The 42849-nt window shown below is 60.4% G+C and carries 39 protein-coding genes and 3 pseudogenes; 32 read left to right on the top strand and 10 right to left on the bottom strand.

Annotated elements, in window-relative coordinates; genetic code table 11:
• Positions 1-90: 90 nt before the first annotated feature.
• The 7 genes from BKY27_RS20270 to BKY27_RS20410 all read left to right on the top strand — a co-directional run bounded on the left by BKY27_RS20270 (position 91) and on the right by BKY27_RS20410 (position 8204).
• Positions 91-255 (top strand): hypothetical protein, encoded by a 165-nt coding sequence (locus BKY27_RS20270; RefSeq protein ID WP_165375273.1) that lies wholly within the window; start codon positions 91-93, stop codon positions 253-255.
• A 525-nt stretch (positions 256-780) separates the two neighbouring features.
• Positions 781-1584, top strand: a complete 804-nt coding sequence (locus BKY27_RS17025; protein ID WP_071675690.1) for an RNA polymerase sigma factor — start codon at positions 781-783, stop codon at positions 1582-1584.
• Entirely contained in the window at positions 1574-2122 is a 549-nt protein-coding gene (locus tag BKY27_RS17020) for a hypothetical protein (RefSeq protein ID WP_071675689.1), read from the top strand. Before BKY27_RS17025 ends, BKY27_RS17020 begins: the two co-directional genes overlap by 11 nt.
• On the top strand, positions 2109-5522 hold the full coding sequence (locus BKY27_RS17015; protein ID WP_071675688.1) for an ATP-dependent helicase: 3414 nt from the start codon (positions 2109-2111) through the stop codon (positions 5520-5522). The genes BKY27_RS17020 and BKY27_RS17015 overlap by 14 nt, the downstream gene beginning before the upstream one ends.
• A 69-nt stretch (positions 5523-5591) precedes the next feature.
• The gene (locus BKY27_RS17010) at positions 5592-6446 is read left to right on the top strand and encodes a multiubiquitin domain-containing protein (protein WP_071675687.1); all 855 of its coding nucleotides are present in this window, start codon (positions 5592-5594) and stop codon (positions 6444-6446) included.
• Positions 6446-7837: a ThiF family adenylyltransferase gene (locus BKY27_RS17005; protein ID WP_071675686.1), complete on the top strand. Its 1392-nt coding sequence runs from the start codon at positions 6446-6448 to the stop codon at positions 7835-7837. Before BKY27_RS17010 ends, BKY27_RS17005 begins: the two co-directional genes overlap by 1 nt.
• Before the next feature lies 1 nt (position 7838).
• On the top strand, positions 7839-8204 hold the full coding sequence (locus tag BKY27_RS20410) for a DUF6527 family protein (protein ID WP_071675685.1): 366 nt from the start codon (positions 7839-7841) through the stop codon (positions 8202-8204).
• A gap of 224 nt (positions 8205-8428) precedes the next feature.
• Here BKY27_RS20410 and BKY27_RS16995 read toward each other — a convergent pair.
• A pseudogene (locus BKY27_RS16995) lies at positions 8429-9753 on the bottom strand (transposase).
• A 239-nt stretch (positions 9754-9992) separates the two neighbouring features.
• Positions 9993-10301 (bottom strand): annotated as a pseudogene (locus BKY27_RS20405) (H-NS histone family protein); the annotation flags it as partial.
• Between the two features lie 425 nt (positions 10302-10726).
• On the opposite strand from BKY27_RS20405, the gene BKY27_RS16985 reads away from it, so the two are divergent.
• Positions 10727-11131 carry a single-stranded DNA-binding protein gene (locus BKY27_RS16985; protein WP_009820080.1) on the top strand — a complete coding sequence of 135 codons (405 nt, stop codon included), beginning with the start codon at positions 10727-10729 and terminating at the stop codon, positions 11129-11131.
• 114 nt (positions 11132-11245) lie between these two features.
• Here BKY27_RS16985 and BKY27_RS16980 read toward each other — a convergent pair whose 3' ends face one another.
• Complete coding sequence (locus BKY27_RS16980; protein ID WP_158514997.1) at positions 11246-12322, bottom strand: hypothetical protein; 1077 nt, start codon at positions 12320-12322, stop codon at positions 11246-11248.
• A 234-nt stretch (positions 12323-12556) separates the two neighbouring features.
• On the opposite strand from BKY27_RS16980, the gene BKY27_RS16975 reads away from it, so the two are divergent.
• The 10 genes from BKY27_RS16975 to BKY27_RS16930 all read left to right on the top strand — a co-directional run bounded on the left by BKY27_RS16975 (position 12557) and on the right by BKY27_RS16930 (position 18931).
• Positions 12557-13756, top strand: coding sequence for a DUF932 domain-containing protein (locus BKY27_RS16975; RefSeq protein ID WP_071675683.1), 1200 nt, complete (start codon positions 12557-12559; stop codon positions 13754-13756).
• A 126-nt stretch (positions 13757-13882) separates the two neighbouring features.
• Positions 13883-14323: a JAB domain-containing protein gene (locus BKY27_RS16970; RefSeq protein ID WP_071675682.1), complete on the top strand. Its 441-nt coding sequence runs from the start codon at positions 13883-13885 to the stop codon at positions 14321-14323.
• Positions 14324-14432: 109 nt separating this feature from the next.
• On the top strand, positions 14433-14951 hold the full coding sequence (locus BKY27_RS16965; RefSeq protein WP_071675681.1) for a DNA repair protein RadC: 519 nt from the start codon (positions 14433-14435) through the stop codon (positions 14949-14951).
• 103 nt (positions 14952-15054) lie between these two features.
• The gene (locus BKY27_RS16960) at positions 15055-15546 is read left to right on the top strand and encodes a DUF6878 family protein (RefSeq protein WP_071675680.1); all 492 of its coding nucleotides are present in this window, start codon (positions 15055-15057) and stop codon (positions 15544-15546) included.
• 10 nt (positions 15547-15556) lie between these two features.
• Entirely contained in the window at positions 15557-15934 is a 378-nt protein-coding gene (locus BKY27_RS16955; RefSeq protein ID WP_071675679.1) for a DUF6915 family protein, read from the top strand.
• A 1-nt stretch (position 15935) separates the two neighbouring features.
• Positions 15936-16133, top strand: a complete 198-nt coding sequence (locus tag BKY27_RS16950) for a hypothetical protein (protein WP_071675678.1) — start codon at positions 15936-15938, stop codon at positions 16131-16133.
• A gap of 75 nt (positions 16134-16208) precedes the next feature.
• Positions 16209-16628: a hypothetical protein gene (locus tag BKY27_RS16945; RefSeq protein ID WP_071675677.1), complete on the top strand. Its 420-nt coding sequence runs from the start codon at positions 16209-16211 to the stop codon at positions 16626-16628.
• Positions 16621-17265 (top strand): antitoxin of toxin-antitoxin stability system, encoded by a 645-nt coding sequence (locus tag BKY27_RS16940; protein ID WP_071675676.1) that lies wholly within the window; start codon positions 16621-16623, stop codon positions 17263-17265. Before BKY27_RS16945 ends, BKY27_RS16940 begins: the two co-directional genes overlap by 8 nt.
• Before the next feature lie 57 nt (positions 17266-17322).
• Positions 17323-17916 (top strand): AbiEi antitoxin N-terminal domain-containing protein, encoded by a 594-nt coding sequence (locus tag BKY27_RS16935; RefSeq protein ID WP_071675675.1) that lies wholly within the window; start codon positions 17323-17325, stop codon positions 17914-17916.
• Positions 17909-18931: a nucleotidyl transferase AbiEii/AbiGii toxin family protein gene (locus BKY27_RS16930; protein WP_071675674.1), complete on the top strand. Its 1023-nt coding sequence runs from the start codon at positions 17909-17911 to the stop codon at positions 18929-18931. The genes BKY27_RS16935 and BKY27_RS16930 overlap by 8 nt, the downstream gene beginning before the upstream one ends.
• Before the next feature lie 24 nt (positions 18932-18955).
• Here BKY27_RS16930 and BKY27_RS16925 read toward each other — a convergent pair whose 3' ends face one another.
• On the bottom strand, positions 18956-19252 hold the full coding sequence (locus tag BKY27_RS16925) for a hypothetical protein (RefSeq protein ID WP_071675673.1): 297 nt from the start codon (positions 19250-19252) through the stop codon (positions 18956-18958).
• A gap of 177 nt (positions 19253-19429) precedes the next feature.
• Here BKY27_RS16925 and BKY27_RS16920 point away from each other — a divergent pair, with 177 nt between their 5' ends.
• From BKY27_RS16920 to BKY27_RS16900, 5 genes are all read left to right on the top strand, one after another.
• Positions 19430-23791 (top strand): strawberry notch family protein, encoded by a 4362-nt coding sequence (locus tag BKY27_RS16920; RefSeq protein WP_071675672.1) that lies wholly within the window; start codon positions 19430-19432, stop codon positions 23789-23791.
• Between the two features lie 3 nt (positions 23792-23794).
• A complete protein-coding gene (locus BKY27_RS16915; protein WP_071675671.1) occupies positions 23795-24826 on the top strand; it encodes a DUF7146 domain-containing protein in 1032 nt (343 codons plus the stop codon).
• 361 nt (positions 24827-25187) lie between these two features.
• Entirely contained in the window at positions 25188-26120 is a 933-nt protein-coding gene (locus BKY27_RS16910) for a DUF2493 domain-containing protein (protein WP_071675670.1), read from the top strand.
• A gap of 270 nt (positions 26121-26390) precedes the next feature.
• Complete coding sequence (locus tag BKY27_RS16905; RefSeq protein ID WP_071675669.1) at positions 26391-27608, top strand: DNA cytosine methyltransferase; 1218 nt, start codon at positions 26391-26393, stop codon at positions 27606-27608.
• A 2-nt stretch (positions 27609-27610) separates the two neighbouring features.
• Positions 27611-28486, top strand: a complete 876-nt coding sequence (locus BKY27_RS16900; RefSeq protein ID WP_071675668.1) for an Eco29kI family restriction endonuclease — start codon at positions 27611-27613, stop codon at positions 28484-28486.
• 188 nt (positions 28487-28674) lie between these two features.
• Here the strand turns inward: BKY27_RS16900 and BKY27_RS20400 are convergent.
• Positions 28675-28908 (bottom strand): annotated as a pseudogene (locus BKY27_RS20400) (helix-turn-helix domain-containing protein); the annotation flags it as partial.
• Positions 28909-29052: 144 nt separating this feature from the next.
• Here BKY27_RS20400 and BKY27_RS16890 point away from each other — a divergent pair.
• From BKY27_RS16890 to BKY27_RS16865, 6 genes are all read left to right on the top strand, one after another.
• Positions 29053-31386 carry an ATP-binding protein gene (locus BKY27_RS16890; RefSeq protein ID WP_071675667.1) on the top strand — a complete coding sequence of 778 codons (2334 nt, stop codon included), beginning with the start codon at positions 29053-29055 and terminating at the stop codon, positions 31384-31386.
• Complete coding sequence (locus BKY27_RS16885; RefSeq protein ID WP_071675666.1) at positions 31383-33056, top strand: DEAD/DEAH box helicase family protein; 1674 nt, start codon at positions 31383-31385, stop codon at positions 33054-33056. The genes BKY27_RS16890 and BKY27_RS16885 overlap by 4 nt, the downstream gene beginning before the upstream one ends.
• Positions 33053-33580: a hypothetical protein gene (locus tag BKY27_RS16880; RefSeq protein WP_071675665.1), complete on the top strand. Its 528-nt coding sequence runs from the start codon at positions 33053-33055 to the stop codon at positions 33578-33580. The genes BKY27_RS16885 and BKY27_RS16880 overlap by 4 nt, the downstream gene beginning before the upstream one ends.
• A gap of 3 nt (positions 33581-33583) precedes the next feature.
• Positions 33584-34663: a PIN-like domain-containing protein gene (locus tag BKY27_RS16875; protein ID WP_071675664.1), complete on the top strand. Its 1080-nt coding sequence runs from the start codon at positions 33584-33586 to the stop codon at positions 34661-34663.
• 52 nt (positions 34664-34715) lie between these two features.
• On the top strand, positions 34716-35360 hold the full coding sequence (locus BKY27_RS16870; RefSeq protein ID WP_146636282.1) for a hypothetical protein: 645 nt from the start codon (positions 34716-34718) through the stop codon (positions 35358-35360).
• Positions 35361-35489: 129 nt separating this feature from the next.
• Positions 35490-36659 (top strand): Fic family protein, encoded by a 1170-nt coding sequence (locus BKY27_RS16865; RefSeq protein ID WP_071675662.1) that lies wholly within the window; start codon positions 35490-35492, stop codon positions 36657-36659.
• Positions 36660-36819: 160 nt separating this feature from the next.
• Here BKY27_RS16865 and BKY27_RS20550 read toward each other — a convergent pair whose 3' ends face one another.
• Positions 36820-36954 carry a hypothetical protein gene (locus BKY27_RS20550; protein ID WP_267888900.1) on the bottom strand — a complete coding sequence of 45 codons (135 nt, stop codon included), beginning with the start codon at positions 36952-36954 and terminating at the stop codon, positions 36820-36822.
• Between the two features lie 379 nt (positions 36955-37333).
• On the opposite strand from BKY27_RS20550, the gene BKY27_RS16860 reads away from it, so the two are divergent.
• On the top strand, positions 37334-37738 hold the full coding sequence (locus BKY27_RS16860) for a single-stranded DNA-binding protein (protein WP_071675661.1): 405 nt from the start codon (positions 37334-37336) through the stop codon (positions 37736-37738).
• A 59-nt stretch (positions 37739-37797) separates the two neighbouring features.
• Here the strand turns inward: BKY27_RS16860 and BKY27_RS16855 are convergent, their stop codons facing one another.
• The 4 genes from BKY27_RS16855 to BKY27_RS16845 all read right to left on the bottom strand — a co-directional run bounded on the left by BKY27_RS16855 (position 37798) and on the right by BKY27_RS16845 (position 39958).
• Positions 37798-38031, bottom strand: coding sequence for a WGR domain-containing protein (locus BKY27_RS16855; RefSeq protein WP_071675660.1), 234 nt, complete (start codon positions 38029-38031; stop codon positions 37798-37800).
• A gap of 226 nt (positions 38032-38257) precedes the next feature.
• Complete coding sequence (locus BKY27_RS20185) at positions 38258-38428, bottom strand: hypothetical protein (RefSeq protein ID WP_158514996.1); 171 nt, start codon at positions 38426-38428, stop codon at positions 38258-38260.
• Between the two features lie 158 nt (positions 38429-38586).
• Entirely contained in the window at positions 38587-39228 is a 642-nt protein-coding gene (locus tag BKY27_RS16850) for a hypothetical protein (protein WP_071675659.1), read from the bottom strand.
• 10 nt (positions 39229-39238) lie between these two features.
• Complete coding sequence (locus BKY27_RS16845; protein ID WP_071675658.1) at positions 39239-39958, bottom strand: ParA family protein; 720 nt, start codon at positions 39956-39958, stop codon at positions 39239-39241.
• A 551-nt stretch (positions 39959-40509) separates the two neighbouring features.
• Here BKY27_RS16845 and mobC point away from each other — a divergent pair.
• Complete coding sequence (gene mobC, locus BKY27_RS16840; RefSeq protein WP_071675657.1) at positions 40510-41097, top strand: plasmid mobilization relaxosome protein MobC; 588 nt, start codon at positions 40510-40512, stop codon at positions 41095-41097.
• Positions 41015-42790: a relaxase/mobilization nuclease domain-containing protein gene (locus tag BKY27_RS16835; RefSeq protein WP_233491876.1), complete on the top strand. Its 1776-nt coding sequence runs from the start codon at positions 41015-41017 to the stop codon at positions 42788-42790. Before mobC ends, BKY27_RS16835 begins: the two co-directional genes overlap by 83 nt.
• Positions 42791-42849 lie beyond the last annotated feature (59 nt).

Raw genomic sequence — 42849 nt, 5'->3', positions numbered from 1 at the left:
ACGCACCCGGTGATGTCAGCCAGTCTTCGGGCCTGCGGGGTCCTGTCGCGCGGGGGATGGTCCCCCGCCTCCCAGACTGGAGCCAAACAGATGTCCCGCAAAGATGCACACGCCTTCGCCGCCTCCCTCGCCGCCACGCTCATGGTCTCGATCGTCGTCTTCCAGGCAGGGGATGGAACCTTCGGCGCCGTCCCCGCCGATGAAATCGACGGCGACGAGGTTCAGGTGCTGGTTGAGATTGACCCGTGGGCTTAGGCTCACGGTTACCTCGACACGCTCCCGCGGGGGCGCAAGTGCGCCTCCTGCTGCGTCGCTGCGCTCTCGCACGGTACCGGTGAGATATCCGGAACAGCGGACCGTCGAAGGCGCAGGGCCAAACGCCTTGAAACCGCAAAAGTGTCAGTCGCATGCGACTGCCACAACGTCAGGATGATCGAGTGTCCGACCCTAAGGAAACATCCGGCAGCCGATTGCCATGCTGCGTTTGAAGCCCCTATTGCCGCTATTCGTTGCGCTCGCAAAACTTAGTATTGGCCAAATTTACACAACGCAGGGACTTTGAACTAATGGGATAAACTGCCTTCCCATCACTGCCATTTAATGACTGCTTGCAATGCTGCGGTATGACCAGTCAAACCGGCCTTTCGACTTGCGAACATGGTACGTCTATCATTCTCGCGTAGACGCATATCAAATGTGTGCTCGACTCAGTTGAGCATTTGCCGCTTAGGTTCGCCTCGTGGTAGTGGTGCGCTAAGCAACGATCAAAAGTGTATCTGAATGAGTATTGATCCACTAAGAAAACGTAAAATCAGCGGCGAATTTTATACCAGACGCCCGCTGATCACCGAATATATTGAAATGAGCCTCACATGGTCGTTCGAGAAATTAATGGACAGCGCAGCCATAAGAGACCGGCGACATAGTCAATATGTGCCTTCAGAAGTTCTCATGTTCTATTTGCGCCAGACAAAGTCAGACAACGCGGACGGTCGGTTCATTCGGCTCTACGATATATTGCGCGATCGGGTCGAAGCGGCGTGCCCACGAGCAAGCCGCCAAGTTGGCGACAAAATCCATGAAGATGCGCGCCTCGCTGAAATCCGTGACGCGACGGTAGATCATGTCACCGAGCTGATGTTCACCGATAGGCAGAACTATGACGAGCAACTCGATATCTACGAGGTCGTCTTCGACAAAGCGGTGCGGTCGGCGCACATCACGAAGCTCCGCAAGGTGAACCGTCGGGAAAACGCAAGTGAGGACGTCGAGGACGCGGTCACTGGCGAAGTGCGTGCCGTCGTCGAAGCGGCACTAGAACGCTATAAAAGGGGTAACCTCACAGCTGAGGACGATCTTGATTACCGGATTCATGTGCGCCGTGCGATTAACGCTTTACCGACAGATGAACGAGAGGTGATTGATTTGATGCTCGCAGACATTCCAATTGAAACGAACAAAGATGGCGAACGCTCGATGACGGAGCTTCTGGGCTGCGTGGAGAAGACTGCACGCAACCGGCGCGACCGAGCCTTTGCGAAGATCCGGCAAGCACTGGCGCTGGAGATAGATAATGGCAAATAGAGATGATGTTCTTAACGACTTCACAATCGAAGAGGAGTTGTCGCCTGAAACGCTGAAAGTGTATCTCCAACGCTATCCGGAATACACCCAAGACCTCCTCGCGCTGTTCAACGAACTTTCCATGAACGATTTGGAGGTTGCAGAGGCGAGCCTTTCGCTTGAGACCAAGGCCATGAGCGCGGAGGTCCTGCGCGTCCAACATGTCCGGCAAACACTGTTTGGCAGCGGTTTACGAGAATTTGCGCGTGACCTTGGCCTTCCCCGAGGCTTTTTTACCGGTCTGAATGCCGACATCGTATATCTTGCTTCGATGCCATTGGGGCTGTTGAAGGCGCTGGCAAAAAAGCTGGATGTGCACATTCAAGACGTGATCAGCGGCATGCAGCAAGGAGATGGGCAGGCCGTTGCGATGAAGTCCGATGGGAAACCAGGTAATGAGGCGCCTATCGGATTCGAGACCTATGTCGAACATGCTGATTTGACCGAGGAGGAGCGGCGCGCGTTAAATACGTTGCTCGCGGACGATGGATCGGATTGAAACCATAAGAGCGTGCGCGGCTGACCTTCACGCGCAGTGTCGAGAGAAAGGTGGCGACCCAAACCGCCCCTATGAGTTTGCGCTTTGCGAGGCCAAACGACGCGATCTGGAAGTCCGGAAACGCCCTGCAGGTAATCCGCAACTTAAAGGCGGGCGGGCTGTTCTTCAGAAAACGTCCGCAACTATTCTGCATGAAGACACCGGGAACGCGTTTCTCGATGCATTTTTGGTCGCACATGAGATTGGACACCACGAGTTTGGCGGTGAAGTGGATATTCCGCCAACCATGGAGATCGACCCCGCGCGTTCCGCAGATCCATCATCGGTGGGTGGGGAACGTGTGGTCGACTACAGCAATCGTGCGCGCGAGGAGGTCCAAATGGATCTGTTTGCACGTGAGTTTCTGTTTCCGCGTGCTCTCGCCTGGTCTTGGCATGTCGAAGAGTGCTTGAGCGCAGAAGAGATTACCAAACGGCTTGGGGCTCCCTACCCGATGGTGGCGGTCCAACTGTTCGACGCACTTCTTCTTCCGCCGATTGAACCTGACAAAGATACGGTATCACCGCCAAAGCCTTTGAACGAAGAACAAAAGCGGGCAGCAGAACACGAAGGAAAGGCCCTACTTTTGAAGGCCGGGCCGGGAACTGGAAAGACACAAACGCTCGTCGGCAGATTGTCCGTTCTAAAGAACCGCAGCGTCGAGCCCGAGAGCATTCTGCTTCTGACCTTCTCGAACAAGGCCGCCGGTGAAATGACGGATCGCGCCATGTTGGCTTGGCCAGAAGCGGCCGGGTCCGCATGGATCGGGACGTTTCATTCCTTCGGGCTCGATCTTCTGCGGCGGTTCCACGACCGCGCAAACTTGCCTCCAGACCCACGTCTGATCGATGCGACCGAAGCGATTGCGCTTCTCGAAGACGAGTTTCCGCGCCTGAGGCTGACGCATTTCAATGATCTCTGGGACCCGACCGACAACCTGCGGTCCATCCTGTCAGCGATCTCGCGCGCCAAGGACGAGGTCGTCGACCAACATCGCTACCGTGTACTGGCGCAGCAGATGGCTGATGCCGCGGACACGGAGGAAGACCAGATTGCCGCTGAGAAATGTCTAGAGATTGCGTCGGTCTACGACCTTTATGAGCAACTGAAGTTGGAGCGCGGCGCGGTCGATTTCGGTGATCTCGTCGCGCGCCCGACGGCATTGGTCGAATCCGACGAAGCCGTGCGCAAGGACCTTCAGGATCGGTATGAGCACGTTCTTGTGGACGAATATCAGGATGTGAACCGCGCCAGCGTGCGGTTCTTGCGCGCTCTGAAACCAGATGGTGGCAACCTCTGGGTTGTGGGAGACGCCAAGCAATCCATCTACCGCTTCCGGGGCGCGTCGTCTTACAATATCGACCGGTTCGAGACGGACGACTTTCCCGGCGGAACTTCAATGCAACTCAGCACCAATTACCGTTCGTCCCAGGAAATCTGCGATGCATTCAGCACTTTTGCAAAAATTCGAATGGAGGCCACCAGTTTCCAAGCGCATGCGTTCAAGGGCAACAACGGTGCAGCGCCGTCTTTCCTTTCGGTGGAGTCGAAGGACCATGAGGTCGACGAAATAGCTGCCCGCATAACCGCTGCCCGAGCTGATATGGGCTCGTTTCGTGATCAAGCGGTCATCTGCAAGGGAAATGCGCGGTTGGCGGAGATCGCCGCTGGTTTGGAGGCGCGTGGAATCCCTGTTCTGTTCCTCGGGCCATTATTCGACCGACCGGAAATCAAGGAAGCGCTATCGCTCCTGTCGCTCGTGGTCGACCCCAGAGCAATGGGACTGACATGCGTCGCCTCAATGCGGTCATTTCAGATGCCCATCGAAGATATCGCCCTGGCAATCGAGGCTATCCGGGACACGAAGAAGCCCCTTCCTCTCAACTGGCGGACCATTTTGGATGCGGCAGATGGGTTGAGCGAAAGTAGCCAAGCCTCGGCGAAAGCCCTTATCGACGCTTTCGACGGGATCGAGCCCACGGCGACCGCCTGGCAAGTGATCACGAAGATCTATCTGGATCGCACACGGCTTGCGGCCGATATTGCAAAGCAGGCTCGTGATGGCAACGCCAACCCCGCGCTTGCCTTCTGGCAGTTCCAGAACTTTCTGCGCTCCGCTCTCCCGGAAAAATCAGGATATCCAGTCCGCGACCTTCTGGAACACATCCGACGGTTGGTGATCCTCTCAGATGAGCGCGATTTGCGCGATCTTCCTAGCGCTGCTCAGAGCATAGACGCTGTTCGTCTGATGACGATCCACGGGAGCAAGGGTCTTGAGTTCAAGGTGCTACACCTTCCGTCTTTAACAAGCGGCTCGATCCCGCGCTCGGCCAAACAAAGCCGCGGCCTTCCCCCGCCGGATGGCATGATCGAGGGCCCGGTGTTTCGCGGCGGCGAGGCAATAGATGCCGGCCATGATGAGGAACAGCGATGTTTGTTCTTCGTTGCGCTATCCCGGGCAGAAGACGGTCTGTTCCTATACGCGCCCAGCAAAAAATCTAATGGTTATCGGCAGAGTCGGTCCAGTTTTGTCGACGACATCTCCGGCCAACTGTCAATTCAAGAGCCGATTTCCGCAGTTAGAGATGTTGTCGGAGAGGCTGAGCGCTTCACGTTGCAAGTCGATGGCGTAGCCCGTATGTCGCCGTCGCAACTGGCGACCTTCGACAAATGCCCACGGCGGTTTTTCTTTGCTCATGTTCTTCAAGTTGGGGGGCGTCGCATGGAGTCGGCGCCCATGCGGATGCATAATGCTGTGCAGGCTGTCGTTGATGAACTGACGGCGCGACCCGCCGAGATGCCGGACGAGACAGAGTTAAGGACGATCATCGAAGCTGCCTGGGTCGCACATGGACCTACGGAGCATGGCTACGCCGCCGAGTATCGACAGATTTCCGATGATTTGTTGCAGTTCTTCTTCCAGCTTCGGCGGAGTGAGACCCGGAAGGTACCCCAATCCCTATCGCTTAGGTTTGAAGATGCGGAGATTGTCGTGTCGGCCCATGAGGAGATCGAGACCGGTCACGCGACGGTTTTCCGACGTATCCGCACGGGACGCAAGACGAGCACAGCATTGGATGCGCTCGATGCTGCGGCGTTTCAGATTGCGGCAGAAGGGCGTGGGGAAGCGGAATTCGTGTATTTGACGGGCGGTGATCGGGATCGTTTGAACATGTCAGAGGGTAAAATCAGCACCAGAAAGAAGAAGATCGCGGACGCCGCGATCTCCATCATCGAGGGAAGGTTCCCACCAAACCGTAGTGATCGATGTGCGCGGTGCCCTTACTTTTTCATCTGCAATCCGCCGCCATCCGGCACGCTGAGAAAAAAGATTGGATCTAGCTTACCGGATACTTCCTGACGCCGCGATTGTCCTTGTGAAGGCGCAGACATGGGGTCTGCGTTCTGTAACACTACAAGGACTAACAATATGAAACCGCAAGGAAATGATCCTCGCTTCCGTGTTCTCATCGCCGATGAGGACCTCAACTTCAAGAAACACGTCTTCGACGATCCCAAGGTTCTGGGACGCCAGTTGATCGAAGCCGCTGATGGGCACCCTGTTGATGAACATGTGGCCATCGCAATCCTGCCCAACGGCGACTTCGAAGACATCCGGCTCGACGAAAGCTATGATCTGCGCGGTCGTGGTATCGAGAGAGTGCTGGTCGCCCGCTCTGATCGCAACTTCAAGTTCAAAATCGACGACGCTGATCTCGAATGGCCCCGAGCCTGCGTCAGTGGCTTCGTGTTGCGCAAACTGGCCAAACTGCCGCCCAACTACAATCTCTGGCAAGAGATCCCAGGGCAGCATGACAAGAAGATCATCGATACGGATGTAATTAACCTGGCCGATGCCGGCGTTGAGCGGTTCGTGTCACTGATTGATCAAACGACGGAGGGCGATGCCCTTCCGTCGAAGGACCAAATCTACCTTTCCGGTCATGGGTATGAGTTCGAAGTAGTGACAGAGGGCGGCAACACAGGCACCATCCTGAAAGCTGTGCCGCTTCCGGCGGGCAAGTTCGACCATTTGTCGGCTGACGTTCTGATCCTACTTCCCAGGGGCTATCCCGACTGCTCGCCGGACATGTTCTATGTCTCGCCGAAGCTCACCCTGGTGGACACGGGCCAAGTTCCAAAAGCTTGTACTGTTGAGCACCGTTTTGGTGGTCGCGTTTGGCAGCGTTGGTCGCGCCACAACACTGCCTGGCGTCCGGGGGTCGATGGTCTGCAAACCATGGTCGCCCGCGTTCAAACTGCTCTAGCGGAGGCACGGGCCTGATGGATGCCATGGACCTCATCCTTTTGGAGCCGCATGAGGCGCAAATCCAGTCCCTGCTCACGGCAGGGGCAGGATCGGAGCGCTCGGCCTACATGCTTTTTGGCATTGCTGATATCGAGTGTGATCCATGGTCAAATCAACCTCGGCGGCGTTTGGTTTCGCATCGGTTCGATCCGGTTGGCGATAACGAACTCGTGTCGGCGTCGGGGCGCCATGTCACCTGGCAAACCGATGGATTCATGCGACTACTAAACGAAGCCAAGACGACTGGCCTCACCCCAGCTCTCGTTCATACCCACCCGAAGGGCAAAGCGCGTTTTTCCGAACAGGATGACCGTAACGAAGCCGAACTCGCCCGCACAGCCCTATTGAAGGGAATGCAGGGTCTGGTGAGCATTATTATCGCAGAGAATGGCGACCTCGCCGCTCGGATCTGGACAACAACTGAAAATGCTGTCGAAATTGGACGTATTCTGCATTCTGGACCGCGCTTACGGATTTCTGGTCTCACCGGAACTCCGGCGAAATTCTTGGATCGTCAGGTCCGGCTTTTCGGCGACGATGCATCACTGCAAGTGTCAGGCTTTCGCTGCGGAATCGCTGGCGGCGGCGCAACTGGAAGTGCGGTGTTACCGCTGCTTTTGCGGCTTGGAGTGAAAGAGGCAGTCCAATTCGACAAAGACATAGTGGACCTGACCAATCTCAACCGCCTCCACGGGGCGCGGCGATCAGATGCTGATGCGAAGTTGCCAAAGACCAATATTCACGCACGAACTGTCGAGGAATCGGCTCTCGGTATGAAGTTGGTAAGCGTCGACGCTTGGGCCGGAGACCCGGTGACATGGGAAGCACTCAAAGCCTGCGACGTGATTTTCTGTTGCACAGACGATCATGCAGGTCGGCTGTTTCTGAATCGATTTGCAAGGTTTTACGGCATCCCTGTCATCGACGTCGGGCTGGCCATGCAGCGACGGACGGAAACTGCATACGACCTCTTTGCCCGGGTCTCGACACTTGTGCCGGGTCACCCTTGCTTGCTGTGCGGCGGATATGTCGATCCGCGCCGAGCCCGGGAAGAAACGTTACGACGCGATGATCCCGATAGCTATCAGCGGTTGAAAGAGGAAGCCTACGTCTTGGGCGAGGGCGATCCATCTCCAGCCGTGGTAACTTTTACGACCGAGGCCGGAGCGATGGCGGTCAATGAGTGGCTGGCGGGTATAACCGGACTTGCCGGAGAGGCCGGTATGTTGCCAACCCGCATGCGGCGATTTCACGCCCGAGACGAACGTAAGCCCTTGGTTGAACCGCAACCGGATTGCCCTTGTTGCAGCCAGGAAGCGACGCTCGGCCGCGCTGACATGCAACCATTTTTGGATGTGGTGAGTTGACATGAAACACATGATCACACGACTTTTCCGTCGGTTGCATCTTCTGCGTTTCGATTTTTTGACGACCCGCGCACCAAAGATACCAGACCGGTCGATGATCGCCCCGGAGGAGCTCACCGTCGTAGAAAACGGCGATATCAAGAAGTGGGCCTGCCTTAACTGTCCGGGCGGATGCGGGGAACTCATCACTCTTTCTCTTAACCCAAACCAACGACCGCGGTGGCGGATCACCGAAGATTTCTGGTCCCGCCCCACCGTACATCCTTCCATCCACCAGAAGAACGCATGTGGATGCCATTTCTGGATCAAGAAAGGGGAGATAAACTGGTGTCGGGGTGGACGGCCTTCCAATCTGGGGCAAAGATGAAATCGATAGATGCTGTCCTGAAAAACAGAGGCCAGACTAAGGTCCGCTTTAGGGTAACCATCCGGCGTGGGCCGTCTGACGAGATTTCGGCGGCGGTGCTAAGTCCATGGCGAGATAGATAATCCTGCCGCAGCGAATGCCCGCATTCCGCCGATTCTGTGGAAAAACACCCGTTCGCGAGCGCAGAATCCTGGCATCCGAAAGCGGCGCAAGCGCCTTTTCTGTCAGGCTTTTCGCACTTGCTGCGGTGCGGGAAAGATCTTGGCCAACTTCCGAAGGTTCTGGGCGGTGGCGGCGAGCAGGAATTCGTCTTTTGCACCGCATGGGCCGCGTAGTCGAAGCCTTCCGAGCCCGAGGATGCGCTTGAGGTGCGCGAAAAGCATCTCGACCTTTTTTTTCCGGAGCTTCATCGATATCTCGTATTGCCTGGTCTTCGCGATATCCCGGGCGGCCTGACGGGCGTCTTCGTGTTCCTCGCGGGTGATGGAGCGGAAGTCCACGTGGGGCAGCAGCGTGACTTCGATGGGCAGGCCTGGCAGGTGTGTTTCAAGCAGCGGTATTTGGCGACACCCTTGCCGGTCGGTCCCCGGTTCGGATCGGAGTAGTTCCGGCGGAACTGCTTCAGCTCGAGGCCTTCGGGGCAGATGTATTGATCGTTCTCGGCGTCCCACTCGAAGTCGGCTCGGGTCCAGGTGCCGTCGCTGCGCCCGGAATGGTCGAGCACCGGAATGTGCGGGGCGATCTTGCGGTCGACCAGCCAGCCCAGCATCGGTCCGGTGCCGTAGGCGGTGTCGGCTATCAGGCGCTCGGGATGCAGGTTGAACTTGGCCTTCACCCGATCAAGCATGGTCTTGGTCGATCCGACTTCGGCCTGCCGGATCGACCGCGTCGCCTCGACATCAACGATGACGCCATGATCCGTGTCGATCAGGTAGTTGTCGGAATAGCTGAAGAATGCCGGCCCCTTGCGCGCCGCAGTCCACTGGCTGGCCGGGTCGGAATGCGACGTGAACTTGGGCTGGACCTCGCTGGCGGCGCCAAACGCTGCCTCGTCCAGCGTTTCGAGATACTCGCGCACCGCACGGGGCGCATCGGCCTCGATCAGGCTGGCGTCGATGGCCATGCGCTGGCCGCTGACCAGACCTTCCTCGATGCACCGAGCGACGGTCGTCTCGAACAGGTGGCGCAGCAATTCGCTGTCGTGGAAACGCCCGTGCCGGTTCTTGGAGAACGTCGAGTGATCAGGGACCCGGTCGCTCAAATCCAGGCGGCAAAACCAGCGATATGCCAGGTTCAGATGCACCTCTTCACACAGCCGCCGTTCCGACCGGATGCCGAAGCAATAGCCGACCAGCAGCATCCGGATCAGCAGTTCGGGATCGACCGACGGACGGCCTGTATGGCTGTAGAAATCCGCAAGGTAGGCGCGGATACTGCTCAGATCGACAAAACGGTCGATGGATCGAAGCAGGTGATCCATGGGGACGTGATCCTCAAGCGAGAACTCGTAGAAAAGTGCAGCCTGCGCTTCCTGTCTCGGTCCCAACATTGCTCAATTCTCCCGCCGGTCCGAAGAATTGAATCAGTAACTTACGCTTCGATCAAGCACGAGTTTTTCAACAAAATACGCCGTCTGTTACGGTCGCTCGAAGGGTGCAGGTCAGCCACACTGGCTGCCCATATGAGGCCACTCTTTTCCTGCGCGGCGCCAGGCCAAAATGACCGGATCAGGCAACGCGCAGCCTCGGGCACTTTAGCCGCAGGGTTGGTAAACTCTGAGCGGGTTTCCAGATCACCGGCAGTTGTGCCAGCAGCTAGCGCGTCCACGAACCACGGCGGTTTACGCCCACGACCGGACCAGGTGATGGTCGGGTTGTCAGGGTGCTGGTACTTTGGTGCGACTGGGGCGCGTTTGGGTTTGCTATCTGTCCCGACCAGTTCCGCCAGGGAGTAGCCCATTTCTCTGGCCACAGCTTCCACCTTGGTGCGGGCTTCCGCTTTCTGTCGATCCTCTTAGGTGGAGATCGCGTTGGCGACGTCCTTCTGCATTTTCTTCAACTTGGTGAGCGACAGCGCCTCGATGTCGTAGTCAGCCATGCAATGCCTTGTGGCCTAAGTGTTCCGGTATCGATTCCCGTCGTGGCATGACCCCGCAACTCCCGTAGGCAGGGCGCAGGGGGCGAGGGTTGGTTGATCCAAAGTATCTGCTGCCTTGCGTGCTGGGCTTGGGTTCAGGCGGTTCCGACTGGCAGGATGACAAGGTCTGGCATGGGCTCCCCGCGCCTCTCTGGCTTTTGGTCCATCCCTTCGACTGACAATCCCCTAATCCCGTTCGGTCTCCTGCGCGCAACCCCGCGTCAGCCCGGGCCGTGTTGGCCGCCTGTGGCGTCCTGCCCGCTCCACCCCGGGCCTTTGGGGGTTTCCGATGTCCATGCTGTCCACCGTGCACGCGTCACCCGCCGGGCTTTTTCAGGGTCTTGTCGAAGGGACGTTCCCGAAGACAGGAAACACAGGAGCTTATCATGCAGAACATCGTCATCCTCGCCGGCAACATCGGTCAGACCCCCGAAGTCCGCACCACCCAGGGCGGCACCAAGATCACCAACTTCAGCCTCGCCACCTCCCGCCCCCGCCTCTCGGAAGGTCGCGTCCTGCGCGACGAGAACGGCTACCGGGTCATGGACACCGAATGGCACCGCATCACCTGCTTCAACGGTCTCGGCAAGACGGTCGCGGAGCATTGCGAAAAGGGCATGAAGGTCCTCGTCCACGGCCGCATCCACTATACCAAGTGGATCGACAGCATGGGGAACGACCGCTACGGCTGCGAGATCATCGCCGAGAAGGTCGACTTCCTGAGCCGCCCGAAGTCGGCCGAGACCGAAAACCCCGAGCTGGTCGACCGCGACGACGAGATCCCGTTCTGAAAGGAACGGGGTCTCCCCCTCGGGCCCGGCGGGGCAACCCGCCGGGTTCGCTGCGCTGCTACAATGTAGCTTCGAGTCGACTTTGGCCGATGATGCAATTTATTTGAACGGCAGCTATTTGCCGAGCAGTGCACGCATTAACGGGTTCGTCATGGCAATGTCGGGCATGCTTTCTGGTCGGTATGGAATACTGAAATTAATTAAGTCGTCGGACTCGCGCGAAGCTTCGACACCAATACTCTCAGCCATGTCCTCTAAGACATCGCCAATTGCCTCGAAGGCATCCAGATTCTTCCATTTCCCAAATTCGCTCCAAAGCGCTTCGTGCACTTCAATTAAGCGTTCGTAGAACGGAGCAAACCACCCAAACTCAGACTCGTCGGTGAGAGCAGGCGGATGCGTTTCTGGGGTTTCCTGCGCGGCTGCGGCACCCACAAAGTAAGATGAATACTTTAGCAGATCGCCGAGCTTGCCATACACTTCCCCTACAATCTGCCCAACATCCCCGTGGGTCCGATATGCCTTGATCAGCTCATAGCATTGGCCCCTGGTATCGCCCAACACCTTGACCAAGGTTTCGAGGTAACCCTCTGCGGGGTCATATCCGATAGAGCCGGCGATGCGGCATACTGCATACTCATCCCACGTTGCCAGAATTACCTGCCAGCGCATGTTGTCTAGGATATTTCTATGTGTTTTCTGAAGAAGAAACCCGGGGAAAGACCTGTCAAATGCTGCTGTCACCTCCACATGCGCGCATTCGTGCGCAACTAGATGAAGCGATTGCCAGAAGTATTCGGTTTCCTCCCCGGGTTCTTCTAGGATGCTGAGCGCGTAGTTCGCGTTAAGTACTAGATGCGTTTTGATCACACCGTCGCGAATTACCGTGGGTGCCATTGCAACACCGATGGCGACACCTTTGGTGGCGGTGAGTGTGTAGGTTGTCTTATATCCACGATCAAGATCAGCTAGTGCCTCGTCGTAGTCGAAGGCGACGGTGACGCCATCCAGGTTGGCTAGGTCAATGGATTGACTGATGACGCTGAGAACGGAATGCAACTTGTACATCGCCTCCTTGGCGTAGTCCTCATCTGCAAACATTCTGGCGGAAAACTGAAGATCGCTCGGAATCGTAACGCCTTGTGGCAGTTCGTCGGTCTTGCCCTCTTCATCCTGCATCTTGCTCACCATTCACCCGCTAAGTCTGAGATTCCCCGCGCACATCTAGATATGGACACATACTGTGCTGGCACAACCGAATCTGGGTAAGAAATTCGGAGATGGCGCAGGCGCAGCGAGCGCCCGCATCGTCCCGCATTGCTGCCGCTCGTGCCTCTCCTGAAGAGTGAAAGAAAGGCTGACTGCTTTCGCGACAGGTTGAGGGCTGGGAGAGTGGCTCCCGGCGCCTGTCACGGGAGATAGCCGATGGGCGTTGTAGAAGTTCTGGATCCGGTGCAGCCGACGCGGGCGGGTGGCTGGAAAGTGGATGTGAGCCGGGGAGAGCGGAACGGGCGAGTGTCGTCCGAATGGTTCAACCGCCCGGATGACGAGCGGTATCTGTCGCTCGATGATCTCTGGGCTAATGTGAAAGGCCGGTCGGAGCGCAGCCGCAGCCGTGTGGTGCAGACGGCTGACATCCGCGTCGAGGCTGCGCGCGACAACCCCGAGCGGTTGCATCTGATGCTGCCGAAGGCACAAGAACCGGTCGCGCCGACGCATTGGGCGTTCGGCCAGCTTGCCAGCATCGTCGGCGCGCCGGCGTCCTACCTGCGGCAGTTGCCCGCGCCGCTGGCGGGGATCAATCTGCAATATGGTCTGACCAACCACCGCGCCGAGCAGGTGAAGACTTTTGAGACCGAGGATGGCCGCACGGAACTGCGCGCCGTGACCGGCCCCGATTACGGCCGCATCCACGATTTCGAGCTGGTCGAGGCGGTGCAGCGCATCGCGGGCAATGGCACCGGCGACACGCGCTGGAAGGTGCCGGGCGTGCTCGACTGGTCGACCGGGGTCTACAACCCTGATGTCGAGATCAGCCGCGACACGACCACGCTTTATGCCTCGGACCGCGATGTCTTCCTGTTCCTGGTCGATGATCGCAACCCGATCGAGGCGGGCAAGTTGCCCGACGGCTCCCCCGATCTCTACTTCCGGGGCTTTTACTGCTGGAATTCGGAGGTGGGCGCCAAGACCCTCGGCATGGCGAGCTTCTACCTGCGGGCAGTGTGCCAGAACCGCAACCTCTGGGGCGTCGAGGATTTTCAGGAGATCCGGATCCGCCATTCGAAATACGCGGCCTCGCGCTTTGCCCATGAGGCGGCCCCGGCGCTCACGCGGTTTGCCAATTCCTCGCCGCAGGGCTTCGTGAACGGCATCAAGGCTGCGCGACAGCAGATCGTGGCGCGCAGCGATGAGGATCGCGCGGATTTCCTGCGCAAGCGGGGCTTCTCGAAGGCGGAGTCCGGCAAGATCATCGAGAAAGTGCTGATGGAGGAAGGCCGCCCGCCCGAGAGTATCTTCGACTTCGTGCAGGGCATCACGCGGCTTGCGCGCGACAAGACCCAGCAGGATGCCCGCCTCGACATGGAAGGGCGCGCCAAGAAGCTCCTCGACCGGGTCGGCTGACAGAGCCCCCACGCAGCGATCGCCCGACACCGGGGCGGTCGCTGCAGCTATTTCTCAACATGCACGCCGTTGGCTTTGCCCAGAAAGGGCAGGGGGCTTCGGCGTGCGCATTTCAGCGAGACACCCATGACTCCCCAGGAAGAAACCGTCATTCTCGAGGCCCGCGATATCCTCGGCCGCTATCTCAGCCAGAACCCGGTTATCGGCAGCTGGCAGGCGCTGATGGACTACTGCGCGCTGACCGTCCGCGGCCCAGTCGAGCGCTTCCACGTCCTCTACCTCGACCGCAAGAACCGCATCATTTCCGATGAGCTTCTGTCGACCGGCACGGTCGATCATGTCCCGGTCTATCCGCGCGAGGTGATCAAGCGGGCGCTGATGCTGAACGCCAGCGCCCTGATCCTGATCCATAACCACCCGTCGGGTGATCCGACGCCGTCCGAGGCGGATCTCAGCATGACCAAGGAGATCCAGAAGGGCTGCAAGTATCTCGGCCTCACGCTGCATGACCACATCATCGTCGGTGCCGGAACGGAGCTGAGCCTGCGGGCCCTCGGCAAGCTCTGATCGTGGCACCAGACTTGCTACCGCCGCCCCTTCGAGGAAGAGGGCGGCGGTTTGGTCTTTGACGGATGAGGCGGGGAGAGTGGCTTCCCGCGCCGTTGGAGACATTGCTATGTTTGATCTTCCCCTGCCGCTCCAACCGAGCCCGCGCCCGATGGGTCCTGTCGCAAATGGTGGGACTGTCGCTTCTAATCCCAGCCTGCCTTTCGCGCTGACGCGGATGCACCGGACGCCTGCAGCGTTGATGTCGGGCACCGCTGCCCCCGTGGTCGTTGAGCGTTTTGCGACCTTGGCTGATGCCATGCAGGGGGCGTTTGAGCTTGCCGAGGACAACGGCTCCGATGCAGCGCCGCAGCTTCTGGCTATCCTTGATTGCGACCAGCGCCTGGTTCTTGCCGGGGCCGCCAGTCATGGCGCTGTGGCTTGGTGCCACCCTGTCGCCAATGCCCTTGAGGCGCGGGCCGTCGTGACCGAGGCGGTTCAACTTCGCGCCCAGGCTGGCCGTGCCATTGATTGGCACGAGCCTGAATTGGCGCAGCGGCTGCGTCACCGTGCTGATCTGCTGGATGCGCGTCTGGTCGATCCGCTGTGGCGCGCTTTTGCCGCCCGGGCGCTGCAGATCGCGGCGTGACGCCCGAGAGACAGAGGAGGGCTGGGAAGGGTTTGAGCCTTCGGGGGCCAGAAGAGTGCGCCACCCGGGGGGTCTGACCTGTCCTCACCGAACGGAGTTATCCATGACCCAGACTGAACCCACTCTGGCCGCCCCGCTGCGGCCTTCCACCGTCGATTTCGGGGTGATCCTTGCCGCGCATGCCGAACGCACCGCCCGGACCCTCGCTCTGCGCCCGGGCAACAAAGACCGGCTCTTCGATGGTCTCATTGCCGCCGGCATCACCCATGTCACTGTGACCTTCGACGTTGCCGGGGACAGCGGCCAGATCGAAAGCATCGGCGCCTGGTCCGGCGAGACCGCCGTCGAGTTCCCGGCGACCGAGATCGCCTATGCGGCACTGACCTGGGACGACCCCGAGGTCGAGATGCGGCAGCTCTCGCTGGAAGATGTCGTCGAGCAGCTGGCCTACGACTTCCTCTCCGACGCCTATGGCGGTTGGGAAAACAACGACGGCGCTTACGGCGAGTTCTGCTTCGACGCATCCGCACGCTGTATCCATCTGGAGTTCAACGAGCGCTTCACCTCGTCCGAACTCTACACGCACGATTTCTGAGGGGGCGGCGATGGCACATCCCTATCACCACGCCCTGTCCTCGGTGAAGAAATGGGGCGGCACGGTCGATGATTTCATCGCGGTGCATTCCTGGTTCGACCAGAGCAAGGAGATCACAGCCGACTTTCGGCACCGGGCACTGCGCCACCATGCCGAGGGCATCTTCATGGCCGAGACGATCTTCGGGCCGACCCTCACCCTCTCGAACGGGCGCATCATTCCGACCCGCTGGGTCGGCGAGCAGCATGTCAAGGAAGACCTCGGCTTCATCCCAAGCTTCGCCGACTGGGTGAAGGCCATCCGGCCCGAACCCTGGATGGGCCGGTCCGAGCGGATCGAGGCGCAGGTCGATCCGCATCTCGCCTCGCCCGTGGTCGCGGTCAGCTGACATGACCGATCCAGCATATCAGCGCCTCGGCTTGCCGGCGACGGCGTCGCCCTACGCCGTCCTGCGCGCGGCGGTCCGGGCGCTTCACCCGGACACGCGCGCCGTGCGCAGCTTCCGGACGGCGCGCAAGCGCTTCTACCTGCAGATGCTTTGTGCGCATGCCGCGCGACAGGCGGCGGGCGACGATCCTGCCAGCTGATCGCTCCCGACCACCCCCTCATCCCCACATAGCGCCCGGCCATTTGGCCGGGTCTTCCCCATTCAGGAGGTCCCAATGGCGGATTACTTCACCCATTTCTCGTGCCTGCTCGACGTTGGCACCCCCGACAAAGCTGCCCGCGCGCTCGCCCTGTTCCAGAGCTTGCGCGAAGCCGATCAGGATGCCGAGGACCCGGAGGTCGCAGGCTTCGACCTCGTGCGCCAGGACGCGCCCGAAGGCAGCACCCTCTGGATCCATGACGACGAGCACGGTGATGTCGAGGCGGTCATCCGCTTCGTGCTGCGCATTGCGGAAGAGTTTGATCTCACCGGCCTCTGGGGCTTCCAGTATGCCCTGACCTGCTCCCGACCCCGCCTCGACGCCTTCGGCGGCGGCGCGCATGTCATCGACCTCGGCGCGCGCAAATCCGTCGGCTGGACCAGCACGCAAGAATGGCTGGCCGCCGCGCTGAATGGGGAGGACGTCGATGCCTGAGGTTATCTGCACAACAGTCTACCAGTTCCCGGAACTCTCGGATGCAGCCAAGGATAAGGCGCTCAGCTGGTATCGCGAGCTCGGCCTCCATGACGATTGGTGGGAAGCGGTCTATGAGGATTTCGAGCGGGTCTGTGAGCTCCTCGGCATCCGTCTAAAGACCACCCCCGTCCGCCTGATGGGAGGCGGGGCGCGGGCCAAGCCCTGCATCTGGTTCTCCGGGTTCTGGAGCCAGGGCGACGGTGCCTGTTTCGTAGGCTACTGGTCCCACGCCAAGGGCGCGGCCGCGCACATCCGGGACTATGCGCCCCAGGACGCAACCTTGCACAGTATCGCCGACCGCTTGCAGGCCATCCAGCGGCGGAATTTCCACCAGCTTGCCGCCGAGGTCAGCCATCGCGGGCGCTACTACCACGAATACATCATGTCGATCGACGTCACGCGCGACAGCCCGACCTGGCAGCCGCCGACCAAGGACGCCGAGGAGATCGTGACCGAGGCGCTGCGCGACCTTGCCCGCTGGCTCTACCGCCAGCTTCAGAGCGAATACGACCACCTTACCTCGGACGAGTCCGTTGAGGACGGCATCATCGCCAATGAATACACCTTCACGGAAGGGGGGCGGCGGTTTGGGTGAGAACGCAGAGTTGAAAACTGTCAGAAAACCGCTTATGTTTCTAACAAAGGAGCGATCATGGAGCGCATGACCGAAAGCATTATGCAAGTCGCAACAACGTTGCCGGAGGGGGTGCCCTTGGCAGCGAAGGGGCTTTTGCACCTCGGTTCGCGCGCGGCAGTCGATCAGACCCTCTCGCGCTTGGCCGCGCGTGGAGAGTTGATCCGGGCCGGACGCGGGATCTACATGCGCCCGGTCCAGACGCGCTTTGGCCCGCGTAGCCCCTCGGCCGAACAGGCGATCGAGGCGCTTGCTGCACAGAGAGGCGAGACGATCGTCCCAAGCGGCGCTTCTGCTGCGAATGCCCTGGGCGTGACGACGCAGGTGCCGGTTCAGTCGGTCTATCTCACTTCTGGTCGAAGTCGTGTACTCAGCCTTGGCCGTCAAGTGGTCGAGCTGCGCCACGCGCCGCGCTGGCAATTGACCCTTGGGAACAAGACCTCCGGGCAGGTCGTGCGTGCTCTTGCCTGGCTTGGGCCGGAGCAAGCGACCGGCGCTCTGCCTATCCTGCGTTCCAAGCTCACGGACACAGCGAAGATGGAGTTGATCACTGTCGCGCCGCAGTTTCCGACCTGGCTGGCACAAATGATCGGGAAACTGGTCCATGGCTGAGGCGTTCCTCCGCCTCAGCGCTGGCGACCGTCTGGACGCGCTTGGTGTCGCAGCCGATCAGCTTGGGCGGCCAAGCCATCTGCTCGAAAAGGACGTCTGGGTTGTCTGGGCGATCCAGCAGCTATTCGGATCGCCCATCGGTGCCAGTCTTGTCTTCAAGGGTGGCACCTCGCTCTCGAAGGCCTATCAGGTCATTGACCGGTTTTCCGAAGATGTAGATCTGACCTTTGATATCCGCGCGCTGATCCCGGATTTGCTGGATGGTCGTGAGGATGCCATGCCGGTCTCATCCAGCGAAGAGCGGCGTTGGTCAAAGCGGGTCCGACAGGCGTTGCCCGAATGGGTGGCAGGGACCGTCCAGCCGATCTTGCAGCAAGCCCTCGAGCAGGATGGGATCGAAGCCGAGCTTCGCCTCGACGGCGACAAGTTGTTCATCAACTATCCCAACCTCGCTCAAGGTACGGGATATGTTTCGCCGAGCGTGATGCTGGAATTCGGGGCGCGCTCCACCGGAGAGCCCGCATCTGCGCGCAACATTGTCTGCGATGCTGCTGCTGCGATTGAAGGCGTGGAGTTTCCGGTGGCGCGTCCCCGTGTCATGCATGCCGAGCGAACGTTCTGGGAGAAGGCGACGGCGATCCACGTGTTTTGTCTGCAGGCTCGCATGCGCGGAGATCGCTTCTCCCGACACTGGCATGATGTTTTCCGCCTGGATGAGGCGGGTATCGCTGCCGTAGCGATCGAAGATCGGGCGCTCGCGGCCGCAGTGGCTCGTCACAAGACGATGTTCTTCTCTGAAAAGACCGCCGATGGCGAAAAAGTCAACTACGACGCAGCGATTGCTGGACATCTTCAACTGGTCCCAAGTGGTGACGCCTTTGACCTCCTCGCGGACGATTATCGCCGGATGACTGAAGATGGTTTGCTTGCCACGGCACCAGAGCCATTTGACGTCTTGATGGAGCGGTGTGCTGACATTGCATTCAGGGTGAACACAGCTTTCAAAGCGGAATAGGCGACAGGGACATCGGACCCAGAGTCACTTGTTCCCGTCGATCCACTTCGACATCAGCCCCTTGTCGCGGAAACATTCGTCCGGCACGGCGCGGCGCTTGATCCGGGCGAGGCGTTCGGCGAAGGCCACCTGCTTGGACGTGGGCAGCCGGTCCATGTCGGATACTGTTTTCAGCCGGGCCTGTGCTTCGATCCAGGCGCTAAGCGACCGGCGGTCCTGCTGAACTTCCCAGGGCAAGAGGGTCCGGTTGCGTAGGGCGAGCGAGCGCGCATAAGCGATCTGCTTGGGCGTCGCAGGCAGGGCGTGTATGGTGCTGTCCATCGGGAAACTCCCTTGTTGGCTTGTTTCTCCAAATAGAACATAACGGGAACAAAATCAAGCCAAACGTCCGGGACGCCTCGGTTCGAGAGGAAGAGGAGGGCTGGGGAAGATGAGGCCTGAGGGTGCCCGAGAGAGGGCATCCGGGCCTGTTCCTATCCTTCATCCCGGAGTTTCCCGATGACCTATCTCGTGCCCGTTGCGCCTCCCGTTGCAGTTCCGTCCGCTGAACTCGCGCCTGCGATCCTCGCCGTCGCCGAAGCTCTTCAGCCCGATCTGGCCCAAGGGTTTCAGATCGATGCGCTGCGCCTGCGGCTTGAGATGGAGCGCGCCTTTGGCGGCTCCGATGCCGATGGCGCTTGGGACTGGAAGCTCGCCTATGAGGCGGGCGAGGTTGCGCTCGTCCTCTTCCTGCGGAAGTTCGGCCGCGCCCTTCTGGCCCGGGCGGGCTCACCCGCTGCGCTGCTGCCGATCCTCGCCAAGGTGGCGGGCCTCTTGCCCACGCATACCCGGCGTTCGGAGGAGATGGAGCGGTTCCAGCAGTTCTCGACGCCGCTGCCGATGGGGCTCGCGGCGCTCGCAGCGGCGCAGATCCAGCCCCGCGACCTGGTCCTCGAGCCTTCGGCCGGGACCGGACTCCTGGCGGTCCTAGCCGAGATCGCGGGGGGCAGCCTTGCGCTGAACGAGCTAGCTGACACCCGCGCTGATCTTCTGCGCTTCCTCTTTCCAGGGGATCCCGTCACAACCTTCGATGCCGCGCAGATCGACGATCATCTCGACGAGGGCGTTCGCCCGAGCGTTATCTTGATGAACCCGCCGTTTTCCGCCGTGGCCAATGTTGATGGCCGCAGCACCGAAGCGACAGCGCGGCACTTGCGATCGGCGCTTGCCCGGCTGGCCACTGGAGGACGGTTGGTCGCCATCACGGGTGCGAATTTTGCGCCCGACGCTCCAGCCTGGGCCGAAACCTTCACCCGCCTGACCGAGTCCGCGCATCTGGTTTTCACCGGCGCTGTGTCGGGGGCGGCTTTCGCCATGCATGGCACCACTTTCGAGACCCGGATTTCGGTCTTCGACAAATGCCATGGTGGCGAGATGGGTGGCGTCACCGCTGACCTGCGTCAGCCAATGTCTCCAGATGTAGCGCATCTCCTCGCCCGGATAACCGCCGAAGTTCCGCCGCGTCTCGAACTGGATCAGGCCGCAACGGCATGTGAGAGCCGTTCTTCCCTCTTCCCGGGAAACCCCGCCCTCACCACACGCAAACCCGTCAGCCGATCGCGCGCGACCTCCGCAGCTCAACCAGCGAAACCCGAAACGCCGATTGAGGCCGAGGAACTGGACTACGCAACTCGCGACGCCGCCGAGGACGAAGACGCCGCACGGCTGTCCGACGCGATCTACGAGACCTTCCGTTTGCAGGCTATCGACATCCCAGACGCCGCATCGCACCCGACCAAGCTTGTGCAATCGGCGGCCATGGCCTCTGTCGCACCGCCGAAACCCACGTACCGCCCCAAGCTTCCAGCCGCCATCCTGCGCGATGGCCTTCTGTCCGACGCGCAGCTTGAGACCGTGATCTACGCGGGCGAGGCGCATGGCGCGTATATCGCGGGGTCTTGGACTGTCGATGAAACCGGCGACATGGTCTCGGCCGCGCCCGACGATGCCGCGGACGCCGTCCGCTTCCGCCGGGGTTTCTTCCTTGGCGATGGCACCGGAGCGGGCAAGGGCCGCCAGTCGGCTGGGATCCTGCTCGACAACTGGTGCCAAGGCCGCCGCAAGGCGCTCTGGATCTCGAAGAGCGACAAGCTTCTGGAGGACGCGCAGCGCGACTGGTCGGCGCTTGGCCAGGAGCTGCTTCTGGTGACGCCGCTGTCGCGTTTCGCACAAGGCCGCGACATTCCTCTGACCGAGGGCATCCTCTTCACCACCTATGCGACGCTGCGCTCGGAAGAACGGGGTGCCAAGAAATCCCGCGTCGACCAAGTCGTCGACTGGCTCGGGGCGGATTTCGACGGGGTGATCCTCTTCGACGAAAGCCATGCCATGGCGAATGCCGCCGGGGGCAAAGGCGAGCGGGGCGATACCATGGCCTCGCAGCAGGGCAGGGCGGGTCTGCGCCTGCAGCACAAACTTCCGAATGCCCGCGTGGTCTATGTCTCTGCCACGGGCGCAACGACCGTCCACAACCTCGCTTATGCGCAGCGTCTCGGGCTTTGGGGTGGGGAGGATTTCCCGTTCGCTACCCGGTCGGAATTCGTGGAAGCCATCGAGGCTGGCGGTGTCGCGGCGATGGAGGTTCTGGCCCGCGACCTCCGGGCGCTCGGCCTCTACACGGCACGATCGCTATCCTATGATGGTGTCGAATACGAGATGCTCGAACACGCGCTGACCCCGGAGCAGCGCCGCATCTACGATGCCTATGCCGGGGCCTTCGCCATCATTCACAACAACCTGACCGCGGCGTTGGAGGCTGCAAACATTTCTGGCGAGAGCGGCACGCTGAACCGTCAGGCGAAATCCGCCGCGCGGTCAGCTTTCGAGAGCGCCAAACAGCGCTTCTTCGGCCATTTGCTCACCTCGATGAAGACCCCCACGCTGATCGCATCCATCGATGCCGATCTGGCTGCGGGTCACGCGGCGGTCATCCAGATCGTCTCGACGGGTGAGGCGCTGATGGAACGCCGCCTGTCGGAGATTCCGGCCGAGGAGTGGAACGACATCCGCTGTGACATCACTCCGCGGGAATACGTCCTGGACTACCTCGCCCATTCCTTCCCGGTACAGCTTTATGAGCCCTTCACAGACAGCGAGGGGAATCTGTCCTCGCGTCCCGTCACGCGGGACGGTCAACCGGTCGAGTGCCGGGATGCTGTAAGCCGGCGCGATGCTCTGATCGAAAGGCTCGCCTCGTTGCAGCCCGTCCCCGGGGCGCTCGACCAGATCGTCCAGCGCTTCGGCACCGATCTCGTGGCCGAGGTCACCGGGCGCTCGCGGCGCATCGTGCGCAAGGGCGAAGGGCATTCAGCACGGCTCGTGGTGGAGAACCGGGCTGGCTCGGCAAATCTCACCGAGACCCAAGCCTTCATGGATGACGAAAAGCGTATCCTGATCTTCTCGGATGCCGGCGGCACCGGGCGGAGCTACCACGCCGACCTCGGTGCCAAGAACCAGCGCCTGCGGGTCCACTACCTCCTGGAGCCCGGCTGGAGGGCCGATGCCGCGATCCAGGGCCTCGGGCGCACCAACCGCACCAATCAGGCGCAGCCGCCGCTCTTCCGACCTGTCGCCACGGATGTGAAGGCGGAGAAACGGTTCCTCTCCACCATCGCCCGTCGCCTCGACACGCTCGGGGCGATCACACGCGGCCAGCGCCAGACCGGCGGGCAGGGGCTGTTCCGACCCGAGGACAACCTCGAGAGCCCCTATGCCCGCGACGCCCTGCGCCAGCTTTACCGCCGCATTCATCGCGGCGATGTGGCGGGCTGCTCGCTCGGGGCTTTTGAGGACGCGACAGGTCTCAGCCTGACCGATGACAACGGTCTGAAGGACGACCTGCCACCCATCACCACCTTCCTCAATCGCCTGCTGGCGCTGACGATCGACATGCAGGCCGCGCTCTTCTCGGCCTTCGAGGAACTCCTCGACCAACGGATCGAGGGTGCTATCGCCGCCGGGGTCTACGACCTCGGGCTCGAGACGCTGCGCGCCGAAAGCTTTCGCGTCACGGATGCGCGGGTGATCTACACCCATCCCGGCTCCGGCGCGGAAACCCAGCTGCTGAGCATCGCGGAGAAACGGCGGAACACGCCGACCGCGCTCGCGGATGCGCTTGACTGGCTCGACGATCCAAAGACACGCCTGCTGGTCAACAGCCGCTCGGGTCGGGCCGCCGTGCAGGTGCCCGCCACCAGCCTGATGCTGGACGATGGCACCATCGAGCCGCGCCTGCGCCTGATCCGCCCGACCGAGGCCAGCACAGTCCCGGCGAGGATCATGGAGGACACCCACTGGCTCGAGGCTGACCGTGCAGCCTTCGCCGTCGCCTGGACCGCGGAACTGGCCGAGGTGCCCGAGTTCTCGGAAGCCACGCTGCACATCGTGGCGGGTCTGCTGCTGCCGATCTGGAAGCAGCTCCCCCAGGACGAAACCCGCGTCTACCGGCTGCAGACTGACGACGGTCAACGCATTATCGGCCGCCGGGTTTCGCCCGGCTGGGTCGCGACCACGCTTGCTGACGACGCACCGAAGCTCACGGCGGCGCAGGTCCATGCCCTCGTTCTGGAGGGCAAGACGGTCGTGCGGCTCGCCGAGGGGATGGAACTCCACCGATCCCGCGTCATGGGCGTGAACCGGATCGAGCTGTCCGGTTTCTCCGAGGCCGCCAAAGACCGGCTTAAGGCCGATGGCTTCTTCTCAGAGATCATTAGCTGGAAGCTTCGCCTCTTCTGTCCGACCGACCCTACCGGAATTGCCGTTCTGGAGCGCCTGCTCGCGCGTTGTCCTGTGACGGGACTACAGGAACGTGGAGGGTCTTGAGCCATGTATTCCGAGACCGAAGATGTGATCCGCGCTCTGGCGGAGAATGCAGAGAGCGTGTGTCGCGCCTACCTTCCCGCCGGACGGCGGGAAGGGTCCTACTGGATCGTGGGCGATTTGCAGAACAACCCCGGCCGGTCGCTCTTCGTGCGGCTGACCGGGTCCGCGTCCGGGCCGGGCGCGGCCGGCAAGTTCACCGACGCCGCCACGGGCGAGCATGGCGATCTTCTCGACATCATCCGCGAGAGGACCGGGATCTCCCGCTTTCCCGACCTTCTGGCCGAGGCCCGGGCGCATCTTGGCCGTCCGCAGCCGGTCCTTCCGAATACGCCAGTGCCGAAGAAGGCCAAGGCCCCCGGTGGCACGCCAGCGGCAGCGGCGCGAATGTTTGCAGCCTCTATGCCAGTCGCAGGCACGCTTGCTGACACCTACCTCCGCTCCCGGGGCCTTTCCCAAGGGGGCACGATGAGTGCCCTTCGCTTCCACCCGAAGTGCTGGCATCGGGATGAAGGCCAGACCAAGAGCATTCCCCGACCAGCATTGATCGCTGCGGTCACCGATGGGGCAGGGGCCCTGCAGGGTGTGCATCGGACTTGGCTGGCGCATGACGGCAAGGGCAAGGCGGCGGTCAAAACGCAGCGGCGTGCCATGGGTCACCTCCTCGGCAATGCCGTCAGGCTGACCCCGCATGAGGACATCCTTGTGGTCGGCGAGGGCATCGAGACCATGCTGTCACTTGTCGAGGCCGTGCCCGGCCTTCCCGTCTGGGCGGCGCTCTCGTCGGGTCACCTCGGGGCGGTCCTACTGCCGGAGGGGCTCCAGCGCCTCTATATCGCCATCGACCGCGATTCTGCCGGGCAAGGCGCGGCAGAGAGGTTGAGCGCCAGAGCCCTTGATGCCGGGATTGCCGTACGGGTGCTGGAACCCCGGCTCGGGGATTTCAACGATGATCTCCGGGCGTACGGGGCGGAGGCGCTGCGCCAGCATCTGGCAGGGCAGATCGGGCCCGAGGATTGGTATCGCCAGTCAGGCTGAGCAGCATCGCGCGGTGAGCAATCTGGGACAGCGGGACGCGGATCACGGGTCCCTGTCATGGTTCTGGACCGTCGCTTTGCCTCTTCCCGGGCAATCTCATCCATCCGTCACCCACACGGCCTTCAAGAGATGGGCAGGCGGCCGTCAAAGGGGCCGCCCCTTCAAGGACGGGGGGTAACTGATTTCCGCCGGCGGCAGAGCCGCCTTTGCATCGCGAGACAAATCAGCCGCCCCCCGTCCTCCTCCACATGCGTTCCGGCCCCGAAAGGGGGTGAAGGGGCGTCCCCCGTGACGGCTTTCGCAGCCCATGAAGGCCGCGCGGGATGACGCGCGGACGAGACAGGCCCGGAGGCAAGAACCGATGACGATCCACACCCACGACGACGCGTATGAACCCGCCCACACCGCATCCCAGACCGCCCATGCGCTCGACGAGCTGCAGCTCTATGGCTACCGCCCCTTTGACGAGCCCGATCCCCGCCCGATGCCAGATGGGCAGCGCCTCGCCGTCGCCGTCGCCGACATCTTCGACGCCCTCGTTGCGACCCTGGAAGACACCCGCATGGAGCCCGACCTCGAAGAGGTGCTCTGGGGCCAGGTCAACCTCTTCCACCGCGCCACCGCCCGGATCGAGCGGTCGCTCGATGAGAACGAACAGGCGCAGCGCCGCCTGCAGCGCGAGCAGGACGGCTCCGAGGTGAAATCGACCGAGCTTGAACGCCTGACGGCCGAAGGCTTGACCCTGATCGAACGGCGCAACTGCATGGACATGATGCGCGATCACGCCGCCACCGAGTTCGTCCATCACACGGGCTCCACCTGGCGTCCCCGCACGGGCTCGATGGTGAACCGCCAACACATGACCGCAGCGCTGATCGACAGCCGCGACTTCCTCGCCGCCAAACGCCGCGCGGAAACCGAAGTGATGCTGCCCGCAGGCCCCAAGGTCGCCCTCACCGGTGGGACCGACTTCAACGATCACCGCCTGATCTGGGGCAAGCTCGATCAGGTCCGGACCAAGTATCCCGACATGGTCCTTCTGCACGGTGGAAGCCCGAAGGGTGCCGAACTCATCGCCGCCAAATGGGCCGAGGTGAGGGGCGTGACGCAGGTGGCCTTCAAGCCCGATTGGACCAAGCATGCCAAAGCCGCCCCCTTCAAGCGCAACGACGCGATGCTGGATGTGCTACCCGTGGGTGTTCTGGTGTTCCCTGGCACGGGTATCCAGGAGAACCTCGCCGACAAAGCCAAGAAGCTCGGCATTCCGGTCATGAAGTTCGAGAAGGGGGCGTGAGCCCCCTTTTTCCTTTATCGTTATACATGAATTCGAGGCAGGTTTGGTTTGACGTCAAGCTCTATGCCGAAAGACCGGCGAACTATTCACTACTTATCAGGGCAGAACGCTGCAATTCACCCCCCCCTTGAGGCAAGGCCAACCTGCTGTTTGGTTCGGTCAATTTGTGGGGGTCGTGGCTCGAACTTAAACCAGATGTTGTCAATCTGTTCTTGATACTTGACGGTGATTTTGTTCTAAGTCGATGAAAAGCCCTGCAGGAGGAGCATCATGTCGAGCAAACAGCCTGCCAAGCCCTTGTTCCGAAAATCGGTGGAGCTCTTCGCGGGTGCAGGCGGACTTGGGATAGGACTCGCGCAGGCGGGTTTCGTTCCGCAAATGGTTGTCGAGTACAACAAATGGTGCTGCGATACCCTTCGCGACAACCACCGAATTCTTGGTGATGATGGTCGGCCAAAGGGAGAGCGTCCATGGCGCGTCGTCGAGGGCGACGTCCGCAAGGTCGATTTTATGCAGTTTGCGGGAAAGCTCGATCTAATCTCAGGCGGTCCACCCTGTCAGCCGTTCAGCTTGGGAGGCCGACATCGTGCATACGATGATGCTCGGGACATGTTTCCGCAGGCTGTGCGCGCGCTTCGGGAAGCTCGCCCTCGTGCGTTCGTCTTCGAAAACGTGAAAGGACTAACCCGGGCATCGTTCCTTAGCTATTTTGAATATGTGAAACTCCAGATGGAGCACCCTGAACTCGTAGCTCGACCTGATGAGGAGTGGCAGGAGCACCTTTGCCGCCTTGAGCAACACCATACCTCGACGAGACGTCCGGGACTCCATTATCAAGTGGTTACAAAGCTACTCAACTCGGCAAACTACGGTGTGCCGCAAAAACGTGAGCGCGTACTGTTTGTTGGGTTCCGTGACGATGTGGACGCGCGGTGGTCATTTGGGCCGGGCGACTTCACGCAGGACGCGCTCGTTTGGGATCAGATGTTCGGTGGCTACTGGGAGCGTCACGGCGTTGCCAAGAAAGACCGGATTCTCGAAGGGCGGGCACTGCAGTTGTCGAAGCGCCTATCTGTCGAAGAAAAACCGGAAAGTCTGCCGTGGCGCACGACGCGGGACGCGATCGGAGATCTGCCGGACCCGGAGAGAGCCAAAACTTCGCAAATGGTCTCGGATCATCGTTTTCAGCCAAACGCGAAGGCCTATCCAGGCCATACCGGGAGCTATCTTGACGAGCCAGCAAAAACTCTTAAGGCGGGAGTTCACGGCGTGCCCGGCGGAGAGAACATGCTGCGCAGGGCCGATGGCTCGGTTCGATACTTCACGGTCCGCGAAGGTGCTAGAATCCAAACGTTTCCAGATGGGTATAAATTTCACGGCGCATGGACCGAATGCATGCGACAACTGGGGAACGCCGTTCCAGCGGAGCTTGCGCGAGTTGTCGGCGAGAGCGTTGCCGCGAGGCTGAACGAGTCCGAGGTCGCTTAGCGATGGCACGCCGACCCGAGCTCAAAAAAGCGGATGAGACAGCTGCCGCCTTGGAGCAGTTCGCAGAAATGGTTCGGGTAGCGGAGCTGACTCCACCTTCGCGTAAGCGCGTTCTGGCGGCCATCGCCGATATGAAGGACGCGCTACGCAAGCTGGAGCGGAACATTGATCCGATAAGATTGCCGGATGCGTTTTTCGATCCCTCGGAACCGCGTTTGATTGGGCATTTTGTGGCCTTGGCCCTGCTATCACAAGAACGATTGCCGCTTGGAGCAATCACGCCGTTCTACGGTTCAGGCGTGTATGCGATATACTATAATGGGCCTGCAGATATTTACACGCCGATCTCAGGCACCGAAACCCCGATCTATGTTGGGAAGGCTGATCCTCCGACCGGTGCCAAAACCGTCATAGAGCAGGAGACAAAGCTCTTTGGTAGATTGAATGAGCATCGTAAAAACATAGAGAAAGTGGCGGGCATCGATCTCAAGGACTTCGAATGCCGAGCCTTGGCCGTGCAGAGCGGTTACCAAGCCGCTGCCGAAAACCATCTCATCCGTCTGTTCTGGCCGATATGGAACAACGAGACCAAGATACTTTTCGGGATCGGCAAGCATGGTGACGCAGCGACCACTCGTGCAAACAACAAATCGCCATGGGACACAATACATCCGGGTCGGACTTGGGCGGAAGGCAACCCCGAGGCCAAATCTACTGAGAGTATTCGCTTGGAGGTATCCGAGCATTTTCGGACCAAACCTATTTTCAGGACGACGGAGGCCATTTTTAACGCGTTCGCTGAAGGAATTCGCCAAGCTGATCGTTTCGATCCGGAAAGGGAGACAGAAATGGAAGAGCGGCCCAACGACACCGACTAGATGCTGCTTTGACCCATTATTATCGGTCATGCTGTAATGTAAGTATGTGGTTGATAGAGTGATTTTACGATTAGCTGAGTAGATTTAACCAATATCGCGTATGCTGTAGCCCCCTGGTTCTATAGTTTGTGACCTGCCCCAGGAGATCTTGCAGGTCTCGGGTTTTGGTCGCGTGCGACGCGCCGGTTATGGCGCCGGAAGGCGACAACCGTCGCCTCTTCGGCCTCGGTCAGTACCGTGGACTGCGGTTCTGTCGGGCCGGTCTTCATGTACTCGACCGTCGCCCGCTTCCGCCACTTCGCCACCGTCTGCGGGTTGATGCCGAGCTCCCGGCTCAACTGCGCGAGTGAAGCCTGCGATCGCTGTATTGCAGCTCTGACGGCGTGCGTCGTCGTGGCGCTCCCGTGACGAACTTGTCCCATAGTGCTTCCTTCCATTCCTTCGAAAGGATCGCATCAACAAACCGTGGGATCAAACACCTAAACTCCAGATTCCTCAGGCAAAAGCTTTCTTAACACACGAAACTCCAGTAATTCGTAGTGAGTGGTGCCTGATCGGTGGAAAACATGACTCAAGAATTTGACCTTACTCCCGATGCCCGCGTCTTGCAGATGCTCGGTGAGATCAATCTTCACCAGTGGCGTTGCATCGCCGAACTGATTGACAACAGCATTGATGGTTTCGTAGGGGCGGCTCGATCTGGCGCGATGATAGAACATCCTGAAATCACGATCACGATCCCCACCTCGAACAAGAGCGACGCACGTCTCTCCATCCGAGACAACGGCCCCGGGATGGCGATCGATGTATTGGAACGCGCGGTTCGAGCTGGGTGGTCGGGCAACAATCCTCTGACTAACCTCGGGCTGTTCGGCATGGGTTTCAACATTGCCACCGCTCGGCTCGGCACGGTAACAGAAGTCTGGACCACCCGCGCTGGCGAGCCAGAGTGGGTTGGTGTGCGTATCGACCTCGAAGGCCTTCGAGCGAGCCAGAGTTACAAGACACCTCGGCAAACAAGGGTGAAGCCGGACCACGCGCAGCATGGGACCGAAATCATCATCACAAAGCTGAAGCCCGACCAGCGCGCCTATCTCGCGAGGTCGGCAAATCTTGGGACGATCCGCAAAAACCTTGCTCGAGCCTATTCCGCGATCTTGCGCGAGTCTGACGCTGGCCGGGTTAGGCTTAAAGTCAATGGAACGAAGGTGGATCCCAGACGCCATTGTCATTGGGATCCCGAGCGATCGGTGGAGCTGAGCGACGGGACGGTTGTCCATGCCGTCGAGCGCTTCGACGTTGCGCTCGCGGCCCGACGCTATTGCACGCATTGCATGCGGGCGTTGAACGGCGATGAGGAGCAATGCCCGAACGGCGGCCCGAATTGCGAGATCGTCACGACGGAACGCCGGGTGAAAGGATGGGTTGGCCTCCAACGCTATTTGCATAAATCTGACTTCGGTATCGACTTCATCCGGAACGGCCGCAAGATCGAGATCGGCTCGAAAGACCTCTTCACTTGGAACAACGGGGACAATGCGGAGATAGAGTATCCGATTGACGATCCGCGAAGCCGCGGTCGTTTCGTGGGGGAGGTTCATCTCGACCATTGCCGCGTAAGCTACACCAAGGATCGTTTCGAGCGGGACGATCCGTCTTGGGAGGAGATGGTCCGCGTCGTCCGGGGAGAGGGCCCACTACGACCGCAAGCGGCGAAGCAAAGTGGCTTCGACGGCAACACGAGCCCTCTCTACAAGTTGTTCCAGGCGTTCCGGCGCTCCAGCCCGCAAGGCAAGAACGGTCTGTGGTCAAGGGTGCTCGTGGTCAAGGACAATGATCGGTCCGAGCAGATGGCCCAGTCGTTCTATGAGAACGACGCCGACTATCTTGACGACGAGCGGTGGTGGAAACTGGTAGAGGAGCAGGACAAAGAAATTCTGGGGGAGGGTGGCGACACTGACCTTCCAGATGGCTTCCTTGACGATGGCGAGGGCGGGTCGTCGGGCGACGGCGGCTCGCGGAGTGATACCGATGGCTCGAGTGCCGCGCCAGTGCCGGAACCCGCCGAGAAGACGGCGGAGCGCAATCAGATTCATGAGCTATCGCGCAAATACGTGCACCCCACTTATCGAGTCGAGTTCCAAGTGGAAGCCTTCGCCTCGGATCCAACGGACAAGGCGCTCACGGGCAGTCTCCCCTGGTCGTTTGAACTCGATGACGTCGCGACCCGAACCTACGCATTCGTGATCAACCCGACCCATGACGTGTTTCGGTCGACGACGATGACCGCCATGGACGCGCTACTGACCGAACTTTCGGTACAGACCCTGGATTTCCTGAAAGGCCAGGTGCATGACGTGACGCTGGCGAATATTCTCGCCGACTACCGCTCGAGTTATGCCAGCGCGACACGACTGGAGCCGTCCGAAGTCATTTCGATGGCGAACACGGGCCTGGAGGAATTCGCGAAGGCGGTGGCGCATCTGATCCCGGAGGGTCAAGGTCAAACATACTACGCCGAGCTCTCGAAGCCCGATCGGGAGCATGTCGCGCGAAGAATGGCCGCGCGCGGGGTCCTGGATGTGCCCAAGGTGATTTCCGAAGGCCGTTTCTGGGAGTATATGGATCCTCAGGCTGTCGTCGCGACCTTCACTCGGCATCCAGAACTGTTCTTCGATGGCAAGTATTGGTCGGACCCCTATGAGACCCTTAGTTTTGGCGCCGACCATATCGATGAGGAGGCTCGGCGTCGTCTAGCCGCCCGCTATGAGGCCTATCTGGGAGATACGCTCTGGTTAGCGAACCAGTCCTCTCGCGACCTGGAGACCGCGAACCGCGACGAGATCATTCGAGCGACCTGCTCCCTCCGTCTCATGAAGCCGGATGTGGATTTGGAATGACGGACGCCTTTCTGGATGCCAGACGGTTACTGAAAGGGCCTTGGCAAGCCTTCGAGCGTGACGTCGCTCGACTGCTGATCTGCAATGGTTTCCAGGATGTGCGGGTTGTAGGTGGATCAGGAGATCGCGGCGCGGATGTCTTGGGCCGGAAGAACGGCGAGCTTTGGGTCATCCAATGCAAGTTCACCACAAATGGTTTCGCTGCGGCGGCCGCGGTCGACGAGGTCGCCGAGGCAGGGCGCTTCTACCGCGCCTCAAGGATGTATGTCGCGACCTCTCGTCCGGCGGGCCCCGCGACGCGTGCCGCCATTGAACGCTGGGGCAAGCTTGGGCTGAAGATCGGGGTGCTTGAGCCGGCCACGCTTCTCGCAATGGCCCAAAAGAGCCCGCCGTTCCCGCCAGCGCGCAGAAATCTAAGGGACTATCAGGAAAGCGCCGTCGAACTTTTCGTGGGCGCGCTTCGGGAGACGGGTAGGGGGCAGGTCGTGCTCGCCACCGGTCTTGGGAAGACCGTGGTGATGTCGGAGGCGACCGCGCGTCTGTTCGCGGACGCGCGTGTCCCAGATGGCAGGGCCCTTGTGTTAGCGGGGACACGCGAGCTCGTGGACCAGCTGCAGCGTGCGTTCTGGGATCAACTACCAAAAACAATTCCAACCCATCGCCTGATCGGAGGCGAGGCGCCGGCATTCTGGGATGGGATAACATTCGCGACCGTTCAGAGTGCCGTCGCGCGGCTCGACGAGCTTCCGGACTTCGGGCTTGTCTTGATTGACGAGGCGCATCATGTCGGCTCCGACACCTTCCGCCACGTGACTGATCGAATGGTGGATTCAATGATTGGCGGTGTCACCGCGACCCCTTGGCGGGGGGATGGCTATGACATCGACACACTTTTGGGCCCACCCGTAATTCGTGTCGGAATCGCGGAAGGGCTGAGGCGCGGCTTTCTGTGCGAGGCCGACTACCGCATGTTCGCGGACGACATCGATTGGCAATTCGTGCGTGATCAATCCCGCAACGCATACTCGATTACACAGTTGAACAAGCGTTTGCTGCTGCCGACACGCGACGAGGAGGCGGCCCGCAGGATAAGAGAGGTCTTCGACGCCGAAAGTCGCCGGTCTGGTATCGTTTTTTGCTCCACCGTTCTGCACGCGAAAAGCTTCGCGGCGATGCTCGGGCTCTTCGGTTTACGTTGCGAGGCGATCACCGGAGAGATGTCGGGCCGGGATCGCGACGAAGTGATGGCCCGTTTCAGGAGCGGCGCCCTTGACCTTGTCACGACCCGAGATCTCTTCAATGAGGGAGTAGATGTGCCGGACGTGGATCTCATCGCTTTCATGCGGGTGACCCATAGCCGCAGGATCTTCGTGCAACAGTTGGGGCGAGGCCTGCGAACGAGCCCAACCAAAGACAAGGTGGTGGTCCTGGATTTCGTGAGTGACATTCGCAGGATTGCAGAGGTGATTGAGCTGGAGCGAGGCGCAAAGGGCGACATCGAACGGCTTCGATTGCCCGGCGTCGTCGAGTTCCGCGACGCCAGTGCCGGGAGCTTCATGTTGGAATGGATGAAAGACCAGGCCGATCTTTTCTCACGAGAAGGTGACGCGATGCTTGAACTGCCCCGTTTTGACTTCCCGGCGCCCCATGGCGGGGGCACCGTGCAATGAACATCCCCGAGGAGATCAGGCGCTCCATCAAGGAGGCGCTATGGGCGAAGCTGGACGATTTGAGCTGGCTCACCATGTCAGACGCGGACCACTCGAACTTTTACGAACAGTGGACACGCGCGCCCGAGATCGGTGGCAAGCTCGGGCATTTCATGGACCCGCGTGCGGTGCGGGTCTATATCAAAGATACTCTGGTCAAGGATTATGCGCGCGAACGGCTGCTTGAGAGCGCCGATCAGGTTCTTCGTGCGCTCGACATCCCAGCGGAACACACGATCGTCCAGAAATACATCAAACCCCACGGGCTGCTCTTGAGCGACGGAAGGGTGGTCTGCTGGGGGAACAGTCGGGATTGGAAACATTTGCTGATGGCGGCTTTCGAACGGCAACGGGCGTCGTCCCGTGCGAAAGCCTGCTCGGTCGTCGTGATAGAGAATGGCAAAACGTTCGATCTCGATATGCGAGAGCTGGTTCGGGACGCCGCCGCTCGCCTAGGTGTCGACCCGATTGTTTGGTGGGAGTGAGGGATGCGAAAAGCGCTTGAGGGATGGTATCCAAAGACGGCCGGGGAGCTTGCCGAGATTTGGAAAAACGCGCTCTTCGTCCCGGACGCGAACATCCTACTGCACTGCGTGCGACACCCGAAAGCGGTGCGTGAGGAGCTGCTTCGCCTCTTCGGCGTCTTACGACCGTCCCTCTGGGTGCCTTATCAGGTCGCACTCGAGTTCCATCGAAACCGGCTCGACGTGGAGCGCTCGGGCTTAGACGCATACGATCAGATCGTACGGGATCATGAGAAGACGATCCGACAGGCCCGAGAACAACTGCGACAGTTGAGAGCCCACCCCACGATCGACATCGAACGCGAGGTTTCAGCGCTCGACGTCCATCTGACGGACTTCAAAAATAGGATCGAATCCGCGCGAAACGCGCACCCTGACGCGGAGATTGGGACTGTGGTCAATCGCTTGACTGAGCTCTTGGAGGATCGTGTCAGTGAGCGGTGGCCAGAAGCGGAACTTGGGAAGATCAAAAAAGAGGGCGAAACCCGATATGCGACCAAGGTGCCGCCCGGTTACCTCGACGCCAAGAAGGATGGCGACGAGTACCGCAAGTACGGCGACCTGATCATCTGGAAGGACATGATCGAGAAGGCGAAAACAGAGAAACGGCCAGTCATTTTCATATCGGATGACGTCAAGGAAGACTGGTGGTGGATCCATAAAGGCAAGAAGCTTGGTCCGCGGCCCGAACTCGTAGAAGAATTTAAGCGCGAAAGCGATCAGGATTTTCACATCTACGAGTTTGGGAACTTCATACGGATCGCCGCCGAACATCATCCGGAGATTCAGAAAGATCTGGATGCGGTGGAACAAAGTCTGAGGCAAGACAGTGAAGCCAAGGAACGTCTGTCGAAGAGCGAATCTGAACGAAATCGCGTGGAACAGTTGGCCACTTTGGAGGACGAGCGCGACGATCTAATCGCATTGTTATCCGGTGCTCCGGATCACCGCGCATCGCGTGGTCCGATGTCTGACCGAGCGTCAGTTAGACTGCGCCTAAAGGAGATAGACGAGCAAATTGGACAGCTGAATGAGGACGATTAGGGACTTTACGGACGCACGGTACAGAGGATTCTGCTTGCACTGCGGAGCCTCGTTGAGCGAGACGACGAGTACGCGTGATCACGTTCCCTCAAAAGTGCTCTTGGATCGCCCGCTACCGGTCAATGTGCACGTCGTGGAGATTTGCGGGGAATGCAACAATGGATTTTCAGCTAACGAGGAATACTTCGCGGCATTTCTCGGCGCCACCATGTCCGGAAGCGTAGAACCCGTTCCTGAAATGTTTGAGAGCGCTCGCCGCGCACTTTTTGGAAATTCGAAACTGGCGGCCGAGATCAGTCGCTCCGCCGAAACCTACGTGGATGAAGATGGGGTCCAGCGGCTCATTTGGCGTCCCGAACTTGAACGGATCGAAAAGGTCGTTGTGAAAAACGCTCGCGGTCACGCCCACTACGAACTGGGACAGCCTTGCTTCGGTCAGCCTGAACACGTTCTTCTTCAGCCGCTAATCACGGCACCTGAGAAATGGATCACGGAATTTCTGCTCGTCGATCATGGCAATGCCTGGCCGGAGGTCGGCAGTCGATTGCTTCAGCGGCTTTACTCCGGAGAAGACATGGCGGCCGGGTGGATCATTGTGCAACCTGGTGTCTATGTTTTTACAGTTTTTGAGAACGATGGCATCGTCGTGCGCAGCATAATTAGGGAGTATCTCTTGACCGAGGTTCGATGGTCATGACGTTCCGGATGTGGTATCAATTTACATAAAACGACTTACCGGCTATTTAGGGCAGCCTAAACAGCCTGTCCCACTGTTAAAGAAACACCCGCCTTGCTTAAATAGTGCGCTCGTGCCAGAACGCGATGCATGGCTGACGCAAATCCAGATCCCCGCCTCGGGCGCTATGTCGAAACATCCGTCGGCGGCGCGGTCGTCCGCGCCTTCGTTCCGCCACCGCTGCCGCCAGAGCCGCCGATCGACGTCCTGCCCCTGCTGAGTAAACTCAGCGCGGCCGAGCGTGCATTGGGGCGGCTTGACGGGATCACCATGCTGCTCCCGCGCCACGATCTCTTTCTCTACATGTATGTGCGCAAGGAGGCGGTGCTGTCCTCGCAGATCGAAGGCACGCAATCGACGCTCACCGACCTGTTGCGGTTCGAAGCGGCCGCCGAGGCGGGCCAGACCTTCGACGATGTGCGCGAGGTTTCCAACTACGTCGATGCGATGATGTATGGTCTCGAGCGACTGGACGAGCTTCCCCTGTCCTTGCGCCTGATCCGCGAGATGCATGCCCGGCTGATGGACGGCAACCGGGGCGGTGACAAGAACCCCGGCGAATTCCGGCGCAGCCAGAACTGGATCGGCGGCACCCGGCCGGGCAACGCCATGTTCGTGCCGGTGCCGCCGAACGAACTCGATGCCTGCCTGGCCGACTTCGAGGTATTTTTTCACGAGGAGGCGTCCGGGCTGCCGCCGCTGATCAAGGCCGGATTGCTGCATGTTCAGTTCGAAACCATCCACCCGTTCCTGGATGGCAATGGCCGGATCGGCCGCCTGCTGATCACGCTCTATCTCTGCACCAAGGGGTCGCTTCAGGCCCCGCTGCTCTATCTCAGCCTCTACCTGAAGTCGCACCGGACGGACTATTATGCGCTGCTGCAATCGGTTCGCGAGAACGGAGCCTGGGAAGACTGGCTGGCGTTCTTTCTGGACGGCGTGGCCCAGACGGCCAATCAGGCGTTCGATGCAGCGACGCGGATTGTCGAACTGTTCAAGGCCGACCGGGACCGGATCACCGCCGACAGCGATCGTGCCGGATCCTCCTTGCGGGTCCACGAATGGATGCAGTCCAACCCGTTCGTGACGTCGAACCAATTGGTCGAGAAGATCGGGTTGTCCGCCCCGACCGTCAACGCGGCGCTTGCCGATCTCGAGCGTCTCGGCATCGCGACCGAGATCACGGGCAAGCGGCGGAACCGGGTGTTCAGCTACCAGAGCTATCTGGATATTCTGAGCGAGGGGACCGCTCCGCTGTAACCTGCCCCGTGTTGGACAGTAGCGCCAGATCTGTCTCGGCAGTCGGGATTTGCAACGACTGTGTCTGATCCGACTGGCGGCAAACCCGCTCGTCTCTGCCCTTTCGACACCCACATCTCGCCGCTTCCGCGCGGGGTTTCTGCCATCTGCCGGTCTCACGTCAGGCGGAGATCGCTTTGACGACGCCCCTTTGCCTGTTTTTCCGCTCGCTGAACGACAGCGCCCCGAGATCGAAATCGGCCATTGGTGCGATCCGTGTCCTGAATGTTCCGGTATCGAACACCTGTCGCAGCATGGCCCCGCAACTCCCGGAAGGCATTGGCGGGGGTGGCGAGTTTGGATGATCGGCTTTCGTCGCCGCCAGTGGGGTGCAGGGTTGGGTTCGGATGTGTCCCACGGGCAAGATGACAGTTCTGACCTGTGCTCCCCGCGTCTCTCTGTCTACTGGCCCATCCCTTCGACTGACAATCCCCTAATCCCGTTCGGTCTCCTGCGCGCAACCCCGCGTCAGCCCGGGCCGTGTCGGTCGTGTGCCACGACCAGCCCGCACCACCCCGGCCCTCTGAGGGTTTCCGTCCGGTCGTGCCTCCCTCCCGTGCACGCGTCATCCGACGGGCTTTTTCAGGGTCTTGTCGAAGGGACGGTCCCGAAGACAGGAAACACAGGAGCTAATCATGCAAAACATCGTCGTCCTCGCCGGCAACATCGGTCAGAAACCCGAAACCCGCACCACCCAGGGCGGCACCAAGATCACCAACTTCAGCCTTGCCACCTCCCGCCCCCGCCTCTCGGAAGGTCGCGTCCTGCGCGACGAGAACGGCTACCGGGTCATGGACACGGAATGGCACCGCATCACCTGCTTCAACGGTCTCGGCAAAACGGTCGCCGAGCACTGCGAAAAGGGCATGAAGGTCCTCGTCCACGGCCGTATCCACTACACCAAGTGGATCGACAGCATGGGGAACGACCGCTACGGCTGCGAGATCATCGCCGAAAAGGTCGACTTTCTGAGCCGTCCGAAGTCGGCCGAGAACGAAAACCCCGAGCTGGTCGACCGCGACGACGAGATCCCGTTCTGAGGAACGGGGTCTCCCCCGGACCCGGCGGGGCAACCCGCCGGGTTCTGAAGCCAAAAGCTTCAGGGAGACGCAACGTAGCCGCGTCGGGATTTTGCCTCGACGGTGCGCGCAACGCTTTTGCCCGCGACATCGCGCGATGCGCAGGTTTCGATTGTGGTGCGCCCGAGCGTTCCGATCCGTCCCCAGGATCGAAGGACGCTCGTCTCACCGAACAGTGTCGGGGCCACATCGATCCGATAGAACCGCGCCATGTTCCGGTCTGGATTGATCCGTTCCAAATGAACTGGGGTCATAGCGATCCTCCTGCCTCGAGAATCGTTCAGCCAGACACCAAAGTCCAATCGAAATTTCGAATCCAAGTGTTGGTTAGGATTCAGAAACCTTATGACAAACTGTGGCTGGCAGGCTCCGTTGTGAGCACTGTCCCTCCGCGAACGCCGCAAGGATCGATGCGAACGGAATCCAGCCTCATCGCATCTGGTTCTTTTGCTTTCGTCCGATCAAGTCATTGAGCGTAGTTCAAGCTGCACTTTCAAAAGGTTCGTAGCGGATCTCGGTCATGGCACCATCGAACCACGCTGGCTGCAGATCGCCGTTATTCCACTGGTAGAGATAGCCCACCAACTTGCCGGTTTTCTTGCAAAGGATGTGCATGATCGGTTCGCCAGTGAGGCGGGGAACTTTGGTCAAAATGCGCTCCTGAATCCAGGACCTCGTTACGCGTTAACAGGAGGCCGAATAATTGTTTTCGGCCTGTTAATGGCGCCTTTCTGCGGGTGCAATATGAATAGCGACGCGCCAGCGAAATCCCGCCACCGAAATGCAAGTTGTCTTTTTAGACAGTTGTATTACGACGCGTGCGGTTCATGCTGCGATGCAATGCGAATGGCCAGCTCTTCCAGGATTGCATCGATCTCGCCCCATAAGCGTGGTTCCACTTGGCCGCGGATCAGAGCCCATTTACTCAAGACGTCGAGGGGGTCGTGGTCCCGCAGGAGGACACCCAGGCTGGCCGCATCGACTGCCAGAGATGTCCGGGCCTGCCACTGTGTTTTGCGAGTGCGTCGCTCCTCCGCGACTGGGGCGAAGACCGGCGACAGTTGCCAGCCTTTGACTGCACGGCGCAGGGCGGCACGCACCACATGCGCCGGCTCAACACCACAAGTCTCCAGCGCTGCTTCCTGTCGTTCGAGTGCGTTGACCCTGATGTCGATCTTCCGGGTCGGGTTCTTGGTCGCGGTTGATACGGGAGCACTCAGGCTGGTATGCGGGTCAGAGCTTTCCGCGGTGACTTGGTGCGGCGCCACGGCACTTTCCGGTTCACGCTCTGACTCACGCAGATCAACGTCAACGTCAGCGGCTGGGGTGCCTGTCTTTGTAGCTGTGACCTGTGCCTCATCTTCCTTCCCGTGAACCTCGCGGTCACCCTGTTGCAGGGTGGCGGCGTAGGTCGGGTCGGGCCTGGTGATGGTCGGGATCTTCTTGCGCAATCGACTGTCCTCACGCAGCAAGAATGTTGTTGAGAATGTCCGTCGCCTCCTCAAGCGCCTCGACGACATGGCGTATATGTGGACGCATCAGGGGGTTCGGATCGGATTGCTTTTCCAACGCCAAGGCGTGGAGAAGCCCCTTCTGGTCCATCTCCTTGTAAGTGTTCCGTCGCATCATGACGGTCTCAATCACCGGAAAACGGGTGAGCGCTTCTTTAATCAGGGCGGCGTCAGCACGTGTCGTTTTCGGGTCGACCATGTTGAGGACGACGTAGTGGCGCGGAAGGCTGGAGGGGTCGTCAACACGGGATTTCAGTTTTTCAAACCAATCGGCGGTCTGTGTGCCGACATCGAAATCAGACGTTGACAGCATGACGGGCGTCACAATGTGGTCCGCAAGCACCGCGATGCCGTCTGACCATTCGGCACCGACTCCTGCGGTGTCGATGAAGATGAAGTCTGCCGTGCCTGCCATGTAGACCTGATCGATCTGATCCTCGACACCCGCCACGGTTTCGACGGTGGCCGAGCAGAGAAGCGGCGAACTCAGCCCACCGGCTTCCGCCCGAGCATGCCAGGCCCCGAGTACTCTCGTGCTGTCCGTGTCGATCAACATCACTCTGCGTCCGGCGGCGATCGCGGCGCTGATCAAGGCGCGCGACAGCGTCGTTTTTCCACTGCCCCCCTTCCGGGCCATCGTTGCGATCACCACAAGATTTTCGTTCGGCATTCTGACTCTCCACAAAAATAGTGAAATGCAACGATAATACAAAAGTGTCGCTAAACGCATGCGGCGGAGGGGTCAAGCAGAAGTCGGGATGCGACCCGCGTTTGGCGTGCTACGGGCGGCGTTGTGCGATGACCGTGCGACGTGGCCCATGTCGCCGTCAGCATTCGTCGCGGGGCACCATACATCCTCCAAATGTCGGGATGCGCTTGGCGATGTGCTGCGGACGGAATGCAGGTGACGGAGAGCGTGCTCCAGACGACGGGAGGCAGTCGCCTTATGTCGTGCTGCGGGCGACGCGAGACGGTCAGCACGCAGCAAAACACGTCTTGCGGGATGCAAGAGACGGGGCGCGAAAGACGCGATGCGCGATGCGGTTAGCGCATCGCGAGGTGCAATGAGCGCGAAGCGCGATCCATTTGACAAAGGACGGGAAATCGCCCCTGCAGCGCAATTTTCTACATTGAGTACAAGCCCTTATGGCCGACTCCACTTGCGTTGGGAGAAGGCCTGCTTGTACGAAGTTGGCAAGAAATAGGAACGTTAACTTCAAAATGCCCCGCCGCCGCAGACTGTCAGAGATCGAGCGATCGACCATCGCCCAGGACCGCCGGAACGGCGTCTCCGCGGCGTCTTTAGCCGCGCGCTACGATGTCAGCCTGAAGACGATCTACAACGTGGTGAACCACTGGGGTGAGCGTCAGACAGCGAACGGCAGCCGATCGCGGGTTGTGGGGATCCGGGTCTCGGACGACGACCTGCGCCGGTTCGACGCGGCGCTGTCGCGGCGCGGGATTTTGCACCGCTCGGATGCCATGCGCCGCCTGATGCTGGCGGCCGAAGGTGTCTTCCTGCCCGACGACGAGATGTGCGACGAGTTGCGCAGCCTCGGCGCCGCGCTCAACCGGGTCGGCAACAACGTGAACCAGATCGCGCGACGTCTGAACGAGGCCAAGGTGCGGGGCGAGAGACTGTCCTACCCGGCCTCAAGTCACCGTGACGTCCGCGCCCTTGCGGGTCTGGTCTTCGATCTGGCCGACCAGGTCCAGGAGATGTCGCGTGCGCGGCGCAGCGTGCTGGACCTTGAGATCAGTTCTGCTCTGGCGGGCTTCGCCGAGAGGGATGAGAATGGCGCGCAGTGACCGGGTCCGGGGTATCGACCCGGCGCTCTTCGACCGCGGCTGGAGCCGGGTTTCCGGATCCTGGCAGGGGCTTTCCAAGGGCGCGCAGATGGTCCGGGCCGCGCGCCGCTATTCGCCGGCGATTTTCAAACCCATTTCCAATGGCGGCTGCCACACCGGGGCGCAACTGCGGGCGCAGCTCACATATCTCACGACGAAGTCGACCCACATCCTCGACAGTCGTGGCACCCACGATGGGAAGAAGCAACTCACGGAGGCGGAGATCAACCGCGTGGCGCGGCGGTTCGAGAACCAATGGAACGAACGCTATAGCCCCAAGCTTGGCCATACATCGCATCTGCTGATGGCATTCCCGGTTGGAACGAGCGGCGACGAAGTGCGCGATATCACCCAAGCTGTGTGCGAGAGGTTCTTTCAAGGTGAGGGGTCGCAATTCGACTATATTGCTGCAATACACCAAGATCGCGCGCATCCACATGCGCATATCGTTCTGAACCGCCGCAGCAAGGATGGCGAAATGTTCTTTCTCGGAAAGGATCATCACTTCAACTACGACGCCTTTCGCGAGGCGATGGTCGAAGCGGCTAGAGGACACGGGATCCGCCTTGAGGCGACGCGTCGTCTGGACCGCGGCGTCACGACCTACCGCGCCGAAATCGACGAGATATACAAAGCGCGTGAAGAGGGGCGCCCCCCTGTTGAGCGCCAGAGAACCGGCGCTGACTTGGCGGCTGCGCTGGAAACTGTCCGACAGAATGCCCTGATCTATCGCGGGCTCGCGGCGGAGGCGTCACGCTCGAATTTCGAAGACGTGGCCGAGGCTCTCGAGAGGGCCAGCACCATCCTTGCCAGTGGCGGTCAGATTCAATCTGACGGAGCCATCTACATGTCCCAAGTTGAGCCAGCATTCGACACGCTGATCACCGAGTTTTCTCAGAACATTCGCCAGATCGAGGTGGCGATCGACAGGGCGCCGGCGGCCGAGAGGCCGGTGATCGAGCGCAAGCTGACCGACGTTCTGGCCTCGGTCGCGCATTTGAACCCGCTTGGGGATCGCTCCGCCGCCCTGATCGATGCCCCCTCCCGGGACGGCATCTATGCAAGGCCAAATGCGAGTGAAGATCGCCTCGCGCGCCTTGACGATGGGGAGGTGGGACTAAAGCTGGCCGAGGCGTTGAACGGCACGGGCATCGATGCCAAGGCTGTGGCCGCGCGTCTGCGGGAAGGGGCTGGCAATGCCGCATTGGAACGGCAGTGGCTGACACAGGACCTGCAGACGATTGCCAAAGACGGTGACCTCGATCTGGAAAAACCAGAGGACCGCGAAGAAGCGCTCGACCGGCTGGAAGCCGCGCATGTCCGGTTGGGCGACGTTCTGACGGATGCACACGTCCTTCGCGCGCCAACCGAGGTCGACGAGGTGGATGACGCAGAGGCAGCGCTTGGTGAGCGGTTGACGACACCTGGGGTTGATCTTGCGCAAGACGAGTCCGACTTTTTTGCCCCATCTGAGCGGCAGGCGTTCAGGGCGCTGGTGGCGCAGTTCCGCCGGACGGATTTCGATCATCCGTTCTCGGACGACCCGTCTGTGCGGCGGGCGGGCGCCGTGGAGGTTGAAGAGGCCCGCGCCGCGTTCGAGGCCTACGCGCCGAGATCGCCGCAGCATGCCGAACTGGGGGTCGAGTGGGGCTGAGTGCAGAAAACCCCTTTAAGGATTTTGCGCTTCTATTTTCCGCCAACGATATTCGCCTG

The organism is Nioella nitratireducens (assembly GCF_001879715.1).
Lineage (GTDB): Bacteria > Pseudomonadota > Alphaproteobacteria > Rhodobacterales > Rhodobacteraceae > Nioella > Nioella nitratireducens.
Note: the sequence above shows the minus strand (reverse complement) of the source record. Positions and strands in the feature narration are given on the sequence as shown.

What these genes read in the sequence shown, in the direction of transcription:
- BKY27_RS16900 (WP_071675668.1), top strand. Translation starts at nt 27,611, where the DNA reads ATGGCACGCCGACCCGAGCTCAAAAAAGCGGATGAGACAGCTGCCGCC.
- BKY27_RS16975 (WP_071675683.1), top strand. Translation starts at nt 12,557, where the DNA reads ATGGGCGTTGTAGAAGTTCTGGATCCGGTGCAGCCGACGCGGGCGGGT.
- BKY27_RS16905 (WP_071675669.1), top strand. Translation starts at nt 26,391, where the DNA reads ATGTCGAGCAAACAGCCTGCCAAGCCCTTGTTCCGAAAATCGGTGGAG.
- BKY27_RS16845 (WP_071675658.1), bottom strand. Translation starts at nt 39,958, where the DNA reads ATGCCGAACGAAAATCTTGTGGTGATCGCAACGATGGCCCGGAAGGGG.
- BKY27_RS16925 (WP_071675673.1), bottom strand. Translation starts at nt 19,252, where the DNA reads ATGGACAGCACCATACACGCCCTGCCTGCGACGCCCAAGCAGATCGCT.
- BKY27_RS16960 (WP_071675680.1), top strand. Translation starts at nt 15,055, where the DNA reads ATGACCCAGACTGAACCCACTCTGGCCGCCCCGCTGCGGCCTTCCACC.
- BKY27_RS17010 (WP_071675687.1), top strand. Translation starts at nt 5,592, where the DNA reads ATGAAACCGCAAGGAAATGATCCTCGCTTCCGTGTTCTCATCGCCGAT.
- BKY27_RS16935 (WP_071675675.1), top strand. Translation starts at nt 17,323, where the DNA reads ATGGAGCGCATGACCGAAAGCATTATGCAAGTCGCAACAACGTTGCCG.
- BKY27_RS16865 (WP_071675662.1), top strand. Translation starts at nt 35,490, where the DNA reads ATGGCTGACGCAAATCCAGATCCCCGCCTCGGGCGCTATGTCGAAACA.
- BKY27_RS17020 (WP_071675689.1), top strand. Translation starts at nt 1,574, where the DNA reads ATGGCAAATAGAGATGATGTTCTTAACGACTTCACAATCGAAGAGGAG.
- BKY27_RS16985 (WP_009820080.1), top strand. Translation starts at nt 10,727, where the DNA reads ATGCAGAACATCGTCATCCTCGCCGGCAACATCGGTCAGACCCCCGAA.
- BKY27_RS20270 (WP_165375273.1), top strand. Translation starts at nt 91, where the DNA reads ATGTCCCGCAAAGATGCACACGCCTTCGCCGCCTCCCTCGCCGCCACG.
- BKY27_RS16970 (WP_071675682.1), top strand. Translation starts at nt 13,883, where the DNA reads ATGACTCCCCAGGAAGAAACCGTCATTCTCGAGGCCCGCGATATCCTC.
- BKY27_RS16920 (WP_071675672.1), top strand. Translation starts at nt 19,430, where the DNA reads ATGACCTATCTCGTGCCCGTTGCGCCTCCCGTTGCAGTTCCGTCCGCT.
- BKY27_RS20410 (WP_071675685.1), top strand. Translation starts at nt 7,839, where the DNA reads ATGAAACACATGATCACACGACTTTTCCGTCGGTTGCATCTTCTGCGT.
- BKY27_RS16980 (WP_158514997.1), bottom strand. Translation starts at nt 12,322, where the DNA reads ATGGTGAGCAAGATGCAGGATGAAGAGGGCAAGACCGACGAACTGCCA.
- BKY27_RS16930 (WP_071675674.1), top strand. Translation starts at nt 17,909, where the DNA reads ATGGCTGAGGCGTTCCTCCGCCTCAGCGCTGGCGACCGTCTGGACGCG.
- BKY27_RS16955 (WP_071675679.1), top strand. Translation starts at nt 15,557, where the DNA reads ATGGCACATCCCTATCACCACGCCCTGTCCTCGGTGAAGAAATGGGGC.
- BKY27_RS16855 (WP_071675660.1), bottom strand. Translation starts at nt 38,031, where the DNA reads ATGACCCCAGTTCATTTGGAACGGATCAATCCAGACCGGAACATGGCG.
- BKY27_RS16945 (WP_071675677.1), top strand. Translation starts at nt 16,209, where the DNA reads ATGGCGGATTACTTCACCCATTTCTCGTGCCTGCTCGACGTTGGCACC.
- BKY27_RS16880 (WP_071675665.1), top strand. Translation starts at nt 33,053, where the DNA reads ATGAACATCCCCGAGGAGATCAGGCGCTCCATCAAGGAGGCGCTATGG.
- BKY27_RS16890 (WP_071675667.1), top strand. Translation starts at nt 29,053, where the DNA reads ATGACTCAAGAATTTGACCTTACTCCCGATGCCCGCGTCTTGCAGATG.
- BKY27_RS16940 (WP_071675676.1), top strand. Translation starts at nt 16,621, where the DNA reads ATGCCTGAGGTTATCTGCACAACAGTCTACCAGTTCCCGGAACTCTCG.
- BKY27_RS17025 (WP_071675690.1), top strand. Translation starts at nt 781, where the DNA reads ATGAGTATTGATCCACTAAGAAAACGTAAAATCAGCGGCGAATTTTAT.
- mobC (WP_071675657.1), top strand. Translation starts at nt 40,510, where the DNA reads ATGCCCCGCCGCCGCAGACTGTCAGAGATCGAGCGATCGACCATCGCC.
- BKY27_RS16965 (WP_071675681.1), top strand. Translation starts at nt 14,433, where the DNA reads ATGTTTGATCTTCCCCTGCCGCTCCAACCGAGCCCGCGCCCGATGGGT.
- BKY27_RS17015 (WP_071675688.1), top strand. Translation starts at nt 2,109, where the DNA reads ATGGATCGGATTGAAACCATAAGAGCGTGCGCGGCTGACCTTCACGCG.
- BKY27_RS16860 (WP_071675661.1), top strand. Translation starts at nt 37,334, where the DNA reads ATGCAAAACATCGTCGTCCTCGCCGGCAACATCGGTCAGAAACCCGAA.
- BKY27_RS16915 (WP_071675671.1), top strand. Translation starts at nt 23,795, where the DNA reads ATGTATTCCGAGACCGAAGATGTGATCCGCGCTCTGGCGGAGAATGCA.
- BKY27_RS16885 (WP_071675666.1), top strand. Translation starts at nt 31,383, where the DNA reads ATGACGGACGCCTTTCTGGATGCCAGACGGTTACTGAAAGGGCCTTGG.
- BKY27_RS16910 (WP_071675670.1), top strand. Translation starts at nt 25,188, where the DNA reads ATGACGATCCACACCCACGACGACGCGTATGAACCCGCCCACACCGCA.
- BKY27_RS20550 (WP_267888900.1), bottom strand. Translation starts at nt 36,954, where the DNA reads ATGCTGCGACAGGTGTTCGATACCGGAACATTCAGGACACGGATCGCA.
- BKY27_RS16950 (WP_071675678.1), top strand. Translation starts at nt 15,936, where the DNA reads ATGACCGATCCAGCATATCAGCGCCTCGGCTTGCCGGCGACGGCGTCG.
- BKY27_RS16875 (WP_071675664.1), top strand. Translation starts at nt 33,584, where the DNA reads ATGCGAAAAGCGCTTGAGGGATGGTATCCAAAGACGGCCGGGGAGCTT.
- BKY27_RS17005 (WP_071675686.1), top strand. Translation starts at nt 6,446, where the DNA reads ATGGATGCCATGGACCTCATCCTTTTGGAGCCGCATGAGGCGCAAATC.